The organism is Paenarthrobacter sp. NPDC091669 (assembly GCF_044756725.1).
In the GTDB taxonomy this organism is placed as follows: domain Bacteria; phylum Actinomycetota; class Actinomycetes; order Actinomycetales; family Micrococcaceae; genus Arthrobacter; species Arthrobacter bambusae_C.
The window spans coordinates 57672-115342 of the sequence record NZ_JBIVTK010000003.1 but is presented as its reverse complement, the minus strand read 5'-3'; the positions used below and the strand labels follow the sequence as shown (position 1 = coordinate 115342).

The window sequence follows — 57671 nt, the reverse complement described above, 5'->3', positions numbered from 1 at the left end:
TCAATTTGTCGCCTTGGGGTGCAGAGGCGACTACTTCCAGCGACTTGCGGGTGCCGGTGACAAGGTTATCGGTCATGAGACACGAACTTTCGGATTGATCCAGCCTTGCGCCAGATCGACGAGGAGATTGACGACGACGACGAGCACCACGGTGACCAGGACAATCCCGAGCACAACGGGCAAGTCGCCACGGCCGGCTGAGTTGTTGGCCTGGGTGCCAATACCGGGGATATTGAAAACTTTCTCAATGATCACCGAACTGGAGATGGCCACGATGAACATCAGGGATACCGTGGTGAGGCTCGGCCCGGCGGCGCTGCGCAAGGCATGCTTCACCACAACGCTGCGCTCCGGGAGGCCCCGGCTGCGCAGTGTTCGAACAAAGTCCTGCTGCATCACATCGATCATTGACCCCCGGACCTGCAGGGCGATGGAAGCCAAAGAACCCAACGCCAGCGCAACTACGGGGAGCGTGATGGAGGCAAGCCACTTGCCGGGAGAATCGCTGAAAGCAGTGAACCCGGTAGCCGGGAACATGCGAAGCTGGACAGCGAAAACCAAAGCCAGGACCAGGGCCACCAGGAAGCCGGGAATTGCCTGAACCAAGGTGGACGCCACCTGCAGACCGCGATCGAGTCGTCCCCGCCGCAAGGCAGCTGTCACACCGATCAAGGTTCCAAAACAGGCAGCGAGGATCAGTGACCCGATCACCATGGAAAGGGTGGGCGGAAGGGTTTGGGAGAGTAATTCTCCTACCGGCTGGTTGGTAAACCAGGACCGTCCCAAATCTCCACGTACGGCAGATCCCAGCCACTGGAAGTATTGGGTGATCAACGGTTCGTCGAGGCCCAGTTGTTGGCGCTTGGCCTCCACCTGTTCGGCCGAAGCCACTGGTCCCAAAACCTGACGGACAGGGTCTTGCCCTGTGAGGTTCAGGAGGAAGAACGTCGCAGTGGAAATAACGAACATGAGCACCAATCCTGAGGCCAGGCGGCGAAGGATAAACATCAGCACGGCAGCTCCTTGGGCTTCGGGAAGATGAGGGATGGGTAGGGGCGGCCGGCCCTGGGTGGGCCGGCCGCCCACCTGCTACTTCTTCGAGGCAGTGAAGCCCCAGAGCGGCGGCAGGGTGGAATAGCGCTGCGGTGTGACAGTGATTTCGGCGTTGCTTGCGAAGACGTTGTCAGACTGGATGTAGGGGGCAAACCAAGCCTGATCCACCACATAGGTGTTCAGTTGACGGAACGTTTCGGTTTGGGCCTCACCGGTTTCGCCTTGGGCCTTGTTGATCAGGTCAACCACGGTGGGATCGGAGACGTGGAACGGGTTCCAGAGTGATTCGGGAGTGAGCGCAATCTGGGCGAAATCCCACGGGCGGGGGCTGTTGAGCCCGAAAATCGCTGCGGGGTACTTTCCTGCCAACAGATCCGAAATGAACGTTTGGCCGTTCACGGGCTGGTACTGCGGTGTGACGCCAATAGCCGTCAGAGCTTCAGTCACCGCCGCTTGCTGATCCGGATAGACGGGTGATACATCCGGCATGGGCAGGGTGAAGCCGTTGGCGTAACCGGCGTCTGCGAGAAGCTTCTTCGCGGCGTCCACATCAAAGGGGTACTTCTTGTCCAGGTCCGGGATGAAAGCATCGCTGGTGGAACTGAAGACCTGGCTGGTGGCCTTGCCCTTACCACCGAAGACTTTCGCGTGGATGGCGTCGCGATCCAGGGCCATGTTGATCGCCTGGCGGACCTTGGGCTCGGCGAGCGCAGGAACCAAGGTGCCCTTGCGGTCGAACAAGTAGAGGCCGCTGGTGGTGTAGGCGGGGCTGGTCTGGATGTTCAGGCCGGCGGACTTGAGGCTGTTCGAATCCTTGTCGGTCACTACTGCGAAGTCTGCCTCACCGGCCCGCAGTGCGTTGAGGATTGCATTGTTGTCGTTGAAGACCGTGACTTCGACGGTGTCGAACGGGAAGTCTTTGGCGTTCCAGTAGTCAGCGTTTCGCGTGTAGACGTACTTGATGCCGGTCTGGGACTTTGCGGAATCCAGGATGTATGGGCCCGAACCTACGGGAGTGGTGTCCAGCTCCCGTGTTCCCAAGGCCTTCGGGCTGGCAAGGACACCGGCGGTTCCGCCCAGGTTCGGCACGAGCGATGGGTCCGGAGCGGAGAGCGTGACCATGAGGTTGGTGGCGTCGGTGACGGTGACATCCTGGATGAAGCGCAGTTGCCCACCTGCTTCACCGGTACCCTTGCGGGCGGAATCAAGGTTGGCCTTCACCGCGGCGGCATCCAAGGCCGTCCCATCGGTGAATTTAACGCCTTCCCTGATTGTGAGGGAGAGCTTGGTCCGGGTGTCATCGTAAGACCACTTGGTCACGATGTTCTCGGCAGGTTCTCCCTCGTTGGTATTACGGAAGAGGGAGTCGTAGACCGGTTGAAGGAACTGGGTGGTGGGGCCAGTGCCGAAGTTGCCCGGAGAGAAGGACTCGGGCGGCGCAATGGCTGCAATGTCCAATTCCGTGGGGGCGGTGGAACCGCCAGGGGAGGAGCCGGTGCAGGCGGTAAGCGCCAGGACGGCTGTGGCGGCGGCAATGCCGACTAGTTTGCGCATGTTTCTCCTAGACAAGGCGTCGGTAGCTCAGCTTCGAGTGATCCGACTGTTCTCCGGCGGCAACGCTACGGAGATCGATAGGTATTGCGGTGGGTGGTGGCTGAAATGCCGTGGAAAGGCGCCTTGCTTCATAGGGAATCCCGTGGATTCCTTGTATGCGTTACCGGCGCAGGGCCACCGGATGCAGAGGGTGTGCTCCATGTGGTCTCCCTCGCCGTCGAGGTTAATGTTGCTGGTAGTGCGCTTTGTGGCGCCTGTTACAACGATAATCCGGTGACCGGAAGAAGTCAACAACTTCTTCCGGTCTTCGGAATATTAGGCAGAAAGTCCTTCGTTGCCCTGACTTAGGGGTTGCGTCAGCCGTTCCAGGAGCCCGGGCAGGTTGTCTTTGGAGAAGAGCTCGCCAAGAACAAGCTGGGCGGCACCAACCACGCCGCCTACCTGCTCGTCAATGGCAGATAGCTCCACGAGCAGGTCCGGTGCCCCCGTAGAGGGCAGCCGCTCAAAGACGGCCTGCTGTATGGGTTTGAGCACGATGTCTTTGGCCCTGGCAATGCCACCGCCAACAACCAGCATGTGCGGAGCGAAGAAGCTGACCAAGGTCGCCAGGCTGCTTCCAAGGAGTGCCGCTGTCCGGTTGAGCAGCTCTTTTGCGGCGGCATCCTCGTGCTCAGCGGCCAGCGTCACGTCATAGGCGCGAACACGTCCGGTCTCCTTGAGGACTTCCGCAAGGTAGGGACTGCGCCCCGTTTCAGCCAGCATCAAGCCGTCCCGCTCAATGGCCCATCCGCTGGTGACGGCCTCAAGGCAGCCTGTGCGCCCGCACCTGCAGGCAACCACTCCCGCCTCCGGAACGGCCACATGGCCAATGGAGCCTGCCAGGCCATGGGAGCCCCGGTAGAGCCTGCCATCGGTGATGAGGGCAGCTCCCACCCCGGCGCCGGCCCCAAAATACAGCAGGTGCTTTGCCTTGGCGGCCCGCGGATTGCTCTCTATTTCAGCCAGGGCCAGAAGATTGACTCGATTGTCCACCCATGCCGGAACCGGCCAGCGCGCCGCGAACTCTTCCCGTGCGGGGTAGTCCTCCCAACCCGGCATGACCGGTACGCCAACAGGAGTGCCGGTATCGAAATTGACCGGACCGGAGAGTCCCACGCCGATCCCCAGCAGGTTGTTGCCGCTTTGCTCCCTGATGACGTGGTCAATGATCGCATTGACCTGGTCCAGGATCCGTGCGGGTCCTTCGCTGACGTCGCATAGTTCCCTGTGTCGGGTGCCGAGCAAGGCGCCGGCGAGATCGGAAGCGCTGACGACCATTTCATTCGAGGCAATGTCCACGCCAACGACGTACCCGGCCTGGGCGTTGAGGGACAACAGCTTGGCGGTCCGCCCGCCCGTAGAGGGAGCGCGGCCGGGGGAGTGGATAAGCCCGATCTGTTCGAGTTCTGCAACTCGCTCCGCAACAACACTGCGCCCCAGCCCAACCTGATCGGTCAAGGTTGCCTGCGTAATGCCGTCCTGCCAACGGATTGTCTCCAGCACTGATGCCAGTCCGGTGTACCGCTCTATGGCCATTGACTTTCCCTCCAAGCGGTGCTTTTTGGGTCACCACCCGCAACTTTAGCTTGCGCTGAACATGACTAAGTGTATAACTTTTTCCGGTAAGCGGATAAACTGCATAAAACCATCACATAAGGAGGCCGCATGCGGCGATCTGTCAGGACCACAGACGACGGCGTCCAGTACCGGGACTTGAACGGAAACGGAGTGCTGGATCCGTATGAAGATCCCCGGCTGGATGCAGCCACGCGCGCCAAGGATCTCCTGACCCGCCTCTCGGTCGAAGAAAAAGTCGGGCTCCTCTTCAACACGGTGATGGTCGTCGGTGAGGTGGCGGATCACGACGCATCGAGTCCTTTCGGGCCGGAGTCTCCGCGTGACTTTGTGGTGGGCAGGTCCATCAACCATTTCAACGTTGGCCACTTCCCTTCCGCCCAGCACATGGCGCGTTGGCAGAATGCCATGCAGGAGCTCGCAGAGCTCACCCCACACGGGATCCCCATTACTTTTGCCACCGATCCCCGCCATGGCTTTGCACAAAATGACGGTATGGCCTTTGCCGCGGGCTCGTTTTCGCAGTGGCCCGAACCTATGGGCTTTGCCGCACTCGGCGATTCTGATGTCATAAGCGACTTCGCGGAGACGGCCAGGCAGGAGTATGTGGCCGTAGGGCTTCGTGCCGCTCTCCACCCACAGATTGACCTGGCATCTGAACCGCGCTGGGCACGCCAACTTCAGAGCTTCAGTTCAAGCTCCGCGGTGACCTCGGAGTACGGTGCGCTGCTCATCGCAGGTCTCCAGGGCGGGCAGCTGTCATCCTCGAGCGTTGCCTGTACGGCTAAGCACTTCCCGGGAGGCGGGGCGCAAGAAGACGGGGAGGATCCACACTTCCCGCAAGGCAAAGCTCAGGTTTACCCAGGGGGCAACTTCGAAGAGCACCTGGCACCGTTCCGTACTGCGATCGCCGCCGGCACGAGCGGGATCATGCCCTACTACTCATTGGCGAAAGACCTTGTCATAGATGGCGTGGAAGTCGAGGAGGTGGGCTTCTCGTATAACAAGTACCTGATCACGTCACTTCTTCGAGAACAGCTCGGCTTCGAGGGTGTTGTCCTGAGCGACTGGCAGCTTGTCACTGACCTTGAGGTCTTTGGTCTGCCCTTTCCCGCCAAGGCGTGGGGTGTTGAGCACCTCAGCCCTCTGGACCGGGTGCAGAAACTTTTCGACGCCGGCGTGGACCAGCTTGGTGGCGAATCCTGCACGGAGTTGGTACTTGAGCTGCTGGCCAGCGGCAGGTTGTCCCCGGAGAGAGTGGATGCATCGGCGCTGAGAATCCTCCGGGTTAAGTTCGAGCTGGGGCTCTTCGACAACCCTTATGTTGACGCGGATGCCGTCATGGAGGTCGTGGGATCTGAGAAGTCCCGCGCGGCCGGACACCGCGCCCAGGCAGAATCCATCACTATCCTCAAGAACGAAGGGCTGCTGCCCCTGGCGCCCGGTACCCGCATATATGTAGTAGGTATGGACCCGGCATTTGTTGACGATCACGTTCTCCTCGTTTCGGAGATGGCGGAGGCTGATGTGGCGCTGGTGCGGCTGGCTGCGCCCTTTGAACCCCGTAACGAGTACTTCCTGGACGCCATGACGCATCAGGGGAGCCTCGACTTCCCGGAGGAAGAGATCGCGCGGGTACGAGCACTTGCAGCAGAACTCCCCGTGATCCTGGACGTCTACCTCGAACGGGCAGCAATTCTGACCCCCTTCGACACCGTTGCAACTGCCATCACTGCAAACTTCGGCGCATCCGAAGCTGCACTGCTGGATGCGCTGACTGCAACGATTCCTCCGAAGGGCAGGTTGCCGATCGAGCTGCCTCGCTCCATGGCCGCCGTCGAAACCTCACATCCTGATGTCCCCAACGACACTGAAGATCCGCTCTACCCCTATGGTGCCGGCCTCAGCCTGTCATCAACTTCCCGGAGCGTGTCCGGGATGCTCACGTGAACCGGATGAACGGCGAACACTAATCGAGCGAAGTTCTCTGGAGTGAGTTCGTTGATCCTCCGGATTCGGCGCGGCCGCATGTGTGGTGGCACTGGATAGACGGCAATGTGGAGCTCTAAGGCATTCGGGCGGACCTTCGGTGGCTCCGCTCTATGGGCCCCCGAGGAGCTCAGGCCTTCGACGGGGCGCTGGATAATCCGCTTGTGGTGGCCGTCTTCTACGTGGATTTCGTTCGTCCTTACAGTGGATGAGCTGCGAGCCCATGCCGGTGATGGTGCCTTTCATGACGTCGCCGTCCTGGAGCAGCCGGCACCGGTGCTGGCCGTTGCCGGCCGGGCTGCGGGTGAGCACCAGGTCGCCCGGTGCAGCGGAACGATCCGGAAGGTTTCGCTGAAGAGCTTGGCCAAGCCGAAGATCACGTTTGAGGCGGACTCGTCCTGCATGGCCTCGCCTCGTTGAGCTTCAGCGACTCCTGGACGTCCTGCGGGCCGCTGACATCACCGCTTCCTACGGCTGCCTTAGAAAGGTGATCACGGTCGGTGCCCGCCAACGCCAGGAGAACTCACGAATCCGCCCCGTAACCGCCCACCCGGCGGATGTGTTTCCTTGCCGCCCAGTTTTGCAGGGTGGTCTACGCGGTCGTGTCTACAAGTGTGCTCGACGGTGACCATCCGCAGATCGACCTTTTGGCACCCTTGTCCCGGTAGGGGGCTTAATGAGTTGGGACACTCAATTCGATTCAGGAGCTCCGCCGCATCCGGGCAAAGGATTGGCCTGGAAAGTTCGGCGCGGCCGACCAGGGCGAGTGGACGGGGATCAGGATGAAAGCCGGCATCGGCAGATCGCCATGGAGGGTCCGGCGGTCACAGCCGAGATTACGGGTTTCTTGGACTTACAGACCGCAACTATATGCGGATTCTCGCGTCTGGCGAGCGTTGGGGCGAAGAGCCGATAATGGATATTCGTTCCATTAGCCGTTGGGCTATTGAGTGAGACGAGAGGACGGCTGTGCCGCAGCAAACCTCGGTTATTTCCATTGATGGTTCGAGGGTCCCCTCGCAGCCTCAGAACTCGCTTCGCTCGCTAATAGGCCGATAGTCGGTGAGTAGTTCCTGGTGGAGGCTCTTACGAAACTCTTCGATGGTCCAGGGTTCGCCGTCCTTAACGATTGAAGTGGCATGTTGGGGATCTGCGTACAGGGCGATGTCACCGCCGCCGGTCACGGAGAACACGGAGCCGCTGATATGGGCCGCCTCATCTGAGGCAAGGTAGGCCAAGAAAGTCATGTTTTCCGCGGGGCCATGGGCTTTTTCAGAGCGGCGTGTTCGCTCATCGTTAACCTTGAGGTGGATATCCTGCTGTTGCAGCATGGAGCGGAAGGTGGCGTTAAAGCTGACGTGGCCGGGTGACGCGGCCTGCGGGCAGTATGCGTTGATAGTGACGCCGTACCTGGCGACCTCCTTCGCTGCCGATTTCGTTAGCGCGACCACGGCCGCGTTTGCGGCAGCGTAGGCGCTGACCATCGGGATGCCGGTCCATGCGTCTGATGACGCGTTCAGGATGCGCCCGGACTCTTGCTTGACCATGACGGGCAGAGCGTGGCTCATGCAGTTGTAAGTTCCGGTCAGCTTCGCTTCGACCTGGAAGCGCCAGTCCTCGGGGGTCAGGGATAAGAAGGGGCCGAAGCCCATTCCGGCTGCGTTGTTGATGAGAATGTCGAGTCGGCCGAATTCCCTAATGGCAGCTTGGATGAGGTGACCGGTTGCTTCGTGGTTGGTGACATCCGCATAGTGGTGAATGGCCTCTCCTCCCTCGGCGATGATTTGCGCTGCGACGCTTTCAGCGTCCCCGGCAGTCGCTTCGAAACGCTCCGCCTCTTCTTGGGTGAGCGTGAGTTCGGTGCCCTGTAGAGCGGTGGCGCGAAAAGACGCCGCTACGGCTTTGGTAGCTCGCCGGGGGGCGAGATCGTTGGTGACGACCCGGGCGCCGTGGCGGGCTAGCATCAATGCGATTCCGCGGCCGACGCCTTGCCCGGAGCCGGTGACAATCGCTACCTTGCCCTCTAGAAGCTTGGACATGTGAGGTGTTCCTTTCGATTTGGTTCGGCGTTTATCCATCGTCTTCCCCGGTTGCTGCAGGAGGGCGGTGGTGATGCAACATCAGGGATGCATCGATGCGGTATCAGCGGTGCCTGTTTCCTCTCTGGCGGCGTGGTCGCTGATGGCATCTGACTTCTTGGTAGCCGGTGAAGGGATAAGCAACGCGATTATCGCTGCGACTATTGCAACGGCAGCGCCAATCAGCAGACCGGTGTGGAATCCGGCCTCGCTCGGCAGCGAAAGGCCGAAGAAGTCGGTGGTCATGTTGGCGAGGACGACACCGACGACGGCGGCCGACACGGATGTGCCGATGGAACGCATAAGGGTGTTTAAGCTGTTCGCTGCGCCTGTCTCGGAGCTCTTGACCGAGCCCATGATGAGGGCTGGCATGGCGCCGTACGCAAAGCCAACGCCGACATTGGTAATGCACACGGACACAAGCAGTCCCCAGGTCGATCCCATGAGTGCGACTGCGGCAAGGTAACCCGCTGCCATAACGGCGGCCCCGATGGCGAGAGTGATCTTGGGTCCGCGGGAGTAAGAGATGCGGGCGCCAACTGGCGCGATCATCATCATCATCACGCCACCGGGTGCCATCCACAAACCCATCTGGAACATGTTCTGTCCGAGCCCGTAGCCGGTCTCCGTGGGTAGCTGGAGTAGCTGCGGCACGATGAGCGACTGAGCATACATGGCGAACCCGATGACCACCGACGACAGGTTTGTCAGAAGTACGACGGGGCGGGCGGTGACTCGCAGGTCGACAAGTGGATCGGAAGTGCGGAGTTGGAACCAGCCCCACGCGAGGAAAACTAGGACCGAAGCAACGAGCAGGCCGAGGGTCAAGCCGCTGGTCCAGCCCCAGTCGGCACCCTTCGAGACGCCGAGAAGCAGGCAGACCAATCCGATGCCTAGCCCGGCCGCGCCGGCGGGATCGAACTTACCGTGGGCGGTCACAGGGGTGGCCGGAAGGAAGAAACAGATGAAGGCGGCGACCATGACGGCGAGAGCGGTTGCGCCCCAGAACAGGGCGTGCCAGGTGGAGTACTCTGCCACCGCAGCGGCGATGGGCAGTCCAAGTGCGCCACCAATGCCCATGGAGGCGCTCATCAGCGCAATCGATGTGCCGAGCTTCTCCGGTGGGAGGAGGTCGCGCATAGCGCTGATGCCCAGTGGAACGAGACCCATGGCAGCGCCTTGAAGTGAACGGCCAACGATCATCGGTATAAGGGCGGTTGCCAGGGCGCACACCACAGAGCCGGCGACGAGCAGCAGCGAGCAGGCAAGCATGACGGGCTTCTTGCCGTAGAGGTCACCGAGCCGGCCAGTGATCGGTGTGCACACCGCAGCCGCCAACAGGGTCGCGGTGACGACCCACGTGGCATTGGAGGCGCTGGTGCCGAGCAGTTCCGGCATTTCCCCGATCAGTGGAACGACAAGAGTCTGCATCACTGCAGCAACGATGCCCGAGAAAGCCAGCACCCCCACGATAGGTCCACTGCGCGCGGTGTATTTCTCAGAGGCGGGGGACTCGGCGGGGGACTGTGTGCTCTGTACGCTTAGTTGATTGGCCGAAGTTTCAGTCATGGTAGGCAGCCTTGAGGTGCTGAACCCGGACCTCAGGCAGGTAGCTTCGAGTGGCTGCGACATCCAGGGCTTGACCCAGCACGGTGAAAGTCCCGTGTGCCCGGAGATCGTCGGAGGCTGAACCTACCCGAACCGAGACCTCACCCGGCTCTACGACGAATCGTCCGTCCCTTCCCGTGTGCCCCAACTGGGAACCCTGCACGACGAAGCTGACTTCTGCTGTTTCTCCCTTGTCGAGTTCCACCCGGGCGAAGCCTGCCAGTTGTTGTGCGGGGCGGGTAATGCCTGTGCCTGGAAGGCCGACGTAGAGCTGGGCGATTTCTGTACTCGGGAGTTCCCCTGCATTGCGGACAGGAATCGTTATGGTGACTTCTTCGTTTGCAGCAATCTCCGCGGGTTCTATTCGGAGTTCGCCGTATCCGAAGCTTGAGTAGCTCAAACCGTGTCCAAAGGCGTACTGAGGTGTACTTGGCATGTCCGCATAGGCCTTTGCCATGTCGATGCTTTCGCGCCGATAACCGCTGCCCCTTTTCTGCGCCTGATACACGGGTACTTGGCCGGAGTGCCGGGGGATGGAGAAGGGAAGCTTGCCGGAAGGGGCCGAATGCCCGAAGAGCACGCGGGCCAGTGCGGGGGCGCCTTCAGGTCCGGGGTAATAGGCGGTGATCAGGGCCGGGAGTGCTTCGTCCACCTCGGAGAGCCCATAGGGCCGGCCCATGTAGAGCACGGCGGCTGTTGGTTTCCCTAAGGCGGTGACCGCCTGGACGAGCTCAACCTGACGGGAGGGCAGGTCGATGTCGGCGGAATCGGTTCCTTCGCCTTCTGTCGTAGTTCCCGAGAAGGCTCCGGCCCTGCCGCCGATGGCGAGGATGACGATATCTGCCGACGTGGCGGCAGCGACGGCTGCCTCAATATCGTGAGGGTCCGTGTCGAGGAGACTTGTCCCAGGAACGGATACGACGTCTGCGTCCGGCATGAGTCGACGTATTGCCTCGGTCAGGCTTTGGCATCCATATTGTTCACGGACAGCGTGATCAAGGTCGAGGTTCTCCAGTGCGCTGATGCGCTCCGCGGCGGCTTTTTTCATGTCCTCCGGCATGCCATCCATCGCATTTTCCATTCCCACCATCCGCGACCGGCCGTTCATCATGCCCTTGATCATTTCCAGGGTGGTGGGATACGTGTAGTTGGCGAAGTTGACCATGACGGAGTCCGCGTGCGGTCCTACGACGGCGATACGGCGGACATCCCGGCGGAAGGGCAGCACGCCGCCCTCGTTCTTGAGCAAGGTCACTGATTGAAGGGCCAACTCCTTGGAAAGCTCCCGTCCCTCCTGCGCCAGATCCTTCAGCAGAACTGGCTCCTCGCTCACATAAGGGTTCTCGAACAGACCCAACTCGAACTTGTGGGTAAGAACCCGGAGGACGGCTTGGTCGACCACCGCTTCGTCAATCATGCCATTTTGGACGGCATCGGCCAGGGCCGGCCCGAATCCATAGGCGCTGGGCAGTTCGACGTCGAGCCCGGCCGACACAGCCATGACTCCCGCTTCCTGGGCGGTACCGGCCACGCGCTGACGCTCGACGAGATACTGGATCGTCCGGTAATCGGACACCACTGTCCCTTGAAAGCCCATTTTGTCCCTCAAAAGTTCAGAAAGAAAAGCCGAGGACGTCGCTACCGGTTCGCCGTCGATCTCTGAATAGCTGTTCATGACACTGCGCAGTCCGGCAAGACGGATTGCAGCTTCGAAGGGGGTTGCGTAAACGTCATAGAGCTCGCGGCCTCCAAGCTGTGTAGCGGCAAGGTTCTGCCCCGCTTCGGTCATCGAGTACCCGAGAAAGTGCTTCGCCGTGGCCAATACACCTTCGCGCAGGTCATCTCCTTGAAGGCCGTGGACAAAAGCCACGCCCATGGCCGAGACGAGAAGGACTTCCTCCCCGTACGTTTCATGGACACGGCCCCAGCGTGCGTCACGTGCCACGTCGAGTACCGGCGCCAACCCTTGACGTACACCGATCGACAGCATCTGCCGCCGGGTCAGGTCGGCCATCTCCCGTACTCCGGCGGGGTTCCATGTAGCCGCCAGACCAATCGGCGTTGGGAACGAGGTGTATCCCTCGGCTAACAGCCCGTTCAGAGCCTCGTTGTGGAGAATGGCAGGGATTCCCAGTCGGGTCGACTCAAGGAGATATTTTTGAATGTCGTTGTTGAGTCGTGCAAGGCGCACCGGGTCATTAACGGCGATTCCGACTCCGGCGACGTGCCCGATTCCTTGAGCCAGATGCCGGTTCAGCTGGGATTTGGTCACACCATCGGATCCAAGAAGTGGCTGCGGAAGGATTCCGACAAGTTGATTGGTCTTCTCTGCCAGAGTCATGCGCGCAAGTAAGTCCAGCGAACGTTTTTCGATGGGCATGGAGGGGTTGAGGTAAAGCATCGATCACCTTCCGTTTGCGCCCGGGGCTCCCGGAGCGGTCGTCTTCGATAACTCACTACTGCGAATATAGTTATGCGTTTCGAATTTGCATGTTAGCATCTTTCCATGGCAATCGGTTTCCGTTAGGACCGAAATATTGAGAGATCGGTGCGTACAATGACGAACCTCCCGAAGGGCTTCCTCTGGGGAGCATCAACAGCCCCTCATCAGATTGAGGGAAACAATGTCAACAGTGACTTCTGGGCCCGGGAGCAGAACAGGGCAGGCATGGAGCGCAGTGGCGACGCCATCGACAGCTACCATCGTTACGCGGAAGATATGCAATTGCTTGCCGCAGCGGGCCTGAACGCCTATCGGTTTGGCATTGAATGGGCGCGCGTCGAACCCTCCCCGGGCCACATTTCGAAGGCCGAGCTTGCGCACTACCGCCGCATGATCGACACCGCGCTCGGACTGGGACTGAAGCCGGTCATCACGCTCCACCACTTCACCAACCCGCGCTGGTTTGCCGAAGAAGGTGGATGGATGGGGGACCGTGCCGTCGAGCGGTTCACCGCTTACGTCGATGCTGTGATAGACATCCTGGACGGCGTCGAGTGGATCTGTACCATGAACGAACCGAACATGCTCGCACTCATGACCACCATGGGTCGAATGGCCGAGCAGCAGAAAAACAAAAAATGGCTCAGCCCCACTGTTGAGGGTGAAGCAAGGCCTGTCTTGCCTAACCCCGATATCGACGTCAGCCGACGACTAGTGGAGGCGCATCACGCTGTCCGCGGCTTCTTGAGGGAGCGGACGGGGGCAGCCGTTGGGTGGACGGTGGCAAACCAGGCGCTCGTGGCCTTACCGGGTGGGGAAGAGAAACTTCGCGAGGTGCAGTACGTCAGGGAGAACATCTTTCTGGAGGCGGCACGCGGGGATGACTTCATCGGTGTTCAGTCGTACTCAAGCCAGAACGTAACCGCTGAGGGAATCGTGCCTCACCCCGTTCACCCGGACAACACCATCGTTGGCAATGCCTACCGCCCCGACGCCATCGGCATCGCTGTTCGCCACAGCTGGAACGTCACCCAGGGCGTACCGGTACTCATCACGGAAAATGGCATCGCTACAGCAGATGACTATCGGCGGATCGCCTACACAACCAGCGCCTTGGAGCACCTCTTCGAGACCATGGCCGAAGGTATCGATGTCCGCGGCTACCTCCACTGGAGTGCACTGGATAACTATGAGTGGGGTCATTGGGAACCTACTTTCGGGCTGATAGCAGTAGACCGGAAAACCTTCGAACGCCACCCCAAAGCCAGCCTTGCATGGCTGGGAAATGTCGCCAGGACCGGCTCCCTGTCGTTGGCCCAAGAAGCTACAGCAGGAGTCACGATCTCATGACAACTACTCAGGAAACCGAACAGCAGAAAGCCACCCTCCAGTGGGGAATCGTCGGGACAGGACCCATTTCTGACAACGTGGTGGCTGACCTTTCCACCATTAGCGGCGCTGTCATCAGGGGAGTGCACAGCAGGGACGCAGCAAAGGCCTCCGCTTTCGCCGAAAAGGTCGGAGGCGCGTTCTCCACGGATAACTACGAGGAGCTGCTGGCGGACGGCAGGATTGACGTCGTGTACATCGCGACGCCGTTCGCCACGCATTATCCGCTGACGCGCCAAGCTCTTCTCGCCGGCAAACATGTCCTCGTTGAGAAGCCCATGGCAATGACGGCCGCTGAAGTCGCTGAGCTGTTCCAGCTGGCGGGTCAACGAAATCTCTTTCTCATGGAGGGCATGTGGATGAAGTTCAACCCTGCATTCGTCCGGTTGAGGGAGGAAATCGCCGCTGGTCGGATCGGTGAGCCCCGGAGTGTACGGGCCATGTTCGGGATGCCGTTTCCGCAGGACGACGGCAGCCGCTGGGACGTGAAACGCAGCGGGAGCACCCTGCTGGACCAGGGTATCTACCCGGTCACGTTGGCACATTCCATCTTGGGCGAACCGGAATCAATCTACGCGGCAGGTACTGTACGCAGCGACGGCCTGGATCTTGCAGAGCACTTCACTCTCGAGTACAGTGGCGGCCGCTTTGCCCATGGAGCTGCCTCAACTCAGGAATTCGCCGACACCTCGGGTTCGGTCAGCGGAACGAAGGGGTGGATTGTTCTCCCGGGCCCTTTCTGGGCCACCACGAACCTACGGATACATGCCGACAATTGGCAAACCATTGTCCACAACCCTGAGCCTGTAGAACTGGCGTGTGAGGGCAACGGATACGTACCGATGCTTCGTGCCGTCAGCGAAGCAATCAGAATCGGACTCACAGAGCACCCTTTGCATACCGCCGCCGACACGATTGCGGTCTTCCGCACACTGGACAGGATTCGTTCCGCAGTTGAAACCGGCGAAGTAAACCGAGGTAAGGACGAGGAATGACCGGACCAGGCTTTGCCGTTACTCCTGCCGATATCACTGGTCTCCACCCGATCGGCCGCCTTCCTATGACCTCTCTGCGCCGCCCAGCCGACGTTGATCTGAACGGTGTCTGGGACTTTCAGTTGCTGGAGCGGCCCGACACCTCGGTCAGCGATTGCTGGGGGACGACGACGGTGCCGGGGCTGTGGACGATGTCGGATCCGCAAGATCCGCCTCACTACACAAACGTGCCGATGCCATTCGATGAGATTCCCCCGGCGCTTACGAAGCGCAACCCCACGGGAGTGTACAGGCGGAAAGTCGATCTTTCACCGACGCCGGGCCGCCGGACGATCCTGCATGTCGGGGCAGCGGAATCATTGCTGCGTGTGATGGTCAATGACGAGCCGGTGGGGCTCAGCAACGACTCCCACCTCGCCGCAGAATTCGACATCACCGATGCCATCATTCAAGGCCCTAACGAGATCGTTCTCGTCGTCTCCAAATATTCGGCCGAAAGCTACCTCGAGGACCAGGACCAGTGGTGGCACGGCGGGATCACCCGGCCTGTCCATATCTATACTGTGCCCGATGTCCACATAGCAGACGTCGTGGTCCTCGCCGACTACGACGCCAAGTCCGGTAAAGGTTCCCTGACCGTAGAGGTCGTTTCCGCCGGCCTCGCCCACCTCACAGCTGTCGACTGTCATGCCGAAGTGATCGCTCTCGGAACGGCGGAGATCCGGCCTATCGGTCCACGGCGGGCAGCGCAGGAGCTTCCCAAGCCCTCCGATGAACGCGGCAGTAAGCCGGCCACCCGTTTCCCTGCTGATTTCATGGACTTGCTGAGCATCAGGGCGGCCGGAGCGGAGGTGCCTGAACGCTTTGCCGACATCGCCGGGGCCTTTGCCCAGACTGTCACTCACGAAACGTCAGCCGGCAGGGCACGGTTTGAGCGTGCCGCGCTGGACGTTTCTCCCTGGACGGCCGAAACGCCGCACTTGGAAGACCTAACGGTCCGGCTCCGCGACGCCGACGGAGAAATCCTCGATGAGGTCACCCTGCGCATCGGATTCCGCAAGGTTGAAATCCGGGGGAAGGACCTTCTGGTCAACGGCCAGCGTATCCTCGTACAAGGCGTCAACCGGCACGACTTCGACCCCCGTACCGGGCGCGTGATGACCAGGGAATCTATGCTGGAAGAGCTTTCCCTGATGAAGCGCAGTAACATCAACGCTGTGCGCACTTCGCACTACCCCAATGATCCCGTCTTCCTGGACCTCTGCGATGAAATTGGCCTTTACGTTGTAGACGAGGCTGACATCGAAGGGCACGCGTTCGCCGGGATACTTGCAGACGATCCCTTGTATCTGCCCAGCTTCTTGCGCAGACTCTCGCGGATGGTGGTCCGAGACAGGAACCACCCCAGCATCATTATGTGGTCGCTGGGAAACGAGACCGGCTACGGGGCAGCACACGACGCGATGGCGGCCTGGACGCGCAACGTCGACCCCTCCCGGCCGGTGCACTACGAAGGGGCTATATCGAATGACTGGCACGGCGGCCACGCTGCAACCGATGTTGTATGTCCCATGTACGCTTCCTTCGCCTCGCTCGAGGCCTACGCCCAGGATGAACGCGCCGACCGACCACTGATCCTGTGCGAGTACGCCTATTCTCTAGGAAACTCAACAGGGGGCCTTTCCGAGTACTGGCGCCTCTTCGAATCCCTTCCCTGCCTTCAAGGCGGTTTCATCTGGGAATGGCGGGATCATGCGCTCGACCCCGACGGAGACGGACACTACAGGTACGGCGGAGACTTCGGCGATGAACCCAACAGCGGAGCCGTTCTCAACAACGGAATTGTCTTCCCGGACCTCACGCCTAAACCGGCCTTGTTCGAGGCGCGCGGTATCTTCGCACCGGTCCGGATCATCTCGGACGCGGCCCGGGCCCTTGAAGGACAGATCGATATCCGTAACCGCCAGTCCTTCGCTGACCTCAGCCTTTTGAGAGGGCTAATTCAGGTCGAAACTTCCAGCGGTGCCGTCGCCGCGGCCGAGGTTGAGTTGCCAGCCTTGGGCCCGGGCCGCACTGGTTCGCTGGAACTTCCAGAGCAGATAAGGGTTGCTGCAAGGAAACCCGACGCGCTGGCTGTCACGCTTACCCTGAGGACCCGCACGGAGACGCTATGGTCGCCGGCAGGCACCGAAATTGCATCACTCCAGGTTGTCCTCAATCCCGGCCCCGAGCAACAGCCGACAGGTGCAGGCGATGTGGCCTCTCTCGTCCTTGCCGAGGACGGCTCCATTGTCCACCCACTGCTGCGGCGCGCGCCCGAGCTGTCATTGTGGCGGGCGCTCACGGAAAACGACGCCTGCTTCGCACTGGACAGCCGGTTCGTTCGGACAGGGTTCTTTCAGCTCAGCCTGGTCAATTCCGACATTGAGCACTTCGGGAACACTGCCGTGGTGACGCGCACCTACAGCACGGCGTTCGGAGATGAGAAGGTCACGCACCGGCGCAGCATCACCTTCGTTGGATCCGGTGACTGGGTCATGGAAGAGCAGGTTAAATTACCCGAGAGCACTCACGATGGTCTGCGGGTCGGTATCGAGTTCGAACTGATTGACGGCTTTGAAGATGCCAGCTGGGTGGGGCTTGGACCGTGGGAAAATTATCCTGACCGCCGGCAGGCGGCCCTTTTGGGAGCGTGGGAGAGCAGCATCAAATCCCTCGCTGTTCCCTATATTGTCCCGCAATCAAACGGCACCCGGGGCGGCGTGACGAAAATGCGGCTGGGCGGTCCCGCCGGCACCGTATCCACCGAGCACGCCAGTCCGCTGCATATGACCGTCTCCCGCTACTCAACTCATGAGCTGGAATCGGCCACACACTGGTGGCAGCTGTCGGAGTCGTCCAAAACGGTCGTCAACCTCGACATCGCCCACAGAGGGGTGGGAACAGTACGGCTGGGACCGGATACCTTGCCCCAGTATCGGCTCGATGCCCACGACTATTCCTGGCAATGGCGGCTCACCCTCGACAGCCGCCCACTCTAACCAACAGTTTCCAAAGGACTCAGACATGCTCAAACCGAAGATGACTCCCACCCGCGAACTTGTCTCCCTGGACGGCCTCTGGGCGTTCGACATTGACCGCGGATCACCGATCAAAGCCTGGAGCAAAACCCTCAATAGCGGGTTGGAAGCGGCTGTCCCGGCGAGTTACAACGACCTTTTTGTCGACTCCTGCATCCGTGACCACGTCGGGTGGGCATGGTACCAACGTCAGGTTCGCGTGCCCCGCAGTTGGAAAACCGACAGCGTCTATCTTCGCGTGGACGCCGCAACGCATGAGGGACGCGTGTACATTAATGACATTTTTGTAGGCCAACATGTCGGGGGTTACACGCCATTCGAACTGGATATCACGGACCTGGTCGTACCGGGGGAGGAGTTCCGCCTCACCATTGGCGTGAACAACGAGCTAACGAACGTCACTATCCCGCCGGGGTCCATAACAGTGACCCAGGATGGGCGCCGGCAGCAGAAATACCTGCACGACTTCTATAACTACGCCGGCCTGTCCCGTTCCGTCTGGCTCTATTCCTCCCCAAAGCTCCGGATCGAAGACATTAGGATCGTCACTGACATCGACGGATCAACTGGCGTCGTGACCTACGACATCGAAACCACACAACCGGCCACCGTTCGGGTCCGCGTACTGGACGCTTCGGGCGTCGAAGTGGCGGCAGCAAAAGGAGCAACCGGTGTCCTTCGGCTGGATGCGGTACATCTGTGGAACCCCGGCGACGCGTACCTCTACAACCTGGTTGCAGAGATTGTGGACCAAGGCGAAGTGATCGACAGTTATACCCAGCCCTTCGGCGTCCGGACCGTTTCGGTCAGGGGCACGGAATTCCTTATTAACGGTGAACCTTTCTACTTCACCGGTTTCGGCAAGCATGAGGACTCACCGGTGCGTGGCAAGGGACACGACGACGCCTACCTCGTGCACGATTTCCAGCTGCTGGAGTGGGTCGGGGCGAACTCGTTCCGCACCTCCCACTACCCCTATGCCGAGGAAGTAATGGACTTCGCCGACCGGCACGGCATCGTAGTGATCGACGAAACAGCTGCCGTCGGGCTCAACCTAGCGGTCCAGGGAGGACTTACCGGGGCAGCGACAACGCCCACCTTCTCACCTGAAACGTTCAACGATGAGACGCAGTCCGCCCACGCCCAAGCGATCCGGGAACTGATCGCCCGCGATAAGAATCATCCCAGCGTAGTTATGTGGTGCATCGCCAACGAACCATCCTCAAACGAGGATGGTGCCCGGGAGTACTTTGAGCCACTTGTCGAGCTGACCCGCAGCCTGGATCCGACCCGACCCGTTACCTACGCGGCAGTCATGTTTGCCACGTTTAAGAACGACAAGATTGCCGATCTGTTCGATGTCATGTGCCTCAACCGGTACTACGGCTGGTATGTAGCTACCGGCGACTTGAAAACCGCTGAAACATACCTTCAGGGCGAGCTTCAGGGTTGGGTCGAGAAATTCGGGAAACCGATCATGATGGCCGAATACGGTGCCGACACCTTGCCCGGCCTCCATTCGGTATGGGATATGCCGTGGTCGGAGGAGTACCAGGCTTCCTACTTGGAGATGAACCACCGCGTGTTCGACAGCATTCCATCCTTTGTCGGAGAACAGGTCTGGAATTTCGCTGATTTTCAGACCTCCAACGGCATCCACCGTGTCGAAGGCAATAGGAAGGGTGTCTTCACCCGTGACCGGAAACCCAAGGCCGCAGCCCACAGTCTCCGGAAACGTTGGCGCGGGCTGGCAAACCGGAAGCCCGGCACTGGCATCTAAAGACGTCGGGAACGGGAGGTCTTTCATGGTTATCAATGACATCCAGGGACATCCGAAAGACCCTGCTGGCAGGGCAACACGCGTCCCTACCGCGCACGTTGCCCTGCCGTCGTCGCCCGAAGCCGGGACGCCGCCCACCGCCGGCCCCAGGGAACCTCAACCCACTTTGACTGGGACAACCGTCTGGTTGCTGGTCGTGGCAACCTTCGGCGGGGGCATGGCGATGATCGTGCCCATGGCCTTCACTCTGGCGCTCAAACTGAACCATCTTGCCCCCGGCCGCGAGGAGGCCCTGGGCTACATCCTCGGGGCAGGGTCGCTGGCCTCCCTTCTGGCAGCGCCCGTGACAGGGGTTTTGAGTGACAGGACACGCTCCCGGTGGGGCAAGCGACGTCCCTATACGGTCATTGGTGCAGCTGTCGGATTAGCGGCCGTCCCGCTGATGGCATTTGCACCAAATATCGTCGTGCTCGGCCTGGGCTGGGTGCTCTCCACCATAGGATGGGGGACTGCTGTTGGTTCTATTGGGAACTTTCAGGCGGAGAACATAGCGGAAGCCCAGCGTGGCAAAGTTTCCGGCCTCACGGGACTCACCATGCAGGTGGCGCCCGTCATCGGCATCATGCTGGTCGGCACCGTGACTGCGGACGCCTTGTGGGTCTTCCTGCTCCCCGCCGTTGTCGGAATTTTGCTGGTCACTGCTTTCGTTATCTTTGCGCCGGAGAGGGACTCCCGGGGGCTAGAATTCACACCGCTCTCGGCTGGACATGTTTTCAAGAGTTTTGGCTTCAATCCGCGGAAGCATCAGGCTTTCGCGTGGGTCTGGGCGGGACGGTTCCTGTTCTTTCTCGGATTGTCGCTGACGACAAGCTATGCAACGTTCTTCTACGCCCAGCGTCTTCAGATCGACGTCGCTGATGTAACCACAGTTATCGCTGTCATCTCTGGCGCCAGCATCCTCAGCGCGACTGCCGGTGCTATTGGTGGCGGCTGGCTCTCCGATCACGCGGCCGACCGCGGGCCTTTCATCATGCTTGGGACGGTCCTGTATGCGGCTGGCACCGTCGTATCAGCCTTCTCCTACGATCTGGCCTTGCTCCTCGTAGGCACCCTTGTTGCCTCGACAGGCATCGCGGTCTTTACTTCTGTAGGGCAGGCGCTCGTCCTCGATGTGCTCCCACACCGTGAGACGCAGGCGGGCAGGTTCATGGCGATCACGAGTTTTTCGCAGAAGATCCCGAGCGCGTTAGCCCCTCTGCTCGCGCCGGTCCTCTTTTCCATCTTTGCAACCGGAATCGAAGAGAACTACTCAGCGCTTTTCCTGGCGGCCGGGGCACTAGCCATTTCGGGCGGTTTCCTCACCTTGCTTCACACCCGTGGGGAAAGCTGCTGAGTCTTTGAGCAGCCTAATAAGGTCAGCCGCCGTATTCATTTCCGGGCAATACGTCCGGTTGATCCGCGGGAGATCAGCTGCGTTGCCAGTTCGATCGGAACCGGCTCATGGTGACCCCGGACCTCATGGTGACCCCGGACGAACTCAATGATGCGCCGGACTGCCACTTCTCCCGCAAGGTCAACCGGAGTGCGGATGGTTGTCAACGGGGGAGACGTGAAGGCTGAACCGAAGATGTCGTCAAAGCCGACAATGCTCAGCTCACCCGGTACGGAAACGTCTGATTCCTGACACGCCGTTAGCAGCCCGATAGCCATCAGGTCGTTATATGCCACCACTGCCGTCACGCCGGCGGCCCGAACACGGCGAAGACCCGAATGGCCGCCCTCAACGGTGGGCAGGCTCCCCGGGCCGATTTCAACGACCGACATGCCCCGCTTCAGCGCTTCGCAAAAGATAGTGTCACAGCGAATTGTGTTCATCCATGAGTTCGCTGGGCCTGACAGGTAAGCGATGGAGCGGTGTCCAAGGTCCATCAGTTGGTCCAAGGCATTCCGGATTCCGGGGACAACGTCGGGGACAATACAGGGGATCCCGGAGATGACTCTATTGACCACCAGAACCGGTTTGTTTTCAGCGAAGGTGCGGATGTCCCCCTCCGTGAGTCGGGTTCCAACCAGAACGAGTCCATCCACTGAGGCGAGAAGACGTTGGGCCGTCTGGGCTTCCAGTTCCGGGGACTCCTGCGATTCAGCCAAGACCAAAGTGTACCCCTCAGCTGCGGTCGCCCTCCCTGCCCCTCGTACAATGCCAAAATATACCGGATTGGTAATGTCTGAGATCACTAGCCCGACGGTGTTTGTCAGCCCAGTGTGCAAGGCTCTGGCCATTGGATTCGTCCTGAAGTTCAGGGCTGCTGCAGCCTCCCGGATGCGTTGCTCGGTCTTGGCATTCACGCGCCCTGGCTTGTTGAGTGCTCTGGAGACAGTAGAAGCATTTACTCCGGTCTCCCGCGCGATATCGTAAATCGTTGCGGCTGCCCTCCGCCCCACCTGTGGGGGATGTCCACCCTGCATGATTGGTTCGGTCAACGCGATCTCCCCGCCCCTTCAAGTACGCGCACATGGATGCCGGAGTGCTTCTGAACCAGGCGCCGGTTAGCTGCGTCATCCAAGGCAAGCCAAGGAATGGAAACGCCTTCCGCAACCCAGTCGGTGTTATGGATGTTGCCTTGTGGGAAAATTCCCACATACCCGCCTTTGAGTTGGTTGCATTCGTCGTCGATGGACTGCCATGCAGCGCCCATTACTAGGTCCAGGCGTTCTTCAGCTGATTGCATGGTTTCCTCATCTAAGCGTCGGGAGAGGGGAGCAGTTGCCGCGTCGTCGCATCGCAACCTCCAATATCGAATTGCTTTTCTAGTTTACGGGGTACCAAGGCCTGAAGTTCTTATCGTGGTGCTAATTTAGTTTGTAGATGTACGCCGACGTTAGGACTCTGCATGCCCCCCGTAGCGACCAAACAGCGTGGACCGTACGCTAAGACGGCGGCCCTTCGGTTAAAGATTTTGGAAACGTGTATCGACATGTTCGGGCAAACAGGATTCCACAGCATGACGATGAAGGACGTTGCCCAGCGCGTGGGCATCAGCAACACGGGACTCCTTCATCACTTCGCGAGCAAAGACGAGCTGCTTTTCGGCGTGCTGGGTTTGGATGACGAGCGAAGGAAGCAGTTTTTCCTGGACCGCGGTTTGGCCGTCATGTCGATTCCGAATGACGTCGGCGAGATCAAGTCCCTGCTCATGACGCTTGTCAGGAGCGAACTCCAGCCGGGGTTGATCGAGTTGCACAGCACATTAGCCGCGGAAGCAGCATCTCCAGATCATCCCGCGCATGAGAGCTATCGGGACCGATATGCAAACGTGGTGCGGTATTACACAAAGGCCTTCCAGGCGCTGGCGGAAGCCGGTGAGCTGAAGACCAATGCGGAGCCTGAAGCCGTCGCGGCGATGTTTGTGGCTTTAACGGACGGCCTCCAGATCCAATGGCTCTATGAACGGGACACCCTCCGTCTAGAACGGAACATCAGGCAGTTCCTCCGCTCCTTCGTCAAGGCTATTGACTAAACGTGTCCGGCATCCCGGGGCAGCTGCCGGACACGTTCAGTCTCAAGCGCTTACCGCTCCTGCCTGCAGATCCTGCTCGCGGTGCCGTTCGATCAGACGGTGCCTTTCCGCCCTCCGCTTTTCTTGTTCAAGCGGATCCGCAACCGGTGCGGCTAGCAAGAGCCGCTGAGTGTAGGGGTGCTCCGGCTCAGAGGTCACCTGGTCGGCTGACCCTGTCTCTACGATGTCGCCCTGGTACACGACGCTGACCCGGTGGCTGACGTGCCGGACCACGGCGAGGTCATGGGAGACGAAAAGATACGCCACGCCTGTCTGGCGTTGAATATCCACGAGCAAGTCGAGCACACGCGCCTGAGTAGAAAGGTCAAGGGCAGATACCGGTTCATCACAGACGATCAGTTTCGGTTTCGGTGCCAGGGCCCGTGCGATGGCCACACGTTGGCGCTGACCGCCGCTGAACTCTCGGGGGAGCCGCTCAATGGCGTCGGCGGGGAGGCCAACCTGGTCCAGGAGCATTCCAACCCGAGCGCGGGCGTCTTTGTCGGACTGGCCTTGTATGACGAGGGGCTCACTGAGGATGTCTCCGATGGTCATCGATGGGTTGAGGGACGTGTAGGGGTCCTGGAAAACCACCTGTATGTCCTTCGCTAGCCCCCGTCGCTGCTTCGGGCTGGCATGTGTGATGTCCTTATCCCGGAACAGGACCTTTCCGTCGCTGGGTTTGACCAGGCCGAGGACTGCCCGGCCAATGGTGGTCTTGCCCGAGCCTGATTCGCCGACCACGCCCAGGGTTTCTCCTTCGGCGATGGTCAGGGACACACCGTGGAGGACCTCGTGCTGCTTGGGGCGGAAACCGCGGCCTCGGTAGGCGACCCGCAGTCTGTCTACGTTGAGCAGGGTGCTCATCATCAGCTACTTTCGTACCGTGTCGCGGGCGGCCATGGGGGCGTCGGAACGCACGGTGGTCTCGTCGAGGATTGAGTTCAACAACATTGAAGTGTACGAGTGTTGGGGATTCCTGAAGATGTCCAGAGCAGTTCCCGTTTCTACGATCTCTCCGTTCTGTGTGACGGCGATGCGATCACAGATATCTGCGACGACACCGAAGTTGTGTGTCACGAGTAGCACCGCCATGTTCAGTTCGGCTTGCAATTCGCGCAACAGGTCGAGGATTTCCGCCTGTACCGTGACGTCGAGGGCGGTGGTGGGTTCGTCAGCGATCAGCAGCTTGGGTCGGCTTGCAACCGCCCCGGCGATCAAGACGCGTTGCGCCATTCCTCCCGAGATTTGGTGGGGGTAGGAATTGTAGGTCCGCTGCGGGTCCTGAATACCGACACGTTTCAGTAGCGCGAGGACCCGTTCCTTTGCCTCTCGGGCCGTCATATTGGCTGAGGCCCGAATGCCTTCTACTAGTTGATCCCCGACGGAGAATGAGGGGTCGAGGTTGGACATGGGTTCCTGCGGAATGTACGCGATGGAGCGTCCGCGTATGGCCCGGAGCTCCCTCTCGCTCAGTCCCAGCAGTTCCTTGCCGTCCAAGGTGATGGAACCGCGGGTGATCACTGCTTCTGGAGGCAGGACGCCCAGAATCGCGAACGCTGTCTGAGTCTTGCCCGAACCGGACTCACCGACCAAGCCCAAGGTCTGTCCGCCGTCCAGGGTAAGGTTTACCCCTCTGACGACCTCCTTCAGGTCCCCGGACGGGGTGCGGTAGGCGATGGCAAGGTCCTGGACTCTGAGCAGTGATTCCGCACCGGAAGATTTCCGTGCTCCCGTTCGGACCGCCTGCTTTTTGACGACTGAGCGCTTTACCGCTTTTGGCCTTGTGCCTTCGAAAGCGTCTCGGAGTGCGTTCCCGAGCAGGACCAACGACGCCGTGATCACACCGAGGAGCAGGCTTGGCCAAAGGAACTGTGTTGGTTCTTCGTAGAGGTTGAGGAAGCCGTCTGCGATCATAGCGCCAAAACTGGGAATCGTGTTTGATCCAACGCCCAAGAATGCCAGTCCTGATTGCAGACCAATCGCCGAACCGGCGAGAAATGCGGCCGCGATGATGATGGGTCCCCGGACAACGAAGAGAACGTGACGGGCCAGAATTCGCAGATCAGAGAGCCCAGAGACCTTGGCGGCGTCCACGAACAGTTCGTTTTTGACCCCTACAACCTGATTTCTGACGATACGGTAGATCCCCGGAGAGAGCAGGACTCCATAGATGAGCATGGTGAAACGGAAGTCGCCCTTGGTCACGGGCATGAGAATGATCAGCAGGAGGATCCCGGGGAAGGTCATGATGAGACTGAAGACCCACTCAGTGACGCTCTGGATTTTCTTTCCGTAATATCCACCGATGAGGCCGAAGGTAACGCCTATGGCTAGCGCCACGCTGGTGCCGATCAACCCCGAAATCATGCTGGTGTTGATCGAGTGAAGCAGGCGAGTGAAAATGTCCTGCCCGTTCTGGTCTCCGCCAAGAGGATATCCCGCAGTCCCCACTGGGACATTGATTGCGTCGAGCGACGCCTCGTTGGGTCCGTGCTGGGCCAAAATTGGAGTCATTATCCCCAGCAGGGCAATGGCCAACAGCAATGCTGCCGTGACGACCGCCTGGGGATCCTTAAGCAGCTTCCGCCACGCCGACTTTCGAGTCGCCGCCCCCTGTGACGGCTCGACAATGAGTTCTTCCGCGCTCAAAAGATTCTCGCTTTCGGGTTGAGCCAGCCGTTCACGAGGTCGACTACGAGGTTGATGCTGACCACAAGCAGAACGCTAAACAACGTGATGCCCATGATGACTGTGATATCTCCCTGCAAGGAAGAATTGAAGGCAAACGTCCCGAATCCGGGGAGCGCGAAGACCTTCTCTATGATGAGAGCTCCGCCGAGCATTGTGATGAATTCGAAAGAAAGCACGGTAAGCGCTGGCCCGGCAGCGTTCCGCAGCGCATGTTTCAGTACTATTGAGCGTGTTGAAATGCCCCGGGTGCGCAGCGTGCGGACGTAGTCTTTACGCAGTTCGTCAATCATGGTGCCACGCACTTGGGCAGTAATGTTGGCAGCTCCAGCGATGACTAGAACAATGACCGGAATGGTGATGGTGGCTGCCCACTTTGAAGGGTTTACATTGAATGGCGTGTAGCCGGTGGCCGGCAGGAGGCGAAGGTTGATGGCGAAAACCACAACCAGGACTATCGCGATCAGCAAGCCCGGAACCACATAGCCGAAAAGTGACGCTGCCTGCGCCAGTCGATCCGCCACCCCGCCACGGGTTGCGGCGACAACGCCCAAGGCGACACTGATGACGACTGTGATGGCCAGAGCGACGAGGACCACTGACAGCGTAACGGCCAGTCTTGACGCCACTGCCGGGCCTACCGGTTCACTCGTGAACAACGAGGTACCGAAGTCACCGCGGAAGACGCCGCCGAGCCAGTCGAAGTACTGGGTCAGGACGGGACGATCGAAGCCCAACGCGGCCGTCATGGCCGTGACGGCCTCAGGCGTTGCGGCACTGCCAAGCCGCGCCCGGACGACGGCGTCGAAGGAAAAGCTAAGAAGCGTGAAAGTAATCAGCGTTACCAGCAGCGCGAGCACAATGCCTGAGCCAAATCGCCGCAGAATGTAGGGAATCATGGTGGTCCTTATAGGGAGTGTTTGGGAGGTGAGCCCGGGATTGAGGTTTTCCTGGGCTCACCCCTTTCACTTCGTGGCGTTGAATGCCCTGATGGTGCTCATGGTGTTTGAACCGTCGCCGAGGTATTCGATGCCGTCTTTGGTGGCCCAGATTGTGCCGACGTAGAAGAGGGGTGCGTCCAGCGCTTCTTTGACAACGAAAGCGTTGATCTCCTTGTAGAGCTCTGCGGCCTTGGCTTCATCCGTTTCGAGGCTTACCTTCGAAATGAGCTCAGTCAGCTCGGGGTACTTGGATCCAAACGGGTTAAGGAAGCCGGAGTCACTGAAGTTGTTCTGCAGTTCCCGCTGGGTCACGTTGAGCCCATCAAGGAAGAAGATCATTGGATACTTCTTTGAGGAAACTGCTGCCGCAGCGTTTTGAGGAGGAACTGGTTCCCAGGTCACCCTTATGCCGATGTCGTTCAGAGCCTGGGTGATCAGCGGCTCGAAGGACTTTGAGATGACGGTGGCCGGCATGGTTACATCAAAGCCGTCGGCATATCCTGCGTCTGCCATCAGCTTCTTGGCCGCAGTGGGGTCAAACTTGTAAGTTCCTTCCAACGCGGGGTCGTAAGCGGCGCCCTTTGGGTTGAAGATCTGCATAGTGGCCTTGCCGCCGCCCCGCAATACCTGTTGAACCATTTTTTCGCGGTCGAACGCCATGTTGATGGCTTTGCGGACACGTTCGTCGGCCAGCGGCTTCAGAATTGTGCCTTCTCGGTCAGCGAGGACGAGGTTCGCGACCGCTTGTGCTTCAACCTTGGCGGTCTTGAATCCGGCGGCTTCGATCTGCTTGACCTGCGCGGGTTCGACGTTGCCAGCATCCAGTTCACCTGCCTGCAGCGCGTTGAAAACCGCGGTGCGGTCTTGAATGACGCGAACAGTAACGGTTTTGAAGGGGTAGGCCTTAGCGTTCCAGTAGTCGTCCCTGCGATTGAGGACGTAGGTGGTTCCTGCTACCGTTGCGGCCTTGTCCAAAGTGTAGGGACCGGATGTCGTCGGGTCCAAGGCTGTGGTTTTTTCATTGAGGGTATCCGCGTCCCCGATGACACCGGCGGCAAGTGCCAAATTCGTCAGCAGTGCCGGTTCAGGCTGCTTCAGTTTGAGGACTACAGTTCTGTCGTCCGGAGCTTCGATTGATGCAACTGCTGCTAGTTTGCTCTGCTGCTGGCCCGGGGTTGTCCTGGTGCGGTCGAGGGTACCCGCAACGTCTTTGGCGGTCACTGGATCGCCGTTACTGAAGGTCATGCCCTCGCGCAGCGTGAGGGTCAAGGTGAGGCCGTCGTCGGAGAACTTCCAGCTTTCTGCAGCATTGGGCTGCAGCTTTCCGTCATTGTCGACATAGAGAAGAGTGTCGAACACGGATCCCCAGACGTACGTTTGCTGGCCTTCCTGAAGTTGTGCAGGATCCAGAGACGCCGGGGCGGCCGTCACGGCCAAGGCAAGCGTGGTGTTTGAGGAGGCGCCGTTAGGGGCGGTACCCGCCTCTTCCTGCTCTGCGCCCCCAGCGCAGGCAGTCGACGTGAAAAGAACTGCGGCCGTAAGCGCAGTTGCGATCCCGAAACGGAATCGCGATCGGGTCATGCGGGTGCGGGTGTCCATAAGAACTCCTTTGGTCCAGGGATGAGACGCCTTCGAGCGAGCAGTTAATTAGATGGACGATCGTCCAAATTAGTAACGCACTGCTAATTTCATGCTGTGTCTAGTGAACCACCCTGAAGACCCCCTGACAACCGATTGCCCAAACATTTTTCGCCTAATCGTGGCTGCCAGTGGATCATCACCTTCCCCGACCCTCGGCTCGTGGCTGACATGCACTTGGTTGCCGATGGCCTGACAGCTGCCCATTGCCTCCAGCGGCTACGAGCCAGCGGGCCCAGAGTGTCTGCTGCCGCCCGACGTCTTCGAATTAATCCGCCCGGGCTGCAGAAAGGGGAGCACCTTCGACAAACGCCGCCAGCTGGTAGCGCCGCTCTCACGCCAACCACTCGGCTCTGCGGGACTTATAGGTGTCGTGTAAGGCTCGATGCCCAACGGCCGCCAGAGGAGGCGTGCACGTTATTTTTTTGATTTCCCAGAACATAGAAAGCGACACCGTGCCGTGCTGTCTAGGGAAGCAACGGACCGTGAAGTCCGATGGTTTCTTCACTCAGCTAATGTTTCGTGCCCCGCGAACTGAAGAAGTTTCCGCAACGTGCGAGTCACGCGTTGGGTCCCGCCCCATGGCCGCTCATGCTCAGCTTGCCGTCCTCAACCGTGGACGTGGATGGCGAGGACTGGACAGACGGCTGCGGCCTGGCGGACTTCATCTTCGAGTTCGGCTGAAGGTTGTGGGTTCAGTAGGATGGCGATGCCATCTTCGTCCCGCTGGTCGAACACGCTACCTGCGGCCGTGACGCATTGACCTGAGGCGACGCATTTGTCTTGTTCGAGGGTTACTTTAAATGTCATTGTGGTCCTGCTTTCTCGTTGAAGGTCATTGTGTTAACGGTGGCGCTACCAAGTGACGGGTAGCTCATACACTCCGTAGACGGAGCCGTCGTGTTTGAATGGCACCTCGTCTAAAGGGACGGCGAGTTTGAGTTCTGGGATCCGCCGGAACAGGGTGGTGTATGCAACTTGGAGTTCCATCCTCGCCAGCGGCTGTCCGAGGCATTGGTGGACGCCGAAGCCGAAGGCGATGTGGTGGCGGGCGTCGCGGCGCAGGTCCAGGGTGTTCGGTTCGGGGAAGACCTGGGGATCGCGGTTGCCCAGGTCTGTGGCCATGATGACTCCCTCGCCTGCACGGATCAGGTGGCCTGCGACTTCGATGTCTTCCAAGGCGACGCGCTTGCGGCCATCGTGGACGATCGTGAGGTAGCGCAGCAATTCCTCGACTGCGGAGGTGACCAAGGCCGGGTCATTGTTTTCACGCAGGCGCTGGAGCTGGTGGGGGTGTTCCAAGAGCGCCAGGGTGCCCAGGGCGATCATGTTGGCTGTGGTTTCGTGTCCGGCGACCAGAAGCAGGACTCCCATCATGGCGGCGTCGTCGCTGCTCAGTTCATTGGCTTCAACACGGCGGGCAAGATCGCTGAACACGTCCTCGCCGGGTTCTTCTGCCTTGAGCCGTAGCAGTCCGTGCAGGTAGTCCACCAGGGCACCCACGGCTTGACGCTTTTCATTTGCACTGGTCTCACGGTTGATGAGGATCTTGCTGTTGGACTGGAAGAGGTCATGATCTGAGTACGGCACTCCAAGCAGCCGACAGATGACGAGCGAGGGCATTGGGAGTGCGAATGCTTCAACGAGGTCGACAGGGGCATCTGTCACAAGCATGTCATCGAGCAGGCCGTCTACGATCTCCTGGACCGCGGGCCTCATGGCCTCGACGCGTTTGACCATGAAAGGCGCCGTGACCATCCTCCGCAACCTGGCGTGTTCAGGGTCATCCATCAGGATAAAACTGAAGGCCGAGCCTGCTCCTTCCCCGCCGCCGGGAATCGGATAGCCAGGGCGTGTGATGTCGGCGCTCATACGCGGATCACTGAGCAACGCCCTCTGCTCTGCATACCGGGTTGCGAGCCAGGGAGTGCTGCCGTCCGCTAGTTCCACACGAAGGAGGGGTGCAGCTTGCTGGGCTGCGATACCGGCCGGGGGAGGATCGAAGGGGCAACGTGCTTGACGTGTCATGGGAAACGGTTCGACAGCGTCTACTTTTTCGTGCATGAGTCGGCTGCGGTCTGTGGACATGATGTACCTCCGGGCTAAGGCCGGACGAATGAATCGCCAGGCTCGGACTAACTTCTCAGTTGGGAGTCTGGTTGGGATATCTGAAGTGGGTGGCTGGTGTGTTAGCTGACGGGCGCCAGGGAGTCGTCAAGTTCCGCCCGCCTCAGACGTGTCTGTTTAGGCATGCCCCAGCCGAGTACTCCGACTGGGCTCTCCCCGTCAGAGGTCAGCGCGATTGCGACGAAGCGGTCGGACAGCGGATCACCGTCCGTGATACGGAGGCGCGCGTCGGCAGGAATTTCGCCGTGGACCTGGATTCTCGTGCCGTACTGGTCAGTCCAGAAGTATGGAATGGGGGCATACGGCTCTCCAAAGCCCAAAATATCGGCGGCCACCGCGATCGCCTGCTCTGATGCGTTAGTGCGGTTTTCCAGCCGGACGATGCCACGGCGGGGATGGTTCCACCGGGCAACGTCCCCGACGGCCCAGATTCCCGGAGCGGCGCGGCAGAAGGCATTGCAGACGACGCCGTCTTCGATGTCGAGCTCGCTGTGGGTAAGCCACCCGGTATTGGGCTCCGAGCCGATGGCCACGACCACCTCGTCGGCTGCTAATTCTTCCCCGAATGACAGGGCGACTCCAGTGACGCGGCCCCTGAGGCTGCGGAGGACTTCCACATCTCGGCCACCAAGCATGCGGACACCAGCAGCTTCATGTTTGGCGGCAAGCAGCGAAGCTCCGAAGTGACTCAACTGTCGGTCCATGGGAGCCAACGAGCGACCAACAAGAGTGACGTCAACACCCAGGGTGGCCGCTGTCGCGGCGATCTCGGATCCGAGGACGCCGTTGCCGACGACGACCAGTCGCCGTCGAGGTTGAAGCAACTGTTGAAGCTTGAGGGCATCATCAATACTGCGCAGCACGTGTACACCATCGACGTCTTCCTGGCCGGGGAGCCGCCGGGGCGAAACTCCGGTGGCCAACACAATCGCGTCTGCCGTCAGCAGCCGCCCGGAATCCGTCCGGACGGACCTGGCTGCTGTCATAAGGTGGCTTGCCCGTTCGTCCAACAGCAACTGGGCGTCGAGTGCTCTGAGCGCTTCGTCGGAGCGCAGAACTGTCTGCGACGGCGCCCATTGTCCGGCGAGTAACTGCTTGGACAGGGGAGGGCGGTCGTAAGGTTGGTTGGCATCGGCATCCAGCAGAGTGAGTCGCCCACGGTGCCCGCGCCGTCGGAGTGCCTCCGCTGTTGACAGCCCCGCAGCCGAGGCGCCGACGATAAGCACGTCCTGATCAAGTCTATTCATTGGTTGGGCCTGTCGCGGATGAAAGGCGCGAGCCAGAGGCCTGTGATGGCGTCAACGAGTCCGGTGGCCGCCTCGGACCATGATGCACGTGGCGTGGGGCGTCCTTCGGCAAGGGCGCGTTCCCTTTCTGCGCAGGTGTGCATCAGGAGCTGCCTGACCATGGCCTCACGTTCCGCCAGCACCTCAGGCGGTAGGTCTGGGCGGCTTGTTTCCAAACCTTCCAGCACTTTGCGGAGCGTGCGGTCTTCGAGTGCTTCCTGCGTCACCGCTGGCAGGAATTGTGGGTCGGTCAGCATCTGGGCGCTGAAGCGGGCGAACCAAGTGGGCGTGCCGAGGGATTCAAGGTGTTCAGTGAGGGGGTGGACAAGGCATGCAACCCAGTCCCTGACGTCTCCTGATCCGAGGGTCTCGGCCAACATTTCGCTGCGGAGGGCTTCAATGGGGACTTGGTGCCGCCTGGTCACCGCCAGGACGAGGTCCGTTTTGGTGCCGAAATGGTAGCCCACAGCTGAGTTGTTGCCCTGCCCAGCGGCTTCGCTGATTTGACGGTTCGAGACAGCTGTGATGCCGTGTTCGGCGAAGAGCCGCTCGGCCGCGAGGAGTATCAATTCCCGGTTCGCATCCGCCCGATTGGCGCGTGCCTCGTGTGCGTAAAGTGCCATGGTGCAACTCCTATGGTGGGTTGACTAAGTTCAACAGGCGATATCAGATTAAGTCAAGCGACTGACTTAAACCTTTACCGCCGCTTTCGAGTACCCACTTTTGGCATCGACGGGTCGGAGCGTGCTGGAGCCAACGCCGGTCGATGCGGCCGTGTCTGCGTCAGGCAGCAGTAATGGTCTGCTTGCTTACCCAATTCGGAATTCCTGTTTCAGGCCGACCGCCAGGCATCTCGCTAGCCGTTCCGCTTGGGGACACGGCAAGACCTCTAGGCTGTAATGTCCTATAGCGGGCGTGCGTCGTCTTCCTCGTCCAACGGCAAACGTATCGGACGGCCGGACCACCTGACGCGGCAGCAGGGCCATCCGAGCTTTCCTCCAGAGCTGAACTACCCTTGGCGCCGTGGACAGCACTAAACCGCCGTAGATCCTGCATATATCCAGGGTTGATTAGGGCATGTCGAGTTGCGTTCTGTAGGCCTGCCTTTGTTTGTGTTCCAGCCGTCGATGATTCCGGCTCTGAGCATTTGGTCGGTGAGTCGTGCGAAGCGGTTGCTGGGGTCTGCGTGGAGGGCGAGTTGCATCTATGGGTGTGCTTTTGGTCCGCGGCCTTCTCACCAGTTGATATAGCCGATGGTGGTCAGGATTGGTGCTGCGTGTTGCGGACTGGTTCTGGTGTGCGCGTGGATGAGGAGCTGCGGTGCCCAATCGATGCGTGGCCAATAGGGTGCGGTCTAGGTTCGGGCGAATAAGAGGTTTGGGGGTGGTTGGTTGATGCCGGGTATGTCGGCCATGAGCCGGTCGCGGAAATGGGGGGAACTGGAAGTATGCTATGAGGGCGGTGCAGTCTTTACAGGTAGGGAAGTCGGTTGAGTCGAGCATCTCGGTTCAGCGCTTGCTCGCGTTCTCCGCGGCTTGATGGGGTGCCAAAGCTCCGATGGTGTCCATGTAATTCTCGACGGTGATGGCGTGATCAGTTTCGAGGTTTGCGCGGGGAGGGCGATTCGGTTGGTGGGTGCTATGGTGCTGCCCCCAGACGAATTCGGGGTTGGAGCTGTGCCATCCAGCAGGAATTTGCAGTGGTAACAGTGCCGAGTTCTCGGCGCGGGCAATGAGTGGGCGGGACGCGTCAAGTCCTCGTTTTTTTCTGTATTTGATCGAGCAAAAATAAGTGTGGACAATGTCCACACTTTCCGCCCTGGACTGGACATTCCCCGTGTACCGCCACTTCCCAACGTTTGCAAGGCCTGGAATCAATCCCGTTCGAGTCCCACGTCGGGCACTTAGAGACGGGGAGGAGAAGCGCTCAAGCGGACCCGCGTCAAACGATGGGGTAACCGGGTTTTAGGTGCGCTGGAGGACTGGGCGCGGCTACAAGCATTGTGTCAAGCTTGATTGCCACCTGAAGCCGTTCGTCGATGTCCCCCACCAACACCTCTGGCGCAAGCCGAATATCGGCCTTCACATGCTTCTCATCCACGTCAAGGGGCTCCAGGGCGCTGAGCTGAGAGTCCAGAAGGCTGCTTGGCATGAAGTGGTTTTCCCGGGCGTTCATACGGGCCAGGAGTGTCTCCCGGTCCCCGTTGAGGTGAACGAAAACGACGTCAGGGGCGTGGTGGCGGAGTAGGTCGCGGTAGCTTCGCTTCAGCGCCGAACAGGCGATGATGAGCGGCGTGCCGGCGTCCTGTAAGCGGCGCAGAGTGCGTCCGATTTCTTCAAGCCAAGGCTTCCGATCCTCGTCGCTCAAGGGAATGCCAGCGCCCATCTTGATTTTGTTGGCTGCCGGATGCAGGTCGTCGCCGTCTTTGAACTGCGCCCCCAAGCGTGCGCTCAGCATCGAGCCCACGGTGGACTTACCGCAGCCCGAAACGCCCATGACGATCAAAGGGGGGAGGTATCTGCTACCCAAAGCTGGGTTTCCTTTCGCCGGGGGAGTCTGGTTCGTGAGGTAGTTCGCGGTCTGCGATGCATTTCACAAGTGAGAAGAGTTTCTCAAATACCGAAGGGGGCGTCAAGGGTTTTGTCCATCACGAAAAAGCTCTTGACGCAGTCTCCGATATGAGAAAAGATTCTCATATCTTCTTGACGTGATGAAGAAGCCCGCCAAACCTCAAGGGAGCACAACGTGTCCACGGAACAAGGCATGGAATCCCGCACACTGCCTGATCATTTCGTAGCCGATTACTATGCCGAAGCGTCGCCGGAGGACAAGAAATCCTATGGCATTGGCGTACTCGAAGGACGCGCGGCCGCGCATTTCGAAGCCGCGCGAACCCGCGGCGCTGAATCGTGGGTCGGAGTCCTGCCGAATGTCGGCGCCACCGTGATCGGAGTTGTCTGCAAGGACTCGCCGTTCCTGGTGGACTCGATCCTGGCTGAGGTTACCCGTCGCGGCTTGGGAATCCAGTTCGTGGTCCATCCCCGTTTTGCCACGCAACGAGGTGCAGATGGGGAGCTCCAGCCCGGCACCTCCATTCCATCTGCGGGGACCGAGTCGTGGGTCGCCGTCGAACTCCGGGATCTCCTCGCCGAGCAACAGCTCGGCCCGTTGCTGAGCGCCATCCGACGCGTCCTGGTCGATGTTATGGCTGCCTCTGATGACTTGGTCGCCATGCGGGGCCGGCTAAACCAAGTTGCTGCCCAGTTGCCCGAAAATGGGACGGCCCGCAATCTTCTCGAGTGGCTCAGCAGCAAACACTTCGTCTTCGTCGGGTATCGCCAATACATCCTGGAATGCGGAGAAACTGAGGATCGTCTGACTGCCATCGATGGAACAGGATTAGGTGTTCTGCGGAACAAGGCCGCCGGCGGGTCCGATGTCCGTGTCCTGGCTGGCCCAGCGCGTACTTCGGCACGTGAGCCGATTGCCGCCGTGGTCACCAAGGCCCGGTCCCGCTCAACCGTCCATCGCGACGCGCACCTTGATTACATCGGCATTAAGACGTTTAGTCCGGATGGGCAGGTGACCGGGGAACATCGCTTCCTGGGACTCCTTACGTCGAGCGTCTATAACGCGCCGGTGGACAGCGTTCCGTTGGTCGCTGAAACCATCACCGCCGTCATGGACCGCAGCGGATTGGATCCGACCAGTCATTCAGGCCGGCAATTGATGGCGATTCTGGAAACCTACCCTCGCGACGAACTGTTCCAAATCGGCGTCGAGGAGTTGTTCCAGATTGCCGACAGCATCATGAGGATGCAGGAGCGGCGCCGTTCGAGCGTGTTCCTTCGGCAAGACGCCTACAGCAGATTCGCGACCGTCCTGGTCTACCTGCCTCGCGACCGATACAACACTGCGGTCCGGCAGCGGATTGAACATGAACTACGGGATGCTTACAACGCTGTCGATATCGAACACGAAGCACGAGTCAGTTCCTCTGCCCTGGCGCGCATCTTCTTCACCGTGTGGACATCCTCCGGAACTCTTGGAGACATTGACGCGGAAACTGTGGAACAGCGGGTCAACCGCGCCATCAGGTCATGGCCGGAAGGTGTACTCGATGCCCTGCAATCCCTCCACCCGGCAGCTGTGGCGGAGGCCCTTGCCAAACGCTGGAGCGAAGCCTTCCCGCCGGAGTACCAAGTCCGGTACAGCGTGGAGGACGCAGCCGAGGACATAGAACGGTTCGAGGACCTCGTATCAGAAGAAAGCACGACGGCGGCACGGCTTGCCGTACGGCACGGAGGCAAGGGAACAACCGACCCAGACTTGCGGATCCGGCTATATCTTCGCCAAGCGGAGAGCCTAAGCCGCCTCCTGCCGTACTTTGAGCATCTTGGCTTGGCGGTCCACGAGGAGCGTCCATACCGGATCGTCGACTCCCAGGGCGTGGTGGTCCACCTCTACGACCTCCTGGTCAGCACACCATCCGGCGCGGGCTCACCGGACGCATGGGATATGCTCCCCGCGGCCTTCAGGGCAGTACTTCAAGGTGAGGCGGAGTCTGATTTCCTCAACTCCTTGGTCCTGCAGCAGGGGTTCGACTGGCGCAGTGTGGCGCTCCTTCGCAGCTACGTGAAGTACCTCAGGCAACTCGGGACGCAGCACTCCTTCGAATTTATAGCGTCCACCCTCCAGTCCCATCCCGAGGCGACCAAATCCTTGGCGAAAGTGTTCTCAGCGAAGTTCGATCCCGATCTGCCGGGTGGACGTTCGGAGTCTCTGGCGTCAGCCGACGCGTCCCTGGGGGCGGCCATGGACAGCCTGGCCACCATGGACGCGGCTTTCGTAGTGGAGGCGCTGGCTTCCCTGATCAGGGCAACCGTGCGAACCAACTTCTACCAGGGCAAGCCGCACATCAGCTTCAAACTGGACCCATCCGGTATCGACATGCTCCCGAGCCCACGTCCCGCCCATGAGGTTTGGGTGTACTCCCCACGGGTGGAAGGCGTACACCTGCGATTCGGCCTGACGGCCCGGGGCGGACTGCGGTGGTCGGACCGGCAGGAAGATTTCCGCACGGAAGTCCTTGGACTCGTCAAAGCCCAGACCGTCAAGAACGCCGTGATTGTCCCGGACGGTGCCAAGGGTGGCTTTTTCGCCAAGTTCACGACGGGGATGAAGGACCGTACCCAGCAAATGGCAGAGGGGCAGGAATGCTACCGGACCTTTATCCGCGGCCTGCTCGATGTCACGGACAACATTCGTTTCGTGGATGGCGAACGTCAGGTTGTCGCCCCACCGAGCGTCGTGAGGTACGACGGCGACGACTCTTACCTTGTGGTGGCGGCCGACAAGGGAACTGCCTCTTTCTCGGACATAGCCAATGAGGTTGCCGCCAGCTACGGCTACTGGTTGGGGGACGCTTTCGCCTCTGGCGGCTCGGTGGGATATGACCACAAGCGCATGGGCATCACTGCACGCGGCGCGTGGGAATCGGCCAAGATTCACTTCAGCGAAATCGGTCTGGATCCCCGGACTGCCGACTTCACGGCTGCGGGCATCGGCGACATGAGTGGTGACGTCTTCGGCAACGGGATGCTGCTTTCGCAGCACGTCCAGCTGGTAGCGGCCTTCGACCATCGCCACATCTTCCTGGATCCGCAGCCGGACGCAGCATCGTCTTTCACGGAACGCGCAAGGCTGTTCGCACTTCCCCGCTCAAGCTGGGCAGATTACGACACGTCGTTGATCAGCGAAGGCGGCGGGGTCTGGCCACGGACGGCCCGCGCCATTCCTATCCACCCGGCGGTCCGCGCGGTGCTCGGATTGGACCCGGAGACGGAGTCAATGAGCCCGATTGCCCTTCTTCAGGCAATCCTGAAGGCTCCTGTTGATCTGCTCTACAACGGCGGCATCGGAACCTACATCAAATCGAGCACAGAAAGCCATGCCGATGCCGGCGACCGTGCAAATGATTCCATCCGGATCACCGGCAATCAGGTGCGGGCCCGAGTCGTGGTGGAGGGTGGCAACCTGGGAGTTACCCAAGCCGGTCGGGTTGAAGCGGCCCTGGCAGGAGTCCTCATCAACACCGATGCAATCGATAACTCGGCCGGCGTGGATTGCTCGGACCATGAGGTGAACATCAAGATTCTGGTCGATCAGTCCATCAGGGCCGGGGAACTGCCGGCAGCTGAGCGAACGGCGTTCCTGGAAGCCCTGACGGACGAGATCGCAGAATTGGTGCTGACTGACAACGTAGCCCAGAACGTGCTGCTCCTGACTGACAGAAGGTTCCCTCCGGCGTCGTTCCCCAACTACGAACGGCTGATGCAGTTCCTTGAAGGTCGAGGCGAGCTGGACCGCGAGCTGGAATTCCTCCCCAGCACTCAGGCATTGGCGGAACGGATCTCCCAGGGCAAGGGCCTTACTTCCCCGGAATTGTCGGTGCTGGCCGCTTATGCCAAGAACACTCTGGCCAGCAGTATCCGGAGGAGTCCGCTCCTCAAGGACCGCTACCTGGCCAAGTTCTTGAACGGGTATTTCCCGGGTCCCGTGGTTAAGAGGCTTGGAGAGGGGATTGAACAGCACCCGCTCCGCGAGGACATCATCGCAACGGTCCTCGCCAACGATGTGATCAACATCGGGGGTGTAACGGCTGTCTTCAGGCTCATGGAGGAGACATCGGTCGATGAAGCCGCGGCGGTCAAGGCCTATGTCATTGCCAGTGAACTCTTCGGGCTCCGGGACCTCTCCGTGGGTTTGGTTCACCTTTGCGCAGACCTGCCGGCCGAAAAGTGGAGCCGGATCTATCTGGACATCCGGCGTGTCCTGGACCGGGCCATGCGCTGGTTCCTTCAGTACGATCATCAGCGCCCCATCGAAGAATGCATAAGCCTTTACAGGCCGGTAGTAGAAGCGCTTCGCGGACGCTTGCCCGAACTCCTGGTGGGAACTGACAAGGCGGACGTTGCCACTCTGCAGGACCAAGCGCTTGAATGGGGGCTGCCACCCCAGATTGGAAGGATCTGGGCAGAACTGCGGGAAGCGTTCACGCTGCTGGACGTCGCCCGGGTTCAGCAAGTCACTGGCCGGCCCTTGGACGCCATCGCATCGGTCTACTTTGCTGTCCGCGACCGGTTCGGGATTGAGGGTTTGCTGGAACGCGTGGACTACCTGCCACGCTCCACCAAGTGGCAGGCCATGGCCAGAGCCTCGCTGCGGGACGATGTGTCCGGCGTCGTACCTGAACTGACGGTGGCCATTCTGGGGCTGGATGACGTTGCGGCCGGCGATGACAGGGTCTCCACATGGGAGCAGTTGCACCATCCGCGTCTCCAGGAATCTGAACGCCTGGTGGAACTTGCTCCTGAGAACAGCTTCGAGGCATTGTCTGCATACCTCGGCACTCTCAGGAAGGCTGCCCGCGCGTGAAGTGGGCGCTGAGCACCACGGACAAGCGGGATTGGCACGCCCTGGAATTCAGCGAGCGTGACCCTTTCTGGCGAAAGAGCAGCCAGCGTGGACTCGTGTGCCTGGGCTGCGGCTCGCCTGCCTTCTTTCGTGCGCCGTCGCGCAAGAAGACGCCCGCATTTGGTGCCAGGCACAAAGATGGCTGTGCCCTGCTGAAGGAAACGTGGGGCGTGTTTAGGTACTTGCAGTGAAGCATGAGATCGATTAATCAAATGAGAAACTTTTCTTGCTTTTAAGTGAGCTCGGCCATAGGCTTAATGAAAGAACCACAACAACGCCGGAGGCAAGTAATGTTGCGCATCGCTGGACAGCCCGGAACGGATCGTTCCCGTAGAAGCCGGTTCACGGCTGGTACCGGAAGCCATTGCCCCATCAGTGGCATCTGGGCACCCGACGGGGATATTGAGAAGAGCATGCGGCTTTTGGAAGGCAGCATCATGCCTGCGCGCGGCGACTCGGCCGTCGACTGGCAGCTGCTCCAAGGTCTCACTCGCCATGACCTACATAGCTGAAGCACGGCCCCGTCGCCGGGTAACGGCAGCAATGCCCCGGTTGAACCGTTTGGAATTGCGGCTCTCGGAGTCCAGGGCGACGCGCGGGCGTATCGACAGCCACGTCCGGACACTGCTGAGCCAGCGGAATGAGGCGATGGCCGCTGCATTGGCGGACAAAGTGCCCTTGTCTGCGATTTCCACGGTGGTGGGAATTCGGGCCGCGGATGTAAAGCGGCTTGGTGGCGCTTACCAGGACCTGCACTTTTCGGGAGTGCGGCATGACTGGCACCTCACGCGGTTGGCTGCGATCGTCCGCCAACTGGATGCTGCGTTGGAAGACAAAGAGCAAAGTGCGCAGAAACTCCGGTGCGACGTCCTGGAGGGGCTGGAATCGGGCCGGATGGATATCTTCCGTGTCGCAGCCCTAACGGCTTTGCCGGCGGAGCGGATCCGGGAACTCATGCGGCCTGCAGCGGCCCACTAAGTCCCGTGGACTAGGCCTGATCGCGGTCCTCGCTCCAGCCTGTCAGTGCACCCTTGAGGGCCGAGATCAGCCTTGCAGTGACCTGGTCCTTGGACAGGCCGACAGTATTGATGAGGTCCAAAATTTCGCGTGGATCAAAGAGGATGTTCCAGAGGAACAACGCTTCGTCGCCGATAGTCGGCAATCCCAACTCTTCAACCGCCTCGCGAAGCGGGCGCTCCAAGGCATCCGCTTGGACGGTCAGATAGAAAGCGCCGGAGCGGAGCCGGGCCAAGTATCCTTCGCCTGAACGGGTGTACAGCATGGCTCCGCCGTGACGTGTAACCAGGTCAACCCACTTGCGGCTGACCGCCGTCAACAGCTCGACGCCGGAAATCTCCTGCTGCTTCAGGCTGTAGTCGCGCAATTTCTCACCGACACCAAACCGGTAATCCGCCAGGATGTCCTCGACTGAGGCGAAGTGCCGGTAGGCGGTGGCAGTGGAGATCTCCGCGTGTTTGGCGACATCGGTCATGCTGATGGCTCCGCGCCGGGACGCGAAAAGCTGTCCCGCTGCCTTGACCAGCTGCCTGCGGTTGCGCTGTGTGTCACTACGCATTGGTGGATGCCCTTTCGTCAACTCATAGCTTAGGTCCTGGAAGCGGACCAACCTGTCAGGGCGGCCGTGAAAGTCCTGACCAGTCGTGCGGATACTTGTTCCGGTGTGAGGTCCAGGCTCCCGATGAGATCGTAGATTTCGCGGGGGTCAAAGAAGCCGTTCCACAAGAAGAGAGCTTCATCGCCGGGGTGTTCGATTCCCAGGGCTCGGGACGCCTCCTCCAGCGGTCGTTGAAGGGCTTCAGCCTGCACGGTCAGGTAGTAGGCGCCAGCCCTGACCCGTGCAAGGTAACCTTCAGCGGAGCGTGTGTGCACCATGGACGCCCCATGCTGGACTACCAGCTGGACCCACTTGTGGCAGACAGCATTCAGCAGCTCCAGGCCTTCCGCTTCCGCCGCCCGGCTGAACTCCAGGAGCTCCCGGCCCACTTCGAAGCGGTAGGCGGCGAGGACGTCGTCAACAGAGGCGAAGTGGCGGTAGGCGGTAGCAGTAGAGATGCCGGATTCGGCAGCGATTTCGGACATGGTCGCCGAAAGGCCGGCTCCGAAGAGCCGGCCGGCCGCGTCCACCAAAAGCATCCGGTTCCGCTGCATGTCGATGCGCAGCCCGGCCGGTGGATCGATAACTGTCATGGGCTTTTACTTGAGCGCCGCGAGGCCGGCGGCGATGCGTTCGACGCCCAGCGAAATGGCGTCGGCGCTTGCCGCGTAGGAGAGCCGCAGGTGGTGTTCACCGTTCCGCCCGAACTCACTGCCGGGCCGGACGGCCACGCCGAACTCGCGAAGGTGCGCCACCATATCGGCTGCCGGCATGTCGACGTCGTACTTCGGGAAGAGGTAGAACGCGCCTTCCGGGGAGCTGACCGTGAGTCCCGGAATCCTGCTGAGGCCCTCGAACATCAGTTCGCGTCGCACGGCATAGGAAGCGTGCATGCGCTCGATGTCCGGCCCGCAGGTCTTGAGGGCCGTCAGGGCTGCCAGTTGGACCGCGGTGTTCATGGAGCCGTTGAAGGTGTTGTGGACGCGTGCGGCGGATGCGATGACGTCCGATGGGCCCCAGAGATAGCCGACCCGCCAGCCCGTCATGGCGTAACTCTTGGAGAAGGTTTGGCAGTAAATGGTCCTGCCTGCCAGGCCTGCTATCTCCAGGGCGGAGGTGAAAGGCTCGGGTGTGTAGACGAGGTCGCTGTACGCCTCATCGGAAAGAACCAGGGTGTCCGTTCCCGCGACCATATCCGCCAAGGCCTCCAGTTCCTGGCGGGAGTGGACGATTCCCGTGGGGTTGGAGGGGTTGCAGAAGACGAACATCTTGGCGCCTTCAAGGGCGGTCGCCAGAGCCTCGAGATCCCAGTGGAGATCGTCAGCCAGTGGCACCGGAACTGTAACGCCGCCGGCCATGCTCACCAGGTCCGCGTACAGCGAGTAAGTGGGATCGGGAATGACTACCTTGTCGCCTGGATTGACGATGCCAAGGATCGCGGCAGAGAGGCCCGCGGTTCCTCCTTGCGTGATTAACACATCGCTGGGGCTGGCCACTTCGCCGAGGAGCTGGCCGATACGGGCAGCCAGCTCCTCGCGAAGCACCAGCTCGCCGAGCAACGGCGAGTAATGGGTGTGCCCTTCCTCCAGGGCGCGGGCCGCTGCAGCGCGGACCTGTTCGGGGGTGTCGAAGTCCGGCTCGCCCATGGCCAAGGAGACAAGGTCACCTTTGGACTGGGGTTGCTGGACGCGCAACGATGTGCGCTGGACCCGCAGCACGGCCTCGGAAGGCTGGAAAGCTGCAATGGCGGTGGTTGGTTCGAGAGTCATGACAGTCCTGCTTCGAGTCGTCGTTGGAAGGGTGTCGGCTTTGCCGGGTGCGTATAGATGCCGGGGTTTCACGGACGGGGGAGATCTTCCGCGGGAGCCCCTGCCCATCGGCTGATTTCGATGTCTCCGGAGGTATCGCGCTGCACGGTAGGGGCAATGACGAGTTCCTGGACCACGGTGCGTTGCGGCAGCGTCGCAACGAGGTGGATGGCGCGGGCCACGTCCTCGGGCTGGACCATGGCGTCGCGCTCTTCAGCCCTTGGTGGACGGGCCCGGTTGTCGAGAATCGGAGTGGCTGTCTCGCCCGGAAGTATGGTGATGGCGCGCAGGCCTTCGTTGCGGAACGTGTTGTGGAGATAGGTCATGAAGTTCCGGACCGCAGCTTTCGCAGCCCCATAGGAGGCACCGCCCAGCAGGTTCGGATTAACCGCAGCCAGCGACGAGACCGTGATGATGGTCCCGGTGTTCCGGGCGAGCATGCCCGGCAGGACCGCCTGGGTGAGGAGGTAGACGGCGTTGAGGTTGACGTCCAGGACCTGGTTCCATTCCTCCTGGCTGATCCATCGGACGTTCAGGACCTTGCTTGCGCTGCCTGCGTTGTTGACCAGGATGTCCACGGGGCCGACGGACTGACCGACCCATGCCACAAGGGCGTCCACCTCGTCCTTGGACGCGATGTCAGCGGCCCGCGCATGGGACGTGCCGCCGTCGGCCTTGATCTCTGCGGCGAGGTCTTCCAGAACGGAAAGCCGGCGGCCCACCAGCACCACGTGTGCTCCCTCGGCTGCGAGCAGTTCCGCCGTGGAGCGGCCCATGCCCGTGCCTGCGCCGGTAATTACGGCGACTTTGCCTTCAAGAAGTCCCATGGTTCCGTTCCTAGAGTGTGGTATTTAGTGAGATTCGAATCACATATGCGAAAAGTTTCTCATTTATTCTATGTGGGGGTCAAGTACCCCCGGGGCATGACATGTTCAGGCTGCTGCCTGCGATGGGACCAGCCGTGAGTGATGCGGGAGGTCGATGGCGCCGAAAAGGCTCTGCACACGCGATTCCAGCGCGTTAAGCAGCCGCTGGGCTTCGTGCTGGGCTTCCACCGCTTCTTCCTGGCTGACCCAGCGGAAGGTCATCCGCTGGCCGGGCCGAGCCTGCCCCAGCATGGGCAGGGATGCCTTGGTGGCGAAAGCGACAATGGGGTAGCCGGCCGTGAGGGTCCGGTAGCGGCCCAGGATAATGAGCTCGTCCCCGTGGGGGATCTCGAAGGCTCCGATTGGCACACCGTGGGACACGATCTCGCCCAGCCCCTCGGGGTGCACCACGGGACCATCCAGCCGCAGGCCCACGTGATTCGATTTGGCCGTCACTGTGTACTCGCGAGACGACAGAAGCTCCCTGATTCCCTGTGCCGCGTCAGTTTCCGGACCAACAACGATGTCGATGGTCCAAACGGGGTGCTCAAACGAGGGAACAGGCACGGGAAGGCGGAAAAGTGGTTGCGTGAGATAGGGATGCTCAAAGCCGGCATAGGAGGTCTTGAGTTCCACATGTTGCCCTGCGGAGATTTGCTGCGGGAAGCCCATCCGGGCCTCCGGTGCGGCGCTGCCCATGAAGTGTTCAGTTACCAGGGAGCCGCTGAAGGCGAGGTAGTTGCGCATTCCGCCGCGGGCGTTGGCAATGACTACCTTGCCCTTGGCGGGAACACACACCGGTTCCCACATCTGCACCTTGTTGCCGTTGACAGTGATATCTGCAGGGGCGCCGGTGACGGCTATAAGAATCGCCTTGGAGGTGGTGAAGGAGAACCGGCCGCCCATGATCTCAATGCCGGCGGCCGTTCGTGGATTGCCCACCAGGATGTTGGCAACGGACGCGGAATGTTGGTCCGCAGCCCCACCGCACGGAACGCCCAAGGCTTCGGATTGTTCCCGACCAAGGTCCTGGAAGGTGGCCAGCCAGGCCGCTTCACGGATTTTGATGGTGAGGGTGCGCTCAGCTGCAGGCATCAGTGTTCCCCCTCAATCGTGTACGAGTCGGTCCGGAGGAACTGTCCGTCAAGCCGTTCCCAATCACTTTCCGGGACCACCTTGAACCTGACGGTGTCGCCGGGTTTGAAGGACGTGGGTGGCTCCTCGCGGATGTCGCAGATCGTCAGGGGAGTGCGCCCGATGACCTTCCACCCCGTGGGCCCGGGGAATGGCTGGATAATGGCGTTGGTACCGGCCACCATCACTGACCCTGGGTCCACGTTGGTCCGAGGTTCCCTGCAGCGGCTGACTTGTCCCGGAAATTCCACCCGGCCCATCATTGGTGCCATGGCCGACGCCAGGAGGTTGATGGTCAATGTCGAAGCCTCCAGATGTGCCAGGACGGCTTCCTTGCTGATGCCAAGTTCAGCTGCCACGTCGGCGAGGTCCGGGGCAAAGGATTCGTTGACCACCATGGGGATGACGAAATGCTGCCCCGTAGGTGATGGTCCATCTCCCTCGAAGCTCCTGCTTGCCGCGGCCAATCGGATAGTTTGCGCCAACTGGCCGTGGCTGACGGCGAGACAATCGAATTCCACCAAGATGGAATCGACGCCGGCTACGACGTCGAGCAGGCCGTGAGGACGCATGTCCAGCAGGACTTCTCGCAACTTCCGGCTTCCCGACTGTCGCTCCTCAACTGTCCCGGAGGCGATGCTGACCATCAGTGCGGAGTCTCCGAACGGAACTGCCTTGATGTCTTGGATGTCCGATAAGGGAATCAGCTGTCCGGGAGCTGGGTGCGTGCTCATGCGTCCTTGGGTACTCGTGGGTGGGTGTGGGGCTGGATCAGACAGTTGCCAGGCGGGCTTTTTCGGCCAGGACTTCCTGCAGTCCGGTTGCTTTGACGCCGGCCTTGTCCAAGGCGGCGCGCAGGGCGGTGCCGTTCTCCAGGACCTGCGGGTGGTCACCGTGGAGGAGGACGACGTCGGCATCGTGGCCCAGCGGAACCACCTTGCCGGTGACTGCGCGCACGGTGCCTTCGGTGACGACCTGCACCACGCGACGCCCGATTTCCTCGGGGTCGTGGAGGAGTGCCCCCTCGGTGTTGCGGGAAACTGGCATACCGTCTTCGCCGTAGCCGCGGTCGGCAAGGAAGACGTAGCCCACTTCAAGTCCGCGCTTGCGGGATTCATCGGCCAGCAGGCCGTTCTGGCAGATGACGATGTACGAGGGATCGTAAGCCTTGATGGCATCGGTGATGGCGCGGGCATGCTTTGCATCGGTCTGGGCGATGCTGCCCATGCGGCCGTGCGGTGCGACGTGGCTGATCTTGCCGCCGTGGATGCGGGCGAAGGCGTCCAGGGCGCCGATCTGGTAGAGGACATCCGTGCGGATTTCTTCTTCGCTGGCTTCGATGAGTCGGCGTCCGAAGCCCACCAGGTCCGGGTATCCGGGGTGAGCGCCCAGTTCGATCCCGCGGTCCACGCAGGCCTTGACGGTGGCGTCCATGACGCGAGGGTCTCCGGCGTGGAAGCCGCAAGCGATGTTGGAGGCGGTGACCAGGCCCAGCAGGGCGTCGTCATCACCGATGGTGTAGTTGCCGTAGCTTTCGCCGAGGTCTGCGACGACGGCGACTGAGTTGATGCCCAAAGTGACTCCCAAGGATTTGCGTTGTGGTGCTTTATGGTCCAACGACGGCGGCCGGTCGGCAATGGCGGCAGGCCGCCGTCGTGCGTATGTTGTTAGTGCGTAGCGAGCGGCTGTCCCTTGGTCTCCTTCAGGAAGAAGATGGAGACCAGTGTGATGATGGCCGTTCCGATCGCCGCGTAGGCCGGGACCATGCTGTTCCCGGTGCTCTTGATGAGCTCGGTCATCACTAACGGTGCGCTGCCGCCGAAGATGATGGTGCTGATGCTGAAACCGATGCTGTAGGCGCTGTAGCGCACGGTGGTGGGGAACATTTCGGTCAGGACCGTGTGGACCACGGCGGCGTGGCCGGAGAAGGCAATGGCCATGACGACGGTTGCTGCGCAGGCCAACGTCATGTTGCCGGTGGTGATCATGGCGAACATCGGGTAGGACACCACTGCCATGAGCACGGCAGACAAGGTGAGTACGGGCCTGCGGCCGATGCGGTCAGACAGACGTGCCATGAGCGGGATGGAAATGATGATGGCCACGAGGCTGACGGCAGTGACCATCAGGGCCTGGAGCATGCTGAAGTTGTTGCCGCTGCCCAGCTGGGTCTTCAGGTAGGTGGGCATATAGGCGAAGAGCAAGTAGTAGCCTGGGCCGTTCACGGCAGGCAGGAAGATGGTCAGGGCGATGGCCTTGAGGTGGCGCTTCGAAGTGAAAACTGCGCGCAGGGGGTTTTTTTCCACAACGTTGCGTTCACGCAGGGCTGCGAAATGCGGGGTGTCTTCCATCTTGGAACGGATGTAGAAGCCTACATAGCCCAAGGGGAGCGCGAACAGGAAGGGAACACGCCAGGCCCAGGCTTCCATGGTGGCGTCGCCCAGCGTGGTGATGAGCATAGCGGAGAAGCCGCTGCCGAAGAGCAGGGCACAGAAGGAGCCCACCGCGATAAAGCTCATGGAGAAGTTGCGGTGCTTGTCGTGGGCGTATTCGCCGACGAAGGCCATGGCGCCTGCTACTTCACCACCTGCGGAGAAGCCCTGCAGGATGCGGAAGAGGATCAGGAGTGCAGGGGCGGCCCAGCCGATCACTGAGGAAGAGGGGATGAGGCCGATGCAGGCCGTCGCTCCGGAGATCAGGAGAAGAAGCACTGCAAGAAGGTTCTTGCGTCCCAGCTTGTCTCCGAGGTAGCCGGCGATGACGCTGCCAAAGGGGCGGGCCAGGAAGCTCACCAGGAAGCCGACGTTGGTCAGCAGGAGCGAACCCAGGTCCTTGGAGCCCATGATGTTGATCGCCAGGTACGTGGTGAGTAGACCGTAGATTCCGTAGTCGTACCATTCCACGAAGGAGCCCATGGTGCCGGCCAGGGTTGCCTTGCGCACCACCTTGCCGTCAGCTGTGACGACCTTGATTTGAGCGGTGTTCAGTGTCACTGATTCCGTCGATGTATTAGTCATTGCGGGTTCTCTCAGTCTAAGCGGGGTCCCGTTGGGGGAGTAGGGGAGGGCTAGCTGTATTCGCGGGTGATCTCGGCAGTCATCTCTGCCTCGTGGACCGCGACTGCCTTGACCAGTTCGAGGATTTCGGCTGCACGGGCCTGGGGGATGATGACGACGCCGTCATCGTCTGCGGCGACGATGTCACCGGCGGAGCAAACAATGCCGCCGATGGCGACTGGTTCGCCGATCACGCCAGGGCCGTTCTTGAACGGACCGGCAGGGGTTGTGCCACGGGCGAAGACGGGGAACTTGATCTCCGTGATGGTTGCGCGGTCCCGAATGTAGCCGTCAATGACTGCGCCGGTTGCGCCGGCGGCCTCGAAACGCTGGGAGAGCTGTTCGCCAACCAGAGCACGGTGTTCGTGGCCGAAGCCGTTGATCACCATGATGTCGCCGGGTTCGATGTAGTTCAGGGACTCAATGACGGCTGCGTTGTCGCCGGCAGCACCAAGGACGGTCACTGCGGAGCCGACGCACTTGGCGCCTGCCCACACCGGGTTGATGTTGCCGTCCACCAGTCCGAGACGTTCCATGGCATCTCCGATGTTGGCTACCGGGAATTCCTCAAATGCGCGAACCAGCTCCCGTGGGGGTCGGGTCCACTGTGCCTTGCGGACTGTGAGCTCGAGGGTCGTTGCCATGTCTTCCACCTTTGGTTGGTCCGTGTTCGGATGAGCTGTACGCCTTGAGACGCCAATCACATATGAGAAAAGTTTCGTGTTTTATTGCCCCCACGTCAAGCCCCTTCTGTTTCAGGTATGTAAAACATTGGCGTGGCGGGGGTCACCTGTGGGAGAACTCACAAAAAAGCGTTGACTTCCTCGGGTCAATTAGAGAAACTCTTCTCATTCGCGAAAGTTATCGCAGATCAGATCCTTCATTTCTCGCCCAGATGCGCTCGCATCCGCAATGGCCAGGGACTCGAAGGCGACCAGGAGGCTCATCCCTATGCAAGGACGTTCCACTTTTATGGCAACGGCGGCGACCGTCACCGCTGCCGCGTTCCTTTTGACCGGTTGCACCACGGGCGGTCAGGCTTCCTCCGGCGGCACCGGTGGAGCAATGTCCACCGACACCATTCGGACGGCCCTCAACGCCGACCCCACCACCTTCAACGCTGCCAAGGCCAATGCCAAGGATGATTACGAGGTAGCGCGCTTCCTGTACGACACCGTGGTCCGACGGGATGCCGATGGGAAGTTCATTGGTGGCCTCGCCACCGAATGGAAGTCCACCGCCTCTGAAGCCACGTTGACCATCCGCAAGGACGCTGCCTGTGCGGACGGCACAGCCATTACGCCCACCATCGTGGCCAAGTCCCTCAGCTACTTCGCCGATCCTGCTACCAAGAACAACTTCGGCAAACTCGTCTTCGGCCCCGGCCAGCCCACCATCACCGGTGACGACGCCGCGGGCACCGTGGACATCAAGCTCGCCCAACCGTGGTCCGAACTCATCGGTGGCTTGACGCTGGCGCAGACTGGCATCATCTGCCCCGCCGGACTGGCGGACCTGGACGGCTTGGCCAAAGGCACCATCAAGGGCGCCTTCTCCGGGCCATACACACTGACGAAATCCAGCCACGGCGTCAGCTACGACATGACACTGCGTGAGGACTACAAGGCCTGGCCTCAGTGGTCCAAACCGCTGGAGGGAACCCCGGCCAAGACCGTGCGGTTCTTCCCGGGCGTCAACAAGACCACGGTGGCCAACCAACTTCTGACGGGAGAAATGGACGTTTCGGACATCGCCCCCGCAGATGTCCAGCGCTTCGAGAGCAACAAAGACTATGCGGTCACAACGGTCCCGTTTGCCGGCATCTTCCTGCTCTTCAACCAGCGCGAAGGCAGCCCCTTCACTGATCCCGCACTGCGCAAGGCCGTTGCGCAGCTGATGAACCAGCAGGCCTTCAACTCTGCTGCGTATGCGGGCAAGGGCATCACCTACAACTCGATCGTCGCCCCGACCGTCCCTTGCGTTCTTCCGGATAACTCAAGCCTGACCCCGGAGGATGCCGCAGCCGCCAAGGCCGTACTGGCAGGCAAAACGTTCAAGATGGTGGGCACCACCAGCATCGGCCCCAACGGTGCAGGCAGCACGTACGTTCAGGAAGCTCTCCGTGCGGCGGGTGCCACCGTGGAACTGCAGCTCGTGGACAACGGAACCTGGGCCACCATGACCCAGACCAAGCCGGAAACATGGGACCTCACTGTTCAGGGCGACGCGAACTTCGTGGGCACGGTGGCAGCATCTCTGACCCGCATCGCCGGCGTCCCTACCGAGAAGGGCGGTCGCAACATCGGCGGCGGAGAAAATGCCGACATCCTCGCCGACATCGCCACCGCCCAATCCGCCACCGATGAAGAGGCCCGCTGCGACGCCTACATCAAGGCGCAGAAGAGCATCCTGAGCGACAACGACATCGTCCCCTTCGTGGGCGAGCCGCAGATTGTTGCCCAGCGCTCCGGATTCTCCATCCAGGCACCGTCGGGAATCGTCGACTACGCCACCATGCGCATCACCAAGTAGCAGAGGTTTCACGATGACAGAACCAACAATGCTCTCCAAGGAAGTACAAATCCTTGAGAGCACAACCCCTGGGGCCACGAAAGGCCCCCGGGGCGGTGCCCTGAGCCTTTCCCCCTGGGCCGACTATGCCCTTCGCCGCGCCGGCGGCGTCCTTCTCTCCGTCGCCCTGCTCGTCGTCGTGACCTTCTTCATGGTTCCGCTCATACCGGGTGACCCTGCGGTGGCTGTGGCAGGCGCCGACGCCACTACCGAGCAAATTGAGGCCATTCGCAACAGCCTTGGGCTGAATGATCCGCTCTATGTCCAGTTCATCAACTACGTAGGCGGGCTCTTCACCGGCGACCTTGGAGAATCCTTCGCATACAGCACTTCCGTGTCGCAGATTATTGCTACGAAGCTGCCGTTCACTGCCGAACTCGCGGTACTTGGCATCATCCTGGTCCTCTTGGTTTCTGTTCCCGTCGGCATGCTCGTAGGAATTCTGACCCGCGGAGGGCGCAAGAAGTGGCTCGACGTATCCTTCGGGATGCTGACCGGCTTCTTCCAGGCTGTTCCGCAGTACGTGGTATCCACCATGCTGGTGGTGGTCTTCGCCATCATCCTCAGGGTTCTCCCGGCAGCCGGCGCTGCCTCATTGAGTGCCCTCATCCTGCCTGTGATTGGTCTCTCGATAGCTCCCATCTGCTCCATTGCCCGTGTGGTGCGCCGGGAAACGTCAACGGTGTTGGAACAGGACTACCTGAGAACAGCGCGTGGCTGGCGGCTGCCGTCGCTGCGCCTTTATGCCCGGCACGCCCTGCCCAACCTGCTTACCACCGCGCTCACCTTGGCCGGGCTCATCCTGGCCGGCATGCTCGGCGGAGCCATCATTGTTGAGAACGTCTTCAACTGGCCCGGACTTGGACGCGAGATCGTCACTGCCATCGTCAATAAGGACTATCCCGTCATCCAGGGGATCATTCTGGTCTTGGGCTTCCTGGCAATAGTCCTCAACCTCTTGGTCGACGTCATCCTTGGCCTCATCGACCCCCGTACGCTCGGAGGAAAGTCCAATGGCTGAGACAGCCCATCCTCGCCGCAGGTTCCGTTGGACCACCGGCCTCATTGTCGGCATCGTCATGATGTCCATCATGGTGCTCACTGCCATCCTCGCGCCGATGTTCCTCTCAGACGCCGCGGAAAAGCTCACGCCCCAGGCCTCACAGGGGCCAAGTGCTGAGCACTGGCTGGGTACCGATGATTTTGGCCGCGATGTTCTTGCCCGTTCATTGGTCGCTACGCGTCTGACGCTGCTGATGACCGCGGCGACGACGGCGATTGCCGTCGTCGCCGGGATCGCCATTGGTACCGCCGTGTGGCTGGCCCCGCGCCGCGTCCGTTCCGCTGTCCTGCGTGTCATCGAAGCAGCCGTCGCCTACCCGAGCCTCATCTTCTCCCTGCTGATCGCCGCAATTTTGGGCCAAGGCACGTGGTCTGCAGTGCTGGCCATCTCCATTGCCAGCATTCCTGCCTTCGCCCGACTTACCGCCAACATGGCTGCGTCAATTTCCCAGCGAAACTACGTATCCACAGCGCGGCTGCTTGGTGTCTCCGGACCCCACATCATCACCCGGCACCTGCTGCCCAACATGGCCGAACCGCTCCTGGTGCTGACCGCCACAGTCTTCGCCACCACCTTGATCGACCTGTCCAGCTTGTCCTTCATCGGGCTCGGCGTGCAGAACCCTGAGTATGACTTCGGCCGACTGTTGAATGAGGGGCTCGTTAACATCTACTCGCAGCCGCTTCAAGCCGTGATGCCTTCAATCATGATCACCATCACGGGTTTGAGCGCCATGCTGATTGGTGACGGCCTTGCTGCGGCCACCGATCCCCGCGGCGGCCGAAAGTTCGGCAGCCTCCGCAAGGCCTCCGAAGTCCCCGCCTCCATGCGGGCAGACGCCCAAGCATTGGTGGAGGTGGACAACCTGACAGTCAGCACGCCGTCGGGAGTTCCGCTGGTCAAGGGTGTCTCCCTGAGTATCCATGCCGGAGAAGTGGTGGGCCTGGTGGGGGAGTCCGGTTCCGGAAAGTCCCTGACGGCCATGTCCATTGCCGGGCTCCTGCCGGAGGAACTCGGTGTCACTGCCAAGACCATGCGCCTCGGCGATCTAAACCTCCTGAAGAAGAACAACCCGCGTGAACTGGCGACCTCCATTGGACTCGTCTATCAAGACCCCGGAACCAGCTTCAACCCGGCCCTGCGCATTGGATCGCAGCTAACCGAGGTAAGCCGCGTACATCTGAGCCAGTCCCGCAACACAGCGTTTGGCCGGATGGTCAAAGCGCTGGCGGACATTCGGATTACCCAGCCCGAAAAACGCATGAAGCAACACCCGCACGAACTATCCGGGGGCATGTTGCAGCGCGCAATGATCGCCTCGACCCTGGTCACGGACCCCCGCCTGATTATTGCCGACGAGCCCACCACCGCTCTGGACGTGACGGTCCAGGCGGATGTTCTGCGGCAGTTCCGAACCATCAACCGCGAGATGGGCACCGCCATGCTGTTTATCTCCCACGACATCGGAGTGGTACAGGCCTTGTGCGACAAGGTCATCGTGATGAACGGCGGCAAGATCCTGGAGCGGCTCACTGGCGAAGAACTCGCCGCCGGCAAGGTGAAGCACCCGTACACGAAGGCTCTTCTCGCCGCGACGCCGTCGATCGCCGAACGCAAGGCAGAGCTCGTCACGGTATCTGCCAAGGACTTCGCCTTGGATGAAGTTTTCGACGACGACTCCACCGCTGGCGGCGATGTCACCAACAGCCCGGGCACCAAGGAGACCACCAAATGAACGCATCGCAAGGTCAGCCGGTTTTGGAGCTGAAGGATGTCAAAGTCACGTTTGGGTCCGGTCGCTCAGCTGCAACTGTGCTCAAGGGAGTTGATGCCAGTATTCGTGCAGGCAAGACCCTGGGCATCGTCGGCGAATCCGGTTCCGGAAAATCCACCATGGCCAAAGCCATTGTGGGTTTGGTGAAGCCCAGCGACGGGTTGATCTCCTTCTCAGGGCGCGACGTGACCAAAATGTCCGGTGCCGAGCGACGAACCATGCGCCGGGAGGTTCAGATGGTTCCGCAGGACCCCTACTCGTCCCTGAACCCTCGACGGACCATCGGACAAACCCTTGCCGAGGCAATCGACCCCTTACGGGCAAACCCGAGGGAACACAGTGAAAAGATCTCCTATTGGCTCTCCACTATCAGGCTCGATCCGGAGGTAGCCGAACGCTATCCGCATGAGTTTTCCGGTGGCCAGCGGCAACGCATAGCCATCGCGAGGGCCTTGGCTGTGCAGCCGAAACTGATCATCGCGGATGAGATCACCTCAGCACTGGATCTGTCCGTGCAGGCGGAAATTCTGAACCTCATTGGCAGGCTCCGGAAGGAACTGGACCTGACCATGGCCTTCATCTCCCACGACCTGGACGTCGTGCACCATGTCAGCGACGAAATCCTGGTCCTGTTCCACGGTGAAGTAGTGGAGCAAGGTGATGTTGATTCGGTGTACGGGAACCCGCAGCACCCGTACACGCGCCGGTTGATCGACTCCGTCCCCGGTGGGCCGGGCTTCGACATCGGCGAACGGAGAGCGGCTACGAGGGCTACGAATCGCTGACCACCGACGACATGCTAAACGCCTTGGACTACACAATCGAAACCCCGCGCCACGTCAATGTGGGCATGCTCGAACTCATTCCGACCTTCCAGGTCCCAGTCGGCCTCAGCTTCGATGGCCGCTAACTCCGTCCCCACCAGCCAATTGATAGGTTTTCCCATGCAAACAGTGCGCACCGTCAGCTTTCCCGACCGGCAGCTCCTCGATGATCTCTCGCCCCTTCCCGAAGGGCTGCGAGGAGTGGTCTGGGACTTGGAGGCCGATCCCGACGGCGGGACGCTGGCAGAGATCGACGGCGTTATCCTCCCGTACATCAACGCCGGCGCGGTGTTGGGTTCGCTCTCCAAGATTGAGTCGCTGAAGTTTGTCCAGACGCAGTCCACCGGATACGACGGCGTGATTGAGGCAGCGGGTCCGGCGGCCGGAGTCGCCAATGCCTCCGGCGTCCACGCGGCCGCCACAGCCGAACTAGCCATCGGCTTGATCCTGGCCAAGCTGCGCGGCATCGACCAAGCAGTCCGGGACCAGCAGTACGGCCTCTGGCGGCCCGAGCGGCGCCAGTCCCTGGCCGACCGGCGCGTGCTGCTGGTGGGAATCGGCGGGATCGGGCAGGAAATCCTCCGCCGCTTGCAGCCCTTCGAAGTCACTGTCACCCGGGTGGGCAGCTCGCCCCGTACCGATGAGTACGGTGACGTGCACGCGTCCTCGGAGCTTGCCGCGCTTGCCGCCAGCCACGACATCCTGGTGTCAGTGCTGCCGCTGAATCACCACACCCATCAGCTGATCGGTGATGAGGTCCTGGCCGCCCTCCCGGATGGCGCCTTGGTGGTCAACGTGGGCCGAGGCTCCGTGGTGGACACCGCGGCACTGACCAAGGAGGTGCTGTCAGGCCGCCTGCAGTGCGCCATCGATGTCGTCGATCCCGAACCGCTGCCGCAGGACCATCCGCTGTGGTCCACTATCAACGCCCTGATCACCCCGCACGTGGGCGGCAACGCGTCGGCCTTCCAACCACGGATCCTGAAGCTCCTCCGGCATCAGCTTGAGGCCCTGGCCAATGGGCAGGCCCCGGCCAACCTGGTGCAGGCAGGACCGTTCTCATGAGTTCACTTTTCGACCTGACCGGCCGGGTTGCCCTGGTGACCGGTTCGAGCCGGGGGATCGGCAACGCGCTGGCCCGGGCACTCGCTGATGCGGGCGCAACAGTTGTGCTCAACGGCGTCAACGAGGAGCGACTCAAGGATGCCGCTGCCGCCATGGCAGCCGACTACGCGCCCGGGCGGATCCACAGTGTTGCTTTTGATGTCACGAACGACGCCGGAGCGGCGCGCGGCGTTGCCTGGGTGGAAGAGCACGTAGGGCCGCTCGAGATTCTGGTGAACAACGCGGGCATCCAGCACCGGGTGCCAATGCTGGACCTGGACGTAAAGGACTGGGAACGGGTGATTTCCACTGACCTGACCAGCGCCTTTCTCGTGGGCCGCGAGGCGGCCCGCTTCATGATCCCCCGAGGCCACGGCAAGATCATCAACATTTGCTCGGTACAGACTGACCTGGCCCGGCCCACCATCGCCCCGTACGTAGCGGCGAAGGGCGGACTGCGGAACCTCACCCGCGCCATGACCGCCGAGTGGGCAGCATCCGGACTGCAGATTAATGGGATTGCGCCTGGCTACATCCACACCGAAATGACCCAGAACCTGGTGGACGACGAGCAGTTCAATTCCTGGATCCTGGGCCGGACACCCGCGAACCGGTGGGGAACAGTGCAGGACCTGGCGGGTCCGGCAGTTTGGTTGGCGTCCAGCGGCTCGGACTTCGTCAACGGACAAACCATTTTTATCGACGGCGGAATGACGGTGGTGGTCTGATGAGTATTGATACATCTCTTCCTGTGACAGGTCCCGCTGTGGTTGCCCACGCCGCCGGCGACTTACGGATCGACGAACTCACCCTCGCCGCTCCCGCTCCAAACGAGGCAGTCGTTGAAGTTCACTACGGCGGCATTTGCGGATCGGACCTGCACTACTGGCTTCGTGGCGCTGCCGGCGAGTCGATCCTGAAGGCGCCATTGGTCTTGGGGCATGAAATTTCCGGGACCGTGCTCCGTCCGGCCGCGGACGGAACAGGTCCTGCCGCCGAGACCCCCGTGGCGGTTCATCCTGCCACCCCCGGCCCCGGTGCTGCCCGGTATCCGGCGGACCGCCCCAATCTCTCGCCGGGCTGCACGTACCTGGGCAGCGCCGCGCGCTACCCGCACAAGGACGGGGCTTTCAGCCGGTACGTGAACCTCCCGACGCGGATGCTCCGGGCGCTGCCCGACGGTATTGACCTGCGCACCGCGGCGCTGATTGAGCCCGCATCCGTGGCCTGGCACGCTGTAGCGAGGGCCGGTGACGTCAACGGAAAGACGGCCCTCGTGATCGGTAGCGGCCCCATCGGCGCACTGGCGGTCGCGGTCTTGAAACGCGCCGGCGCGAGCAGGATCATCGCCGTCGACATGCATGAAAAGCCGCTGGAAATCGCCAAAGCCGTGGGAGCGGATAAGGTCATCACCGCGGCAGACGCGGAGGCGATCGCCGCAGTGGAGGCCGACGTCGTGATTGAATCCTCCGGCAACCACCACGGCCTGGCCTCCGCCATCCAGGGCGCAACCCGCGGGGGCACGGTGGTGATGGTAGGGCTGCTGCCCACCGGCCCGCAGCCGGTGCTGATCTCCCTGGCCATCACGCGGGAGCTTGAGCTGAAAGGCTCGTTCCGGTTCAACGACGAGATGGACGAGGTCATTGCGGCCCTCGCGGACGGTTCCCTGAAGATCGGCCCAGTGATCACACACGACTATCCGGTGGAGCATGCGCTTGAAGCTTTCGACGTGGCCCGCAACTCGGCGAAATCCGGGAAAGTGCTGCTGAGCTTCGGGGAAGGGAGCGCATCATGACGGTGCTGCCGCCGCTGGTGGTGATGGGAGTGTCCGGGTGTGGGAAGTCGACAGTCGGGTTGCTGCTGGGGGAGCGGTTGGGTGTTCCCTTCTTCGACGGCGACGATTTTCACCCCGCGGCCAACAAGGCCAAGATGGCCGGCGGCGTGCCGTTGAACGACGACGACAGGGCTCCTTGGCTCGCTGAGATCGGTGCCGCACTGGCTAACCCGCCCGAGGGAGTAAGCTCCTGCATCATCGCGTGCTCTGCGCTCAAGCGCAGCTACCGTGACCTGCTGCGGAGCTTCGCCCCGGACGTCGTGTTCATTCACCTCGCCGGCGACGCAGCCACCATCTCGGACCGGCTGAGCAGCCGGAAACACGAGTACATGCCCGGGAGCTTGCTCGCCTCGCAGCTGGCCACGCTGGAACAGCTTGGATCTGACGAGGCACACCTCGCGGTGGACATTAATGAGGAACCAGAAACACTGATGAATCGAATCGTGGCGCAACTGGTGGACGTTTCGGGCAAGGTTTTTAGTACATCACAGAGTCGCTGTTAAGTTCGTAGCACTGAGCCTGGCCCCCGGCCTTGGTGTGAGAGATGCGTCTCTTGAGCTTCTGCAAAAACGAATTGCGCGGCGGCTGGCCTGCCGCGACATGGATCGTTCCTCTGTTGGGGACCTCCTGCTGCGGTCTCCCTGATCTTCCGCCCGTTGGGAAGGAATACCTCGTGGGGCGGCCCGGCTACCGGACTAGGGGTTCAATACATCCAGACCA

The 57671-nt window shown here is 60.9% G+C and carries 45 protein-coding genes (1 of these 45 only partly in view); 17 read left to right on the top strand and 28 right to left on the bottom strand.

Translation table 11 applies throughout. The features are described 5' to 3' along the window. The 4 genes from ACIQLI_RS05965 to ACIQLI_RS05950 all read right to left on the bottom strand — a co-directional run. Nucleotides 1-76, bottom strand: the 5' end (the start) of a protein-coding gene (locus tag ACIQLI_RS05965) for a dipeptide/oligopeptide/nickel ABC transporter permease/ATP-binding protein (protein WP_400386056.1). It extends 1760 nt beyond the left edge of the window; only the first 76 of its 1836 coding nucleotides appear in the window; the start codon lies at nucleotides 74-76; its stop codon lies off the left edge, out of view. Continuing rightward, nucleotides 73-1008 (bottom strand): ABC transporter permease, encoded by a 936-nt coding sequence (locus ACIQLI_RS05960; RefSeq protein WP_400386754.1) that lies wholly within the window; start codon nucleotides 1006-1008, stop codon nucleotides 73-75. Before ACIQLI_RS05960 ends, ACIQLI_RS05965 begins: the two co-directional genes overlap by 4 nt. An 81-nt stretch (nucleotides 1009-1089) precedes the next feature. Beyond that, nucleotides 1090-2607 (bottom strand): ABC transporter substrate-binding protein, encoded by a 1518-nt coding sequence (locus ACIQLI_RS05955; RefSeq protein ID WP_400386053.1) that lies wholly within the window; start codon nucleotides 2605-2607, stop codon nucleotides 1090-1092. Between the two features lie 315 nt (nucleotides 2608-2922). Next, nucleotides 2923-4182 carry an ROK family transcriptional regulator gene (locus ACIQLI_RS05950; protein ID WP_400386050.1) on the bottom strand — a complete coding sequence of 420 codons (1260 nt, stop codon included), beginning with the start codon at nucleotides 4180-4182 and terminating at the stop codon, nucleotides 2923-2925. Between the two features lie 129 nt (nucleotides 4183-4311). On the opposite strand from ACIQLI_RS05950, the gene ACIQLI_RS05945 reads away from it, so the two are divergent. Then, nucleotides 4312-6171, top strand: coding sequence for a glycoside hydrolase family 3 protein (locus ACIQLI_RS05945; protein WP_400386047.1), 1860 nt, complete (start codon nucleotides 4312-4314; stop codon nucleotides 6169-6171). A 281-nt stretch (nucleotides 6172-6452) separates the two neighbouring features. Here the strand turns inward: ACIQLI_RS05945 and ACIQLI_RS05940 are convergent, their stop codons facing one another. From ACIQLI_RS05940 to ACIQLI_RS05925, 4 genes are all read right to left on the bottom strand, one after another. Then, nucleotides 6453-6614 carry a hypothetical protein gene (locus ACIQLI_RS05940; RefSeq protein ID WP_400386044.1) on the bottom strand — a complete coding sequence of 54 codons (162 nt, stop codon included), beginning with the start codon at nucleotides 6612-6614 and terminating at the stop codon, nucleotides 6453-6455. Nucleotides 6615-7235: 621 nt separating this feature from the next. After that, a complete protein-coding gene (locus tag ACIQLI_RS05935; RefSeq protein ID WP_400386041.1) occupies nucleotides 7236-8249 on the bottom strand; it encodes an SDR family NAD(P)-dependent oxidoreductase in 1014 nt (337 codons plus the stop codon). Between the two features lie 81 nt (nucleotides 8250-8330). After that, entirely contained in the window at nucleotides 8331-9857 is a 1527-nt protein-coding gene (locus tag ACIQLI_RS05930) for an MFS transporter (RefSeq protein WP_400386038.1), read from the bottom strand. Continuing rightward, on the bottom strand, nucleotides 9850-12297 hold the full coding sequence (locus ACIQLI_RS05925; protein ID WP_400386035.1) for a beta-glucosidase: 2448 nt from the start codon (nucleotides 12295-12297) through the stop codon (nucleotides 9850-9852). Before ACIQLI_RS05925 ends, ACIQLI_RS05930 begins: the two co-directional genes overlap by 8 nt. A gap of 156 nt (nucleotides 12298-12453) precedes the next feature. On the opposite strand from ACIQLI_RS05925, the gene ACIQLI_RS05920 reads away from it, so the two are divergent. The 5 genes from ACIQLI_RS05920 to ACIQLI_RS05900 are packed head-to-tail and all read left to right on the top strand — an operon-like array spanning nucleotide 12454 to nucleotide 20976. Then, nucleotides 12454-13689: a family 1 glycosylhydrolase gene (locus tag ACIQLI_RS05920; protein ID WP_400386033.1), complete on the top strand. Its 1236-nt coding sequence runs from the start codon at nucleotides 12454-12456 to the stop codon at nucleotides 13687-13689. Continuing rightward, nucleotides 13686-14723: a Gfo/Idh/MocA family protein gene (locus ACIQLI_RS05915; protein WP_400386030.1), complete on the top strand. Its 1038-nt coding sequence runs from the start codon at nucleotides 13686-13688 to the stop codon at nucleotides 14721-14723. The genes ACIQLI_RS05920 and ACIQLI_RS05915 overlap by 4 nt, the downstream gene beginning before the upstream one ends. Then, nucleotides 14720-17764, top strand: a complete 3045-nt coding sequence (locus ACIQLI_RS05910) for a glycoside hydrolase family 2 TIM barrel-domain containing protein (RefSeq protein WP_400386027.1) — start codon at nucleotides 14720-14722, stop codon at nucleotides 17762-17764. Before ACIQLI_RS05915 ends, ACIQLI_RS05910 begins: the two co-directional genes overlap by 4 nt. 25 nt (nucleotides 17765-17789) lie before the next feature. Beyond that, on the top strand, nucleotides 17790-19583 hold the full coding sequence (uidA, locus tag ACIQLI_RS05905; RefSeq protein WP_400386024.1) for a beta-glucuronidase: 1794 nt from the start codon (nucleotides 17790-17792) through the stop codon (nucleotides 19581-19583). Nucleotides 19584-19608: 25 nt separating this feature from the next. Continuing rightward, a complete protein-coding gene (locus ACIQLI_RS05900; protein WP_400386022.1) occupies nucleotides 19609-20976 on the top strand; it encodes an MFS transporter in 1368 nt (455 codons plus the stop codon). A 35-nt stretch (nucleotides 20977-21011) separates the two neighbouring features. On the opposite strand, the gene ACIQLI_RS05895 is transcribed toward ACIQLI_RS05900, so the two are convergent. After that, nucleotides 21012-22052: a LacI family DNA-binding transcriptional regulator gene (locus ACIQLI_RS05895; RefSeq protein WP_400386751.1), complete on the bottom strand. Its 1041-nt coding sequence runs from the start codon at nucleotides 22050-22052 to the stop codon at nucleotides 21012-21014. An 11-nt stretch (nucleotides 22053-22063) separates the two neighbouring features. Beyond that, nucleotides 22064-22315, bottom strand: a complete 252-nt coding sequence (locus ACIQLI_RS05890; protein WP_400386019.1) for a hypothetical protein — start codon at nucleotides 22313-22315, stop codon at nucleotides 22064-22066. A 162-nt stretch (nucleotides 22316-22477) separates the two neighbouring features. Here ACIQLI_RS05890 and ACIQLI_RS05885 point away from each other — a divergent pair, with 162 nt between their 5' ends. Then, entirely contained in the window at nucleotides 22478-23104 is a 627-nt protein-coding gene (locus ACIQLI_RS05885) for a TetR/AcrR family transcriptional regulator (RefSeq protein ID WP_400386017.1), read from the top strand. Between the two features lie 42 nt (nucleotides 23105-23146). Here the strand turns inward: ACIQLI_RS05885 and ACIQLI_RS05880 are convergent, their stop codons facing one another. The 9 genes from ACIQLI_RS05880 to ACIQLI_RS05840 all read right to left on the bottom strand — a co-directional run bounded on the left by ACIQLI_RS05880 (nucleotide 23147) and on the right by ACIQLI_RS05840 (nucleotide 34322). Further along, nucleotides 23147-24013, bottom strand: coding sequence for an ATP-binding cassette domain-containing protein (locus ACIQLI_RS05880; RefSeq protein ID WP_400386014.1), 867 nt, complete (start codon nucleotides 24011-24013; stop codon nucleotides 23147-23149). A 3-nt stretch (nucleotides 24014-24016) separates the two neighbouring features. Beyond that, entirely contained in the window at nucleotides 24017-25795 is a 1779-nt protein-coding gene (locus ACIQLI_RS05875; protein WP_400386012.1) for a dipeptide/oligopeptide/nickel ABC transporter permease/ATP-binding protein, read from the bottom strand. After that, a complete protein-coding gene (locus tag ACIQLI_RS05870) occupies nucleotides 25792-26733 on the bottom strand; it encodes an ABC transporter permease (protein ID WP_400386009.1) in 942 nt (313 codons plus the stop codon). The genes ACIQLI_RS05875 and ACIQLI_RS05870 overlap by 4 nt, the downstream gene beginning before the upstream one ends. A gap of 66 nt (nucleotides 26734-26799) precedes the next feature. Continuing rightward, nucleotides 26800-28374 (bottom strand): ABC transporter substrate-binding protein, encoded by a 1575-nt coding sequence (locus tag ACIQLI_RS05865; RefSeq protein ID WP_400386007.1) that lies wholly within the window; start codon nucleotides 28372-28374, stop codon nucleotides 26800-26802. A gap of 648 nt (nucleotides 28375-29022) precedes the next feature. Continuing rightward, nucleotides 29023-29223, bottom strand: coding sequence for a ferredoxin (locus ACIQLI_RS05860; RefSeq protein WP_400386004.1), 201 nt, complete (start codon nucleotides 29221-29223; stop codon nucleotides 29023-29025). Between the two features lie 45 nt (nucleotides 29224-29268). After that, nucleotides 29269-30441 carry a cytochrome P450 gene (locus tag ACIQLI_RS05855; RefSeq protein ID WP_400386001.1) on the bottom strand — a complete coding sequence of 391 codons (1173 nt, stop codon included), beginning with the start codon at nucleotides 30439-30441 and terminating at the stop codon, nucleotides 29269-29271. 161 nt (nucleotides 30442-30602) lie between these two features. After that, nucleotides 30603-31787, bottom strand: a complete 1185-nt coding sequence (locus ACIQLI_RS05850) for an NAD(P)/FAD-dependent oxidoreductase (protein ID WP_400385998.1) — start codon at nucleotides 31785-31787, stop codon at nucleotides 30603-30605. After that, entirely contained in the window at nucleotides 31784-32449 is a 666-nt protein-coding gene (locus ACIQLI_RS05845; protein WP_400385995.1) for a TetR/AcrR family transcriptional regulator, read from the bottom strand. Before ACIQLI_RS05845 ends, ACIQLI_RS05850 begins: the two co-directional genes overlap by 4 nt. Nucleotides 32450-33767: 1318 nt before the next feature. Next, nucleotides 33768-34322, bottom strand: a complete 555-nt coding sequence (locus ACIQLI_RS05840) for a gluconokinase (protein WP_400386748.1) — start codon at nucleotides 34320-34322, stop codon at nucleotides 33768-33770. A 249-nt stretch (nucleotides 34323-34571) separates the two neighbouring features. Here ACIQLI_RS05840 and ACIQLI_RS05835 point away from each other — a divergent pair, with 249 nt between their 5' ends. Then, nucleotides 34572-39263, top strand: a complete 4692-nt coding sequence (locus tag ACIQLI_RS05835; RefSeq protein WP_400385993.1) for an NAD-glutamate dehydrogenase — start codon at nucleotides 34572-34574, stop codon at nucleotides 39261-39263. 534 nt (nucleotides 39264-39797) lie between these two features. After that, nucleotides 39798-40280, top strand: coding sequence for a hypothetical protein (locus ACIQLI_RS05830; RefSeq protein ID WP_146116659.1), 483 nt, complete (start codon nucleotides 39798-39800; stop codon nucleotides 40278-40280). A 10-nt stretch (nucleotides 40281-40290) separates the two neighbouring features. Here ACIQLI_RS05830 and ACIQLI_RS05825 read toward each other — a convergent pair whose 3' ends face one another. The 9 genes from ACIQLI_RS05825 to ACIQLI_RS05785 all read right to left on the bottom strand — a co-directional run bounded on the left by ACIQLI_RS05825 (nucleotide 40291) and on the right by ACIQLI_RS05785 (nucleotide 48425). Beyond that, a complete protein-coding gene (locus tag ACIQLI_RS05825) occupies nucleotides 40291-40878 on the bottom strand; it encodes a TetR/AcrR family transcriptional regulator (protein WP_400385989.1) in 588 nt (195 codons plus the stop codon). Between the two features lie 29 nt (nucleotides 40879-40907). Further along, nucleotides 40908-41510, bottom strand: coding sequence for a TetR/AcrR family transcriptional regulator (locus ACIQLI_RS05820; protein WP_400385986.1), 603 nt, complete (start codon nucleotides 41508-41510; stop codon nucleotides 40908-40910). Between the two features lie 6 nt (nucleotides 41511-41516). After that, nucleotides 41517-42686 carry a pyridoxal phosphate-dependent aminotransferase gene (locus tag ACIQLI_RS05815; RefSeq protein ID WP_400385983.1) on the bottom strand — a complete coding sequence of 390 codons (1170 nt, stop codon included), beginning with the start codon at nucleotides 42684-42686 and terminating at the stop codon, nucleotides 41517-41519. Nucleotides 42687-42754: 68 nt separating this feature from the next. Further along, the gene (locus tag ACIQLI_RS05810) at nucleotides 42755-43552 is read right to left on the bottom strand and encodes an SDR family oxidoreductase (RefSeq protein WP_400385980.1); all 798 of its coding nucleotides are present in this window, start codon (nucleotides 43550-43552) and stop codon (nucleotides 42755-42757) included. Nucleotides 43553-43657: 105 nt separating this feature from the next. Continuing rightward, complete coding sequence (locus ACIQLI_RS05805; RefSeq protein ID WP_400385978.1) at nucleotides 43658-44686, bottom strand: biotin-dependent carboxyltransferase family protein; 1029 nt, start codon at nucleotides 44684-44686, stop codon at nucleotides 43658-43660. Continuing rightward, nucleotides 44686-45459 (bottom strand): allophanate hydrolase subunit 1, encoded by a 774-nt coding sequence (locus ACIQLI_RS05800; RefSeq protein ID WP_400385975.1) that lies wholly within the window; start codon nucleotides 45457-45459, stop codon nucleotides 44686-44688. The genes ACIQLI_RS05805 and ACIQLI_RS05800 overlap by 1 nt, the downstream gene beginning before the upstream one ends. 37 nt (nucleotides 45460-45496) lie before the next feature. Next, on the bottom strand, nucleotides 45497-46300 hold the full coding sequence (locus ACIQLI_RS05795) for a LamB/YcsF family protein (protein WP_400385972.1): 804 nt from the start codon (nucleotides 46298-46300) through the stop codon (nucleotides 45497-45499). A gap of 92 nt (nucleotides 46301-46392) precedes the next feature. Continuing rightward, nucleotides 46393-47742 carry an MFS transporter gene (locus tag ACIQLI_RS05790; protein ID WP_400385969.1) on the bottom strand — a complete coding sequence of 450 codons (1350 nt, stop codon included), beginning with the start codon at nucleotides 47740-47742 and terminating at the stop codon, nucleotides 46393-46395. A 50-nt stretch (nucleotides 47743-47792) separates the two neighbouring features. Then, the gene (locus ACIQLI_RS05785) at nucleotides 47793-48425 is read right to left on the bottom strand and encodes an RraA family protein (RefSeq protein ID WP_105692442.1); all 633 of its coding nucleotides are present in this window, start codon (nucleotides 48423-48425) and stop codon (nucleotides 47793-47795) included. A 328-nt stretch (nucleotides 48426-48753) separates the two neighbouring features. Between ACIQLI_RS05785 and ACIQLI_RS05780 the strand changes: the two genes are divergently transcribed. From ACIQLI_RS05780 to ACIQLI_RS05745, 8 genes are all read left to right on the top strand, one after another. Next, nucleotides 48754-50313, top strand: a complete 1560-nt coding sequence (locus tag ACIQLI_RS05780; protein WP_400385965.1) for an ABC transporter substrate-binding protein — start codon at nucleotides 48754-48756, stop codon at nucleotides 50311-50313. Nucleotides 50314-50326: 13 nt separating this feature from the next. Continuing rightward, nucleotides 50327-51373: an ABC transporter permease gene (locus ACIQLI_RS05775; RefSeq protein ID WP_400385963.1), complete on the top strand. Its 1047-nt coding sequence runs from the start codon at nucleotides 50327-50329 to the stop codon at nucleotides 51371-51373. Next, on the top strand, nucleotides 51366-53150 hold the full coding sequence (locus tag ACIQLI_RS05770; RefSeq protein ID WP_400385960.1) for a dipeptide/oligopeptide/nickel ABC transporter permease/ATP-binding protein: 1785 nt from the start codon (nucleotides 51366-51368) through the stop codon (nucleotides 53148-53150). The genes ACIQLI_RS05775 and ACIQLI_RS05770 overlap by 8 nt, the downstream gene beginning before the upstream one ends. After that, nucleotides 53147-53974 (top strand): ATP-binding cassette domain-containing protein, encoded by an 828-nt coding sequence (locus tag ACIQLI_RS05765; protein ID WP_400385957.1) that lies wholly within the window; start codon nucleotides 53147-53149, stop codon nucleotides 53972-53974. The genes ACIQLI_RS05770 and ACIQLI_RS05765 overlap by 4 nt, the downstream gene beginning before the upstream one ends. 159 nt (nucleotides 53975-54133) lie before the next feature. After that, nucleotides 54134-55078 carry a 2-hydroxyacid dehydrogenase gene (locus tag ACIQLI_RS05760; protein WP_400385954.1) on the top strand — a complete coding sequence of 315 codons (945 nt, stop codon included), beginning with the start codon at nucleotides 54134-54136 and terminating at the stop codon, nucleotides 55076-55078. Continuing rightward, a complete protein-coding gene (locus ACIQLI_RS05755; RefSeq protein WP_400385951.1) occupies nucleotides 55075-55845 on the top strand; it encodes an SDR family oxidoreductase in 771 nt (256 codons plus the stop codon). The genes ACIQLI_RS05760 and ACIQLI_RS05755 overlap by 4 nt, the downstream gene beginning before the upstream one ends. After that, nucleotides 55845-56912, top strand: coding sequence for an L-idonate 5-dehydrogenase (locus ACIQLI_RS05750; RefSeq protein ID WP_400385948.1), 1068 nt, complete (start codon nucleotides 55845-55847; stop codon nucleotides 56910-56912). The genes ACIQLI_RS05755 and ACIQLI_RS05750 overlap by 1 nt, the downstream gene beginning before the upstream one ends. Then, nucleotides 56909-57454, top strand: a complete 546-nt coding sequence (locus ACIQLI_RS05745; RefSeq protein WP_400385945.1) for a gluconokinase — start codon at nucleotides 56909-56911, stop codon at nucleotides 57452-57454. The genes ACIQLI_RS05750 and ACIQLI_RS05745 overlap by 4 nt, the downstream gene beginning before the upstream one ends. Nucleotides 57455-57671: the final 217 nt, after the last annotated feature.

What these genes read in the sequence shown, in the direction of transcription:
- ACIQLI_RS05785 (WP_105692442.1), bottom strand. Translation starts at nt 48,425, where the DNA reads ATGGCAACGACCCTCGAGCTCACAGTCCGCAAGGCACAGTGGACCCGA.
- ACIQLI_RS05950 (WP_400386050.1), bottom strand. Translation starts at nt 4,182, where the DNA reads ATGGCCATAGAGCGGTACACCGGACTGGCATCAGTGCTGGAGACAATC.
- ACIQLI_RS05830 (WP_146116659.1), top strand. Translation starts at nt 39,798, where the DNA reads ATGACCTACATAGCTGAAGCACGGCCCCGTCGCCGGGTAACGGCAGCA.
- ACIQLI_RS05870 (WP_400386009.1), bottom strand. Translation starts at nt 26,733, where the DNA reads ATGATTCCCTACATTCTGCGGCGATTTGGCTCAGGCATTGTGCTCGCG.
- ACIQLI_RS05900 (WP_400386022.1), top strand. Translation starts at nt 19,609, where the DNA reads ATGGTTATCAATGACATCCAGGGACATCCGAAAGACCCTGCTGGCAGG.
- ACIQLI_RS05840 (WP_400386748.1), bottom strand. Translation starts at nt 34,322, where the DNA reads ATGGGCGTTTCGGGCTGCGGTAAGTCCACCGTGGGCTCGATGCTGAGC.
- ACIQLI_RS05755 (WP_400385951.1), top strand. Translation starts at nt 55,075, where the DNA reads ATGAGTTCACTTTTCGACCTGACCGGCCGGGTTGCCCTGGTGACCGGT.
- ACIQLI_RS05865 (WP_400386007.1), bottom strand. Translation starts at nt 28,374, where the DNA reads ATGGACACCCGCACCCGCATGACCCGATCGCGATTCCGTTTCGGGATC.
- ACIQLI_RS05925 (WP_400386035.1), bottom strand. Translation starts at nt 12,297, where the DNA reads ATGCTTTACCTCAACCCCTCCATGCCCATCGAAAAACGTTCGCTGGAC.
- ACIQLI_RS05745 (WP_400385945.1), top strand. Translation starts at nt 56,909, where the DNA reads ATGACGGTGCTGCCGCCGCTGGTGGTGATGGGAGTGTCCGGGTGTGGG.
- ACIQLI_RS05955 (WP_400386053.1), bottom strand. Translation starts at nt 2,607, where the DNA reads ATGCGCAAACTAGTCGGCATTGCCGCCGCCACAGCCGTCCTGGCGCTT.
- ACIQLI_RS05880 (WP_400386014.1), bottom strand. Translation starts at nt 24,013, where the DNA reads ATGATGAGCACCCTGCTCAACGTAGACAGACTGCGGGTCGCCTACCGA.
- ACIQLI_RS05815 (WP_400385983.1), bottom strand. Translation starts at nt 42,686, where the DNA reads ATGACTCTCGAACCAACCACCGCCATTGCAGCTTTCCAGCCTTCCGAG.
- ACIQLI_RS05945 (WP_400386047.1), top strand. Translation starts at nt 4,312, where the DNA reads ATGCGGCGATCTGTCAGGACCACAGACGACGGCGTCCAGTACCGGGAC.
- ACIQLI_RS05940 (WP_400386044.1), bottom strand. Translation starts at nt 6,614, where the DNA reads ATGCAGGACGAGTCCGCCTCAAACGTGATCTTCGGCTTGGCCAAGCTC.
- ACIQLI_RS05845 (WP_400385995.1), bottom strand. Translation starts at nt 32,449, where the DNA reads ATGGCACTTTACGCACACGAGGCACGCGCCAATCGGGCGGATGCGAAC.
- ACIQLI_RS05890 (WP_400386019.1), bottom strand. Translation starts at nt 22,315, where the DNA reads ATGCAATCAGCTGAAGAACGCCTGGACCTAGTAATGGGCGCTGCATGG.
- ACIQLI_RS05765 (WP_400385957.1), top strand. Translation starts at nt 53,147, where the DNA reads ATGAACGCATCGCAAGGTCAGCCGGTTTTGGAGCTGAAGGATGTCAAA.
- ACIQLI_RS05770 (WP_400385960.1), top strand. Translation starts at nt 51,366, where the DNA reads ATGGCTGAGACAGCCCATCCTCGCCGCAGGTTCCGTTGGACCACCGGC.
- ACIQLI_RS05850 (WP_400385998.1), bottom strand. Translation starts at nt 31,787, where the DNA reads ATGAATAGACTTGATCAGGACGTGCTTATCGTCGGCGCCTCGGCTGCG.
- ACIQLI_RS05930 (WP_400386038.1), bottom strand. Translation starts at nt 9,857, where the DNA reads ATGACTGAAACTTCGGCCAATCAACTAAGCGTACAGAGCACACAGTCC.
- ACIQLI_RS05775 (WP_400385963.1), top strand. Translation starts at nt 50,327, where the DNA reads ATGACAGAACCAACAATGCTCTCCAAGGAAGTACAAATCCTTGAGAGC.
- ACIQLI_RS05825 (WP_400385989.1), bottom strand. Translation starts at nt 40,878, where the DNA reads ATGCGTAGTGACACACAGCGCAACCGCAGGCAGCTGGTCAAGGCAGCG.
- ACIQLI_RS05780 (WP_400385965.1), top strand. Translation starts at nt 48,754, where the DNA reads ATGGCAACGGCGGCGACCGTCACCGCTGCCGCGTTCCTTTTGACCGGT.
- uidA (WP_400386024.1), top strand. Translation starts at nt 17,790, where the DNA reads ATGCTCAAACCGAAGATGACTCCCACCCGCGAACTTGTCTCCCTGGAC.
- ACIQLI_RS05895 (WP_400386751.1), bottom strand. Translation starts at nt 22,052, where the DNA reads ATGCAGGGTGGACATCCCCCACAGGTGGGGCGGAGGGCAGCCGCAACG.
- ACIQLI_RS05810 (WP_400385980.1), bottom strand. Translation starts at nt 43,552, where the DNA reads ATGGGACTTCTTGAAGGCAAAGTCGCCGTAATTACCGGCGCAGGCACG.
- ACIQLI_RS05860 (WP_400386004.1), bottom strand. Translation starts at nt 29,223, where the DNA reads ATGACATTTAAAGTAACCCTCGAACAAGACAAATGCGTCGCCTCAGGT.
- ACIQLI_RS05960 (WP_400386754.1), bottom strand. Translation starts at nt 1,008, where the DNA reads ATGTTTATCCTTCGCCGCCTGGCCTCAGGATTGGTGCTCATGTTCGTT.
- ACIQLI_RS05885 (WP_400386017.1), top strand. Translation starts at nt 22,478, where the DNA reads ATGCCCCCCGTAGCGACCAAACAGCGTGGACCGTACGCTAAGACGGCG.
- ACIQLI_RS05915 (WP_400386030.1), top strand. Translation starts at nt 13,686, where the DNA reads ATGACAACTACTCAGGAAACCGAACAGCAGAAAGCCACCCTCCAGTGG.
- ACIQLI_RS05935 (WP_400386041.1), bottom strand. Translation starts at nt 8,249, where the DNA reads ATGTCCAAGCTTCTAGAGGGCAAGGTAGCGATTGTCACCGGCTCCGGG.
- ACIQLI_RS05805 (WP_400385978.1), bottom strand. Translation starts at nt 44,686, where the DNA reads ATGCCTGCAGCTGAGCGCACCCTCACCATCAAAATCCGTGAAGCGGCC.
- ACIQLI_RS05800 (WP_400385975.1), bottom strand. Translation starts at nt 45,459, where the DNA reads ATGAGCACGCACCCAGCTCCCGGACAGCTGATTCCCTTATCGGACATC.
- ACIQLI_RS05920 (WP_400386033.1), top strand. Translation starts at nt 12,454, where the DNA reads ATGACGAACCTCCCGAAGGGCTTCCTCTGGGGAGCATCAACAGCCCCT.
- ACIQLI_RS05790 (WP_400385969.1), bottom strand. Translation starts at nt 47,742, where the DNA reads ATGACTAATACATCGACGGAATCAGTGACACTGAACACCGCTCAAATC.
- ACIQLI_RS05820 (WP_400385986.1), bottom strand. Translation starts at nt 41,510, where the DNA reads ATGACAGTTATCGATCCACCGGCCGGGCTGCGCATCGACATGCAGCGG.
- ACIQLI_RS05910 (WP_400386027.1), top strand. Translation starts at nt 14,720, where the DNA reads ATGACCGGACCAGGCTTTGCCGTTACTCCTGCCGATATCACTGGTCTC.
- ACIQLI_RS05855 (WP_400386001.1), bottom strand. Translation starts at nt 30,441, where the DNA reads ATGACACGTCAAGCACGTTGCCCCTTCGATCCTCCCCCGGCCGGTATC.
- ACIQLI_RS05750 (WP_400385948.1), top strand. Translation starts at nt 55,845, where the DNA reads ATGAGTATTGATACATCTCTTCCTGTGACAGGTCCCGCTGTGGTTGCC.
- ACIQLI_RS05760 (WP_400385954.1), top strand. Translation starts at nt 54,134, where the DNA reads ATGCAAACAGTGCGCACCGTCAGCTTTCCCGACCGGCAGCTCCTCGAT.